The sequence below is a fragment of the Phaeovulum vinaykumarii genome (genome assembly GCF_900156695.1).
GTDB lineage: Bacteria > Pseudomonadota > Alphaproteobacteria > Rhodobacterales > Rhodobacteraceae > Bieblia_A > Bieblia_A vinaykumarii.
On sequence record NZ_FTOM01000008.1, the window covers coordinates 1 to 55,757 of the forward strand.

Sequence of the window (55,757 nt, forward strand, 5' to 3'; positions counted from 1 at the left end):
CTAAATATGGCAGCGGCAGCACGCCGGACACCACATCTAGATGCGGGCCCCCGCAAAAAGCCCAAGTGCCCGCCACAAAGACCCACGCACCAAACGGGAATCAGAAAAGCCGACCAACCGCCCCGCCCGCGCCTGAAACGGCCCCCAAACCTCGAACGCCCTTTGTCACAAGGCCCCGGCGCCCGTCACAGAGCCGTCACGGGCGATTCCCGTCCCCGCGAGACACGCGACGCAGCCGAGTCGCCACGCCCCGAAACGAAATCGGCCGCAGGCTGTGCACCCGCGGCCGTCCGGCATGATCAGGGGGAAGGCGCCACGCGTCAGCCGTCAGCGCCGTCGAGAACCACCTCGATCTCGGGCTGGGGCGCCTGCTCGGCCGCGCCCACGCCCTGGGCCTGCTGCGAGCCGACACCGGGCAGACGCAGTTCCGCCATCAGGTCGCGCAGTTCCTGCCGGGCGGCCAGGTTCGACATGTTCAGGTTCTCGATCCCCAGGTCGCGCAGATCGAGCAGGGTCAGCCCGCGCGGGAACAATTCGCGGAAGATCACCCGTTCCGAGAAGCCGGGCGCCACCCGGAAGCCGATGCGCCGCGACAGCTGGTCGAGCGCGGCGCCCACCTTGCGCTTGTTGTGCATCTGCTGCGCCCCCAGCCGGTTGCGCAGCACGATCCAGTCGATGGGCTTCAACCCCGCCCGCGCGCGCAGCTGACGGGCCGACCAGACCATTTCGGCATAGATCGACGGGCCGGTGACGCGGCTGGTCTCGGGGTCGATTCGCGCCAGCAGGTCAAAGTCGATGAAACTGTCGTTGAGCGGCGTCACCAGCGTGTCGGCCAGCGAATGGGCGACCTGGCTCAGCCGGGTATGGCTGCCGGGGCAGTCGATCACGATGAAGTCGCTGACGGGCTCCAGCTCGGCGACCGCAGCCGACAGGCGGTGGTCATAGGGGTTCTCCCCCGGCGCCAGCCCCGCGGCATCGGCCTCGGGCAATTCGCGGTAATCGGGCACCGGCAGCTCCAGCCCCTCGCGCGCAAGGAAGGCCAGGCGGTTCTCGACATAGCGGCCGAAGCTGCGCTGCCGCAGGTCGAGATCCAGCGCCCCCACCCGGAAGCCCATGCGCACCAGCGCCGTCGAGACATGCATGCAGGTGGTGGACTTGCCCGAGCCCCCCTTCTCGTTGCCGAAGACGATGATATGCGCCACGCAGACCTCCGAATGGGCGGTTCCTGAAATGAAAAGGCGCGCCGTTTCCGGCGCGCCTCGACCATATCTTGTGCGTCCCCCAAGGGGAAGCGCCAGCGGATCAGAAGCCCAGGCCGGCGTATTTGTTCTTGAACTTGGACACGCGGCCCCCGGTGTCCATGAGCTTGGCATTGCCGCCGGTCCAGGCCGGATGCGAGGTCGGGTCGATGTCGAGAGACATCGTGTCGCCGTCCTTGCCCCAGGTCGAGCGGACCTTGAAGGTCGTGCCGTCGGTCATCTTCACTTCGATGAAGTGGTAATCGGGATGGATGTCGGCTTTCATGGTCCCGCTCCTTACTCGGATTTCGGCTTGTAGTTGGTGACTTCGGCGATACGGGCCGATTTGCCGCGACGGTTGCGCAGGTAGTAGAGCTTGGCGCGGCGGACGCGGCCGCGGCGAACCACCTCGATCGAGTCGATGTTGGTCGAGTAGAGCGGGAAGACGCGCTCGACGCCTTCGCCGAAGGAAATCTTGCGGACGGTGAACGAGGCCGCGATGGTGTTGCCGCCCTTGCGCGCGATGCAGACGCCTTCGTAGTTCTGCACACGCGACCGGGTGCCCTCGGTCACCTTGTAGCCGACGCGCACGGTGTCGCCGGCCTTGAAGTCGGGGATGTTCTTGCCGAGCGCCGCGATCTGTTCGGCCTCGAGCTGAGCGATCAGGTTCATCGCCAGGTTCCTTTCGATGCTCGCGGTTGTTCCGCGAAGATGTGCGCGCCTCAGAGCTCTCGGTCTTCTTCCGGGTCCCTTCCGTGTCGCGCACGGAAAGCCCGCCAGAGATCAGGTCGACGTTCCTTTGTCAGCCTTTCGGCCATGTCCTGCCGCCAGTCGGCGATCTTCGCGTGGTGGCCCGATAGAAGAATATCGGGAACCGCGCGGCCTTCCCAGGTGACAGGGCGGGTATACTGCGGGTGTTCCAGAAGACCGTCCGAGAAGGATTCCTCCTCGGTGGACGCCTGATTCCCGAGCACGCGGGGTATAAGGCGAACCGTCGCATCGATCAAGACCTGAGCGGCGATCTCGCCCCCGGTCAGCACATAATCCCCGATGCTGATTTCCTCGACCCCGTAATGGTCCAGAACGCGCTGGTCCACCCCCTCGAAGCGGCCGCACAGGATGGTCATCCCCTCGGCCTGGGCAAAGCGGCGCGCCGTGGCCTGATCGAGCGGGCGTCCCCGCGGCGACATGTAGATGACAGGCCAGCGCGCCCGGTCCATCGGCGTGCCGATCGCGGCCTGATCGAGCGCGGCGCCCACGACATCGGCGCGCAGCACCATGCCCGCGCCCCCGCCCGCGGGCGTGTCGTCCACGTTGCGGTGCTTGCCGATCCCGAAGGGGCGCAGGTCGATCGTCTCGAGGCTCCACAGCCCGTCCTGCATCGCCTTGCCGGTCAGCGACAGGCCCAGCGTGCCGGGAAAGGCCTCGGGAAACAGCGTCACGATGCGCGCGCACCACGCACCCCGAAGGCGCGGGGTGCCGCCCATCAGCTCGCGCGGTTGCACCGAGGCCGAAATCGACATGCGGCCATGCGACCGGGGTTTGGGGGGGGCGTCGTCACTCACCGGCGGTCTCCTTTGTGCGCAGGGCATTGGCCAGCGCCCGCTTGCGCGCCAGAAGCCCCCGCTTGGGACCGGGCGCGCGGTTGAGGTCGATGAACTGCGCCACCACCTCAGGCGGGGACGCGGCGTTCAGATGTCCGGTCGGGGGCAGCCCGGCGCGCAGGGCGGGGCTGACCTGCGCCAGATCGAGAAGCGGCGTCAACGGCCCCTGCGGCAGGTCGCGGCAGGCCTCCAGCGGATGGGTGACCACCCGCACCGGCGCCACCTGCGTGGCAATCTCCCGCGCCAGTCCTTCCAGATCGGCATGCGGCGCCATGCGCGCGGCAAAGGCGTCGAAATCCTCCACAAGGCCCGGATGCCGCGCGGCCTGCCCGTGAAGGCTGCGCAGCCACGGCCCCGGCGCACGGGTCGAGAAATAAATACACGTCTCGCGGCTTTCCCCGAAGACCAGCCCCGCCACCTCGGCCACGGCCGCGATCAGCCGCGGCGCGGCGGCATAGCCATCGACGTCCGGGTGCCCCGGCAGCGCGCCGCAGAAATCCTCGCACGACAACAGAAGGGGGCGGGGATCATCCTTGTCGAAGGCGTCCAGATAATTGGCCAGGAACCCGCGCAGGAAATCCAGATCCTGGGGGTCGCGGCCGCGCGAATAGGCCCGCGCGCTTTCGGTCGCGTCGATCATGTCGGCGCGCAGGCCCACCACGACCTCGGGGGCCAGCAGATCGCGCGACGCCTCCAGCGCGGCCTGCACGCTGGTCGAGGCGGTGCGGTGAAACCCCGCGTGGATCACAAGACGGGGGCGGCGGCCCTGCATCGCGGTCCCCTCCCCCCTCAATCCGCGGCCGGCGCCGGACCGGCCAGAAGCGCGCGCTTGGCCTGCGCAAGCGCGCGATCGTCGGTCAGGGTGCGGTTCAGCTCCAGCAGCTGCTCGGTCACGGCGCGGGGGGGCGCGGCATTGGCGGGCACGGGCAGCGCGAATTCGGCCATCTGCGCGCGCGAAAGGCGCAGGAAATCGACAAAGGGCTGGGCCGGGCCGAAGGGCGCAGCCGACAGCGCGGCCAGATCGCGGATATCGAAATGCACGCCCCGCACCCCCTTTTGCAGCCGCGCGACCTGTTCGGCCAGCGGCACCCGCGACAGGCGTGCGCGAAACGGCGCAAGATCTTCGGTGAAGGGCACGATCTGCGCCGTCTTGCGAACCTGATGCGCCCAGACGCTTTCTTCCCAGGCGGCCTGATCGCGCAGGGACAGATGCACCGTCACCTCGACGGGCCAGGGCAGCGCCTGAAACGCCGCCAGCACCGCGCGCAGGATCGGCGCGGCAAAGGGATAGGGCGCGTGCCCGGTCCCGCGGGGCATCTCGCCCAGAAGGTTCTCGCAGCTGACAAGGATCGTGCGCCGCGGACCCAGATCCAGATCGGCCAGAACCGCGGCCATCTCGGCGGTCACGGCGGCAAGGCTGGCGTCCGCGCGGTCGAAGGCGGCGGCAAAGACGGCCGCTTCAAGCGCGCCCAGCCGCCACGGCAGCACCAGCGCCGCGCGCGGCCAGATCAGCTTGCGGTTGGCATAGAGAAAATCCTGCGCAGTGGTCGTGCCTGTCTTGTGAAAGCCCGGATGCAGCAGGACGCGCATCATTCCACTTCCTCGGGGGGGTCGGCCACGATGCGCCCCGCGGCCAGGTCCACCGTGGGCACCACGGCGCGGGTGAAGGGCAGCATCAGCGTGGACCGGCGGCCCGGCGCGAACACCTCGAGGATATCGCCGGCGCCGAAGTTCTGGACCGCGCGCACGCGCCCCAGCACCACCCCGCCGGGGTCCACCACCTCAAGACCGATCAGGTCGGCGTGATAGAATTCGTCATCGGGCAGCGACGGCAACAGCCCCCGGTCGGCCCACAGGCTGACCCCGCGCAGCGCCTCGGCGTCCTCGCGGGTGGAGATGCCCGACAGCCGGGCGCCCAGGCCCCCGTTGACGGGCCGCGTCAGCCGCACCGTGAAGCTGCGGCTGCCGTCTTCGGTGTAAAGGGGGGCATAGCCGGCGATATCCTCGGGGCGGGCGCAGAAGCTTTTCAGCCGCACCTCGCCCTTGACCCCGAAGGCCCCGGCAATGGCGCCCACGCAGATGCGATTGCCCGCCGCCATGGCTGCCCCCCTGCCTGTCGCTTATTCCGCGGCGTCGGCGGTCTTGGCGGCCTTTTCCTCGGCGCGTTGCTTGGCCTTGTCGCCCGGAACGCCCTTCTTGAGGTTGGCCCGCGCGGCCTTGGGACGCGCGCCAGCAGCTTCGAGGAAGCGCGCAACGCGGTCGGTCGGCTGGGCGCCCTGCTCCAGCCAGTATTGCACGCGCTCCATGTTCATCTTGACGCGGTCTTCGCTGTCCTTGGGCAGAAGCGGGTTGTAGGTGCCCAGCTTCTCGATGAAGCGGCCGTCGCGCGGCATGCGCGAGTCAGAGGCGACGATCGCGTAATGCGGCCGTTTCTTCGAGCCCCCACGGGCGAGGCGGATCTTCATAGCCATGTCGTTTTCTCCTTCAATGGCGGGCTTGGGGCATGGGCGCCCCGGCTTTGGTCACTTCTGGAAGCTCTCGTGATGCCGGATGACTTCCGAAATCACGAAGCCCAGAAACTTGCGGGCGAATTCGGGATCGAGATCGGCCTCGATCGCCAGTTTTTCCAGCCGCTCGATCTGACGCGCCTCGCGCGCGGGGTCCGAGGGCGGAAGCTCGTGGCTGGCCTTGAGGCGCCCCACCGCCTGCGTGCGCTTGAACCGCTCGGCCAGCGTATAGACCAGGATCGCGTCCAGCCGGTCGATGCTGTCGCGGTGCTCCTTCAGGATTTCGGCGGCGCGCGTGGAGGCGTCGGTCTCGGCGCGAAGGGTAGGATCGGTCGTCATGCGGCCTCCGGGGCAGAGGGGGCCTTGTGGCGCCAGGCAACGGCCGGGCGGCCGTCGGGCACGGCAGCCCCGGTGTCGGCCACCGCGCCCAGGCCACGGGCCAGCGCGATGGAACGGGTGTTGTCGGGCGCGATGTAGCTGACCGCGGTGGTCCAGCCCAGATCGCGGAAGGCATGATCCAGCGTGGCGCGCGCGGCTTCGCGGGCAAGGCCCTGCCCCTGGGCCGCGGCATCCCAGACCGACCACAGGATCTCGGGCTCGGGCCAGCCGGCGGGATGCCAGGGCCCGGCCATGCCCAGCGCGCGATCGTCCCCCGCGCGGGTGAAGACAAAGGCGCCAAAGCCCCGCATCACCCAATGCCCGATGACATGGCCGAAGGCGCGCCAGGCCAGCGCCTCGTCCATATCGGCCGGGCGCATGAAGCGGCCCCGGTCGGACAGGATGAAATCGCGCCAGATCGGCCAGTCGGACGCAGCGGGCGCCCGCAGGACCAGCCGTTCGGTCCGCAATTCCGGGGTGGGCGACAGCGTGATCATTTCTTCTTGCCGAAGCCCCCGAGCCCCGAGAGGCCCGCCGGCAGGTCCAGCCCGCCGGCGCCGCCCAGACCGCCGGGCAGCTTGCCGCCCATCTTGTCCTGCATGGCGCGCGCGGCCTCTTCCATCTGCGCGGGGTCCATCTTGCCCAGATCGGGCATGCCCTTGCCGGTCATGGCGCGCATGGCCTGTTTCAGCATGCCGCCCTTGCCCATCTTGCCCAGCTTCTTCATCGTGTCCGACATCTGCCGGTGCATCTTGAGAAGACGGTTCAGGTCGGTCACCTCGAGGCCCGCCCCCGCGGCCACGCGGCGCTTGCGGCTGGCCTGCATGATCTGCGGATTGGCGCGTTCCTTCTTGGTCATCGAATTGATGAGCGCGATCTGCTGGCGCAGGATCTTGTCGTCAAAGCCCGCGTCCTCGGCGGCCTTGGCCATCTTGCCCATGCCCGGCATCATGCCCATGACGCCCTGCATGCCGCCCATCTTGAGCATCTGCTCAAGCTGCATGCGCAGGTCGTTCATGTTGAAAAGGCCCTTCTGGAACCGTTTCATCATGCGCTCGGCCTGCTCGGCCTCGATCGTGGCCTGTGCCTTCTCGACCAGCGAAACGATATCGCCCATGCCCAGGATGCGGCCCGCGATGCGCCGTGCCTCGAAGGTCTCGAGCGCGTCGATCTTCTCGCCCATGCCGACAAAGCGGATCGGCTTGCCGGTGATGGCGCGCATCGACAGCGCCGCACCGCCGCGCCCGTCGCCGTCCATCCGCGTCAGCACGACGCCGGAGATGCCGACCTTGTCCTCGAATTCGGTGGCCACGTTGACCGCGTCCTGACCGGTCAGACCGTCCACGACCAGAAGCGTCTCGCGCGGCTGGGCGATGTCGCGCACCGCCTGGACCTCGTCCATCAGCACTTCGTCGATGTGCAGACGGCCCGCGGTGTCCAGCATGTAGACATCATAGCCGCCCAGCGTCGCCTGCGACTTGGCGCGCTTGGCGATCTGCACCGCGCTTTCGCCCTTGACGATGGGCAGCGTGTCCACGCCGATCTGCTGGCCCAGGATCGCCAGCTGTTCCATCGCAGCCGGGCGGTTGGTGTCGAGCGAGGCCATCAGCACGCGCTTGCCCTCGCGTTCGGACAGGCGGCGGGCCAGCTTGGCGGTGGTGGTGGTCTTGCCCGAGCCCTGAAGGCCGACCATCAGGATCGGCGCGGGCGGGTTGTCGATCTTGAGGGCCTCGGGTTCGTCCTCGCCCTCGAGAACCTGGATCAGCTCGTCGTGGACGATCTTGACGACCAGCTGGCCCGGCGTGACCGATTTCAGAACCTCCTGACCGACGGCGCGCTTTTGCACCGCGGCCACGAAATCCCGCGCCACCGGCAGCGACACGTCCGCCTCAAGGAGCGCCACGCGGACCTCGCGCATCGCGGTCGAGACATCGGCCTCGGTCAGCGCACCCTGCTTCGTCAGGCGTTCGAACACGCCGCCAAGGCGCTCGGACAGACTTTCGAACATCGCGTGCCCTCCTCGGGCCATTCAAAACGACAAAGACGCCAGTGGGCGCAACGCGCTGACTGGCGGCGATCCCCGCGCATGGGCAGGGACCGAAGGCTTCGCACCTTCGGGAACTCGGGGTCGGGATAGGCCGAACGGGGGCACGGTGTCAAGCGCGAAGGGGCCTGAGCGCGGACCCCGGACCTCATGCCCTGGGGCCCACCCCTTCGCGCCTGTCCGTCGGCACGGTCCGAAGACCCCGCCTGTTGCGGCCCGCCGGACGGCGGGGCAATCGTGCAAGGCCCGCCCCTTGGGCGCGGGCCGGAACGGATCAGGCGGCCAGCTTCGCCAGCGCGGCCTCGGCGCGCGCAAGGCCCGCCTCGGCGCCGAAGGCCATCTGGTCGGCAACCACGAATTCCACATCCGTGATCCCGAAGAAACCCAGCATGTGGCGCAGATACCCCGAGGCGAAATCGGCCTCGGACCCCATCGCAACCCCGTCCGAAGACATCGCCACGATGGCGCGCTTGCCCTTCAGCAGGCCCTCGGGGCCGGCCTCGGTGTAGACGAAGGTCTCGCCGCGCCGCGCCAACTGGTCAAGCCAGGCCTTCAGCTGCGCGGGCACCGAGAAATTGTAGACCGGCAGCCCGATCACCAGCACATCGGCGGCGCGTACCTCGTCCAGATAGGCATCGGCCTGCGCGCGGATGGCCTGCTGATCGGCATCGAGCGTCGCCGGATCGGCAAAGACCGCGCCCAGCCAGGCGCCGTCGATCTGGGGCACGCCCGGCGACAGGTCGCGCGCGGTGACCGTGGCGCCGGGCGCCGCGGCTTGCAGTTTCTCGACGATCTTCGCGGTCAGGCCGCGGCTCACCGAAGCGTCGCCCTTGATCGAGGCGTCGACGCGCAGAATGTGGGTCATGTCAGTCTCCTGTCCGGGCTTCCGGGAACGTCTGTCTGACGGGGAATATCCCCACTTGCGCATTCGCACACAACTGGCAGTATTGAACGCACGATGTTCACAAGCGCACAGAACCGCGGCCCCTCGTGGGAGGGGCTTCGCGTGGCCTGGGAAGTGGCCCGCGCCGGCACCGTCTCGGGGGCGGCGCAGGCGCTGGGCGTGCATCACGCCACCATCATCCGCCATGTCGAGGCGCTGGAGGCCGAACTGGGCGTGCGCCTGTTCCAGCGCCATGCCCGCGGCTACACGCCCACCGAGGCCGGCCACCACCTTCTGGCCGCGGGGCAGACCGCCGAGGAGCTGTTTGCGCAGGCGGTGGCGCGGATGCAGGGCGCGGGCGAGGAAATCTCGGGCGAGCTGATCGTGACCGCGCTGCCGGTGCTGTCGCGGCTGGTGATGCCGGCGCTGGCGCGGCTGACGGCGGCGCATCCGGGGCTGCGGCTGCGCTATCTGACCGACCTGCGGCTGTTCCGGCTGGAGCACGGCGAGGCCCATGTCGCCATCCGCGCCGGCGCCCGCCCGACCGAACCCGATTACGTCGTGCAATCCTTCGGCCGGCTTCCGGTCGCGCTCTGCGCCTCGGACAGCTACATCGCCGCCCACGGCCTGCCCGAGACCGAAGCCGACCTGCGCCGCCATCTGTTCGTGGGCCCCGAGGGCGCCGACATGCGCGCGCCCTTCCATCTGTGGCTGACCGCGCATGTGCCGCCCGACCGGATCGTGCTGCGCGCCAATTCCCCCGAAGCCCGCGAAGCCGCGGTGCGCGCCGGGCTGGGGATGGGCTTCGTGACCCGCGTGCCCGATCTTCCGGCAGGGTTGACCGAGGTGCAGACCAGCCTTGACGAATGGGCCTCGAATCTGTGGCTTGTCAGTCACGTAGACCTTCACCGCTCGCCAAAAGTGCAGGCGGTCCTTGCAGCCCTCAAGGCGGGGGCGCAGGGCTGCGCCGAGACGGGCGCGACGGGCTGAGCACCGGCACCGCGCCCCAGACACGACCGGGGCAAGACACCATGACATCGGGCGAAATCCGCGGCCATCTGGCCATGCTGGTCTTTGCGGCCTTCGTGGCCGGTTCCTTTCCGCTGGGCGCGATGGTGGCCAATGTCGTCGACCCCGCGGCGCTGAACACGCTGCGCTTCGCGCTGGCGGCGGGGCTGCTGCTGGGGGTGGCGCTGGCCACGCGCGGGCGCGCAGCCTATCGCGGCGCCTTTGCCGCGCCCTGGCGCCACCTGATCCTGGGCGGGCTCTTTGCGGCCTATTTCGTGATGATGTTCGAGGGGTTGAAAACCGCGACGCCGGTCGATGCCTCGGCCATCTTCACGCTGACGCCGTTGATGTCGGCGGTCTTCGGGCTGGTGCTGCTGGGCCAGCGCGTGACCTTGCGCATTGCCGCGGCGCTGCTGCTGGGGGCGGCGGGGGCGCTGTGGGTCATCTTTCGCGGCGACTTCGCGGCGCTGGTGCGCTTCGAGATCGGGCGCGGCGAGGCGATCTATTTCCTGGGCTGCGTGGCCCATGCAATCTACACGCCACTGGTGCGGCTTCTCAACCGCGGCGAGCCGGCGGTGGTCTTCTCGCAGGTGGTGCTGAGCGCCAGCTTCGCGCTGCTGGCGGTCTATGCCGCCCCGGCGATCCTGGCCACCGACTGGCTGCACCAACCCATGATCGTCTGGATCGCGCTGGCCTATACGGCGGTCTTTGCCACCTCGGCCACAGCGGTGCTGCTGCAATTCGCGGCGCTGTCGCTGCCCTCGTCGAAGGTGATGGCCTATACCTATCTGGTGCCCAGCACGGTGATCTTGTGGCAGGTGGCGCTGGGGGCGGGGATGCCGCCGGCGATCACGCTGCCGGGGATCGCGGCGACGGTGGCGGCGCTGGCGATCCTGTTGCGCGCCTGAACGGGGCGCGGAAACGGCAAGGGGCGCGCCCATCGCCGGACGCGCCCCCCTTTGATGTCCTGCCGCGGCGGCCTTATTCGGCCGCGCGCGGTTCGGGATCGGCCAGATCGACGATATCGGCCATGATCCGGTTCAGGTCGAAATCCTTGGGCGTGTAGACCCGCGCCACGCCCATTTCCTTCAGCCGGACCGCATCTTCGTCGGGGATGATGCCGCCCACCGCCACCGGGATATGACCCAGCCCCGCCGCGCGCAGCCGGGTCATCATGTCCTCGAGCAGCGGCAGGTGGCTGCCCGACAGGATCGACAGGCCGATCACATGCGCGCCGTCCTCGGCGGCCTTGGCGACCAGCTCCTCGGGGGTCAGGCGGATGCCGTCATAGGTGATGTCCATGCCGCAGTCGCGGGCGCGGAAGGCAATCTGCTCGGCGCCGTTCGAATGCCCGTCAAGGCCCGGCTTGCCCACCAGGAACTTGAGCCGACGGCCCAGCCGCGCCGAGACCGCATCGACCGCCGCACGCAGATCATCCAGGTTCTCGGTCCGGTTCGAGGGGTTCTTCGACACGCCCGTCGGGCCGCGGTATTCGCCATGCACCTGGCGCATGATCCCCGACCATTCGCCGGTGGTCGCCCCGGCCTTGGCCGCCGCGATCGAGGCGGGCATGATGTTCTGCCCGCTGGCCGCCGCCTCGCGCAGCGCGCCCAGCGCCAGCTGCACCGCACCTTCGTCGCGGGCCGCGCGCCAGGCATTCAGCCGCGCGATCTGGTCGGCCTCGACCGCCGGATCCACCACCATGATGCCGCCATCGCCCGCCGTCAGCGGCGAGGGCTCGCCCTGCTGCCAGCGGTTCACGCCGACCACGACCGTCTCGCCCGATTCGATGCGGGCGATGCGCGCGGCATTGGCTTCGACCAGACGGCCCTTCATGTAGTCGATCGCGGCGATCGCACCACCCATGGCGTCAAGCGTCGCCAGCTCCTCGCGGGCGCCGGCCTTCAGCTCCTCGACCTTGGCAGTCACGGCAGGGTTGCCGTCAAAGAGGTCGGCATATTCCAGAAGGTCGGTCTCATAGGCCATGATCTGCTGCATGCGCAGCGACCATTGCTGGTCCCAGGGCCGCGGCAGGCCCAGCGCCTCGTTCCAGGCCGGAAGCTGCACCGCCCGCGCGCGCGCGTTCTTGGACAGCGTGACGGCCAGCATCTCGATCAGGATGCGGTAGACGTTGTTCTCGGGCTGCGGCTCGGTCAGGCCAAGGCTGTTGACCTGCACCCCATAGCGAAAGCGGCGATAGCGCGCGTCCTCGATCCCGTAGCGCTCGCGGCAGATCTCGTCCCACAGTTCGGTGAAGGCGCGCATCTTGCACATCTCGGTGACGAAGCGAATGCCCGCGTTCACGAAGAACGAGATGCGCCCCACCATCGCCGGGAAAGCCTCGGGCGCGACCCGGCCCTTCAGGTCGTCCAGCACCGCCAGCGCCGTGGCCAGCGCATAGGCCAGCTCCTGCTGCGGCGTCGCCCCCGCTTCCTGGAGGTGATAGGAACACACGTTCATCGGGTTCCATTTGGGCAGGTGCTGGGCGGTATAGGCGGCGACGTCCGTGATCAGGCGCAGGCTGGGCTTGGGCGGGCAGATATAGGTGCCGCGGCTCAGATATTCCTTCATGATGTCGTTCTGGACCGTGCCCTGAAGCCGCGAGATATCCGCGCCCTGTTCCTCGGCCACCGCGATATAGAGCGACAGAAGCCACGCCGCCGGCGCGTTGATCGTCATCGAGGTATTCATCTGTTCGAGCGGGATGCCGTCGAACAACGTGCGCATGTCGCCCAGATGGCTGATCGGCACGCCGACCTTGCCCACCTCGCCGCGCGACAGCACGTGGTCGCTGTCATAGCCGGTCTGGGTCGGCAGGTCGAAGGCCACCGAAAGCCCGGTCTGCCCCTTGGCCAGGTTCATCCGGTAGAGTTCGTTGGATTTCGCAGCCGTGGAATGGCCCGCATAGGTCCGAAAGAGCCATGGCTTGTCGCGGGCGGGGGTCTGGGCTTGGTCAGTCATGCGGGCCTCCGTCAGGCGGGCGATTCAGCGATGCTTCGCAACAAAGTTCTTCACTAACGCGTTTACGCGAAAGAATGTGTCCCTGTCAATTCGCCGCGCTGCGGCATGCGGGCCACGTCTTCCCCCTGCGACCCGACGGCACCCCTTCGAAACCGGCACAGTTTTCGTTTGCAAAAGCCGCGGCAGAGGCAAATCCTTCTTCTGGCGGGGCCGCCAGAGCCACGCGGAAGGAAAAAATCCGGAGGGTGAACATGTTCATGCGGCCAGTCATCAATCTTGCCATTGCCGGCGCAATCATCGCAACGACGGCTCTGCCGGCGGCGGCGCTCGATCGTCGCGTGCGTATCGTGAACAAGACCGGCTACACGATGGTGCAGTTCTATGGGTCCAACGTGGGCAGCGATTCCTGGGAGGAGGACATCCTGGGCAGCGACGTCCTGCCGTCGGGATCGTCGGTCATCGTGAACTTCGACGACGCCTCGGGCTATTGCAAATTCGACTTCAAGGCCGTGTTCGACGATGGCGACGAACTGGTCAGGAAGGGCGTGAACGTCTGCGAGATCGGCACGTTCACCTATAACTGATCCGGCCAAGGGTCATAAAATTACAATCGGCGGCCGCTGTGTATTGCATTGTTGCGCCGTCGAAAGTATCTCCTCGGGGATCGCCGCCGATTCTGCACCGCGGCGAAAACTGGAGGAGACACCCGATGGCCCTTGACGTGCACCCCGACATCGCGCCCTACGAGGCGCCGGAGAAAGACCTCTACGAGATCGGCGAGATCCCGCCCCTGGGGTATGTGCCGAAGAAGATGTATGCCTGGGCGATCCGGCGCGAACGCCACGGCGAGCCCGAGCAGGCGATGCAGGTCGAGGTCGTCGACACGCCCGAGATCGACAGCCACGAAGTGCTGGTCCTGGTGATGGCCGCGGGCGTCAACTACAACGGCATCTGGGCCGGTCTGGGCATCCCCGTGTCGCCCTTCGACAGCCACAAGGCCCCCTATCACATTGCCGGCTCCGATGCCTCGGGCATCGTCTGGAAGGTGGGCGACAAGGTCAAGCGCTGGAAGGTCGGCGACGAGGTCGTGATCCACTGCAACCAGACCGACGGCGACGACGAGGAATGCAACGGCGGCGACCCGATGTTCTCGCCCAGCCAGCGGATCTGGGGCTACGAGACCCCGGACGGTTCCTTCGCGCAATTCACCAACGTGCAGGCCCAGCAGCTCCTGCCGCGGCCCAAGCACCTGACCTGGGAAGAGGCCGCCTGCTATACGCTGACGCTGGCCACCGCCTGGCGGATGCTGTTCGGCCACAAGCCGCATGACCTGAAGCCCGGCCAGAACGTGCTGGTCTGGGGCGCCTCGGGCGGGCTGGGCTCGTATGCGATCCAGCTCATCAATGCCGCCGGCGCCAATGCCATCGGCGTCATCTCCGACGAGGACAAGCGCGACTTCGTGATGGGGCTGGGCGCCAAGGGCGTGATCAACCGCAAGGACTTCAACTGCTGGGGCCAGCTGCCCAAGGTCAACACCCCCGAATATGCCGCCTGGTTCAAGGAAGCGCGCAAGTTCGGCGCCGCGATCTGGGAAACGACCGGCAAGGGCAACAACGTCGACATGGTGTTCGAGCACCCCGGCGAGGCCACCTTCCCGGTGTCGGTCTTCGTGGTCAAGCGCGGCGGCATGGTGGTGATCTGCGCCGGGACCACCGGCTTCAACCTGACCTTCGACGTGCGCTATCTGTGGATGCACCAGAAGCGCATCCAGGGCAGCCACTTCGCCAACCTCAAGCAGGCCGCGGCCGCCAACAAGCTGATGCTCGAGCGCCGTCTCGACCCCTGCATGTCCGAGGTCTTCCCCTGGGCCGAGATCCCGGCCGCGCATACCAAGATGTATCGCAACCAGCACAAGCCGGGCAACATGGCGGTGCTGGTGCAGGCGCCGCGCACGGGCCTGCGCACCCTCGAAGACGTGCTCGAGGCCGGCCCCGTCAAGGCCTGAGCGCCCCCCATTTCCGGCACAGCTTCGCCCCGCCCGGTCCGTCCGGGCGGGGTTTTGCGTCCGAAAGAGGAGCATTTTTACGAAATCGTAAGTGCTGACGCGTTTAGGTGAAGTGTCTCTCTGGGGGCGGTTCCGCGTCTGGCTGGCCGGGCCGCCCCTCTGGTTTTCTGCCGGTTCGGGACCCTCTCGACCGGCGCACGTTGCGGAGCCCGCCGGTCATGCGCCTGATCCTTGCCGTTCTCCTTGCACTTCTGCCGCTGGACGCGCAGGCCGAACAGGTGCTGTTGCGCCTGACCGGGCCGGCCGGCGGTCTGGCGCTGACGCGGGCCGATCTGGACGCGCTGCCCCAGCAGGATTTCGACACCACGACCATCTGGACCGAGGGCGTGCACCATTTCTCCGGCCCGGCGCTGGCCGATGTCGTGGCGCTGGTCGGGCTGACGGGCCTGCCCCTGCGGCTGAGCGCGGCCAATGATTATGCCGTCGATTTCGCGGCCGCCGACATCGGCCCGACCGCCCCGATCATCGCCACGCGCATCGACAGGGCCGCCTTTTCCGCGCGCCAGAAAGGACCGCTCTGGGTGGTCTATCCCTTTGACGCGGCAGACGAATACCGAACCGAGGCCATCTATGCCCGCGCCATCTGGCAATTGGTGGCGATCGAGGCGCGAACCCCATGAGGCGCCCGCCCGGTTCGCGCGCGCCAGCCGAGCTTGCGCTGCGGATCTTTCCGTGGCTCGTGCCGCTTCTGGGCGTGGTGCTTCTGGGCGTCGCGGTGCTGCTGTTCTCGGCCAACCAGATCAACCGCAACCTTGAACGCAACCAGGCCGCGCGGACCGACAATACCTCGTGGGTGGTGGCCCAGGCCGAAGTCGACCTGCTGAAACTGCAACGCGCGCTGGATGCGACGGCGGAGTCGCGCATGCTGACGGACACGAACCTGGCCACGCTGCGCCAGCGCTTCGACGTGTTCTATAGCCGCATCGACGTGATCGGCCGCAACCTGGCGCAGCAGGATTGGTTCGGCGCGCCGGAGCTTCGCCAGCAATGGGACACATTGCGCGGCCATCTCAGGGACCAGGCCGCGCTGATCGACGCGCCGCCGCTCCTGCTGGCCGAAAGCCTGCCCGCACTGCGCGCCGATCTTGCACGGCAATCGACCGCCGTGCGCGCCTTCACGCTGGACGCGCTTTTGCAAACCGTCGAGCGATCGGACGCGGAACGCCACGCCCTCAACGGCCTGCTGGCCCGGTTCTCGGTGGCTGCGCTGCTGCTGATCGGGCTGCTTGTCGGGGCCACCTGGGTGATGGTGGTGCTGACGCGTCGACTTCAGGCGCGCGCGCTGGCCACCGAACGCATCCGTTCGAACCTCGAGAAGACGATAGATGCCTCGCTCGACGCGGTGATCGTGGCCGATGCGCGCGGCCATATCACCCATTTCAACGCCGCGGCCGAGGCGATCTTCGGCTATTCCCGCGCCGAAGCCGTCGGGCGCGACTATATCGACATGCTGGTGCCCGAGCGCATGCGCGCCATGCGCGCCCAGGCGCTGGCGGAATTCCACCGCACCGGCACCGGCGTTCTGGCCAACCGCGGCCGCGTGGTGGTGCCGTCGCTGCGCAAGGACGGCACCGAAGTCCCGATCGAGGTCGTCGTGATCTCGGACCGCGACGCGACGGGCGAGCCCGTGTTTTTCAGCTTTGTCCGCGACATCTCGGACCAGATGCGGATCGAGACCAACCTCAAGCGATCGCGCGACGCCGCCCTGCGCTCGGAGGAGGCCAAGACCCGCTTCCTTGCGGTGATGAGCCACGAGATGCGCACCCCGATGAACGGACTGATCGCCGCGCTGGACATCGTGTTACGCACCACCGATCTGACCGAGAAACAGCGCCATTTCCTGGCCATCGCGCGGTCGTGCTCGGCCAATGCGCTCGAGCAGATCAATGACGTTCTGGAAATCTCGCGGCTCGATTCCGGGAATGCGCCCGAAGCCCCCAGCGCCTTCGATCTGTGCCGGATGCTGCGCGAGGCAGCCGAACAGGGGCGCCCCCTGGCCGAGCAACGCGGCAATACGGTGCATCTGCGGCTGCCCGATGACGCGCCGGCGCGGGTCACGGGCCACCGGCGCCTGTTCGCGCGCGTGCTGGGCAACCTTCTGGGAAATGCTCTGAAATTCACCCGCGACGGGCGGATCGACCTGCGGCTGGCGCTGACACCGCGGCCAGGCGGCGGCTGGATCGCGCGGGTCGAGGTCGAGGATACCGGGATCGGCATCGCGGAAGACAAGCTCGACCGGATCTTCAACGCCTTCGAAACGCTCGATTCAGGTTATGACCGCGCGACCGAAGGGACGGGCCTCGGGCTGGGGATCGCGCGGCGGGCGGCGCGGCTCATGGGCGGCGATGTGGGCGTGGAAAGTCGGCTGGGCGCGGGCAGCCTGTTCTGGTTCACCGCGCGTCTCGACCCGGCGGGTGCCGATCTGCCCGATACCGTCGACGACCTGACCGACGCCTTCCCGCTTCCGGCCTCGCTGACCACGCCTGCGCCCTCGGGCGCCCTCCCCGACGATACCCCTGGAACCGACACGCCCTCGGGCCCGCGCCCTGACGGGCTCGATGTGCTGGTGGTCGAGGACAACCCCGTGAACCGCATCGTTCTGCGCGAGATGCTTCAGCATCTGGGCCACGGCGTCACCGAAGCGGTGAATGGCGCCGAAGCCGTGGAGATGGCGCGCGCGCATGCCTTCGACCTGATCTTCATGGATATCTCGATGCCGGTGATGGACGGCGTGGCGGCCACCCGCGCACTGCGCGCCGAACCCGGCGCCTCGGACGGGGTGCCGATCGTGGGGCTGACCGCCCATACCCTGCCCGAGGAACTTCAGCGCTTTGCCCAGGCCGGCCTTGACCCGGTGCTGACCAAGCCCATCACGCTCAACGCGCTGCGCATTTTCCTTGAAGGCGCGCCCGACCAGGAGATCCCCCCGCCCGCGCCGCCGCAGATCCCGCCGGTTCTGGATGTGGCGGTGCGCAATGATCTGGCCAGCGCGCTGCCGCCGGAGGTGCTGCACCAGACCGCCGACCGGTTCCTGTCCGAGATCGCCGCCTTCCTCGAGGATCTGGCGCGCCAGATCGAGGCGGGCGATCATGACCGGATCGCCGCCACGGCGCACAAGGGCTGCGGCTCGGCCTCGGTCTTCGGGGCTCCGCGGCTGGTGGCGGCGCTGCGCCGGATCGAGACGCAGGCCAAGCAGGGGAATGCGGCGGGGGGCGATCAGGCCCCGCTCCTTGCGGCCGCACGGGCCGAGCTGGACGCGGTGCGCGCAGCCCTCGCCGCCGAGGACCGGCCCGCCATCGCCGTCTGAGATCAGGCCGGGTTGATCGTCACCTTCACATCCGCGGGCGGCGCGTAATAGGGCGCCGAGGTCACCAGAACCTGCGCCCCGGCAGCGGCGTAATCGCCCGCGTTCTGCGCATTCACGCCCCCCGCCGCGGCCAGGCAGACCGCGCTGTCCCCCAGCGCGCGCGCAACTTCGGCCACCGCCTCGGGGGCGAATTTCTCCAGCTGGACGACATCGGCGCCCCATTCGGCCGCGCTCAGCGCCTCGTCGCGGGTGGTGACCTCGACCACGATCTTGCGCTCGGGGCAAGCCGCGCGCAAACGCCCGATCTTGCGCTTGAGACAGGCCGCAGCATCGAAGACGCGGTGTTCGGGAAACAGCAGCACCGTATCCGACAGCCCGGCGCGATGGATGCCGGCGCCCCCCGCAACCACCGCCTTGAACGACAGCGCGCGCGTGCCGGGCACCGCCTTGCGGGTGCAGGCCACCCGCACCTCGGGCGCGGCCCCCTGCGCCGCCGCCACGATCGCCGCGGCGCGCGTGGCCAGCCCCGAGGCCCATTCGACCAACGTCTGCGACACTTTCCAGCCCGCCAGCAGCGCCTCGGCCGACCCCGAGGCCCCCAGGATCAACCCGCCCGCCTCGACCCGGCTACCCGACGGCGCGGCCAGATCCACGGCGCAGCCCAGAAGCTCGAGCATCCGCGTCGCCTCCTCCGAGCCCGCCACGACCATCGGCCCACGCGCGGCAAAGACCATCCGCCCGCGCGCCTGCCCGAAGGCCAGCGCCCGTGTCGTCAGGTCGCCGTAGGGCACATCCTCGTCCAGCAGGTCCCGCAAGGTCGCATCGTCCAGCGTCAACATCATGCCCTCCGACAAAAGCGATATTCGACAAAAGCGTTATGTCCGACAGGAAAGCACGAAACACGCCAAGCCGAAAAGGCCAATGATTGCAAAGCCCACCGACAGGGGCGTTTGGCCGCTGTCAGATTTGCGACGCAGGCATCAGCACAGCCGCGACAAGGCCGCGCGCAGGTCGGGCACATCGTCGAGCCCCTCGATCAGCGCGGCAAGATCCGCCGCCCCCGCACCCAGGACCGGCTCGGCCAGCGCCATGAACTTGGCGCGCCGGGCCGCGGCATCGGGGAAGGTCGCGGGCTCGCCCGAGGGGTCGGGAATGTGCCGTTCGACCACGCCGTCGGGGAAGGTCACGCGCAGGCGCGCGCCAAAGGGATGCGGCGCGGCCTCGAGCGTCGCGTCGCGCACCACGCGCACCCGGTCGGCCAGCGCATCCAGCGCGGGATCGCCCAGCCGGGCGAAATCGTCCCAGCCAAAGGCGCCCTGGTCGATCATCACCGCCGCGGTGAAGGGCATCGAGAATTGCCCGTCAACCACCGAACGCGCGCGCCGCGCCTTGTCGATCGGATCGGCAGTCAGCTTGATCCCGTTGCGATGCAGCCCCACCTCGACCGCCAGGAAATCGGCCGCCGGGCGCGTGGCCCGCAAGGCCGCCAGCCCGTCGAGCGCGGCATGGGTGTAGCGGCACGAGGGATAGGGCTTGACCCCGATCTTCAGCGTCTCCCAATCCGTGCCAAGGTTGGCCACCGCCACCGCCGGATCGGCGCCGTCGGTATAGGCATGCAGGAACCCGGCCTTGCCTTCGATGGGCGCGGCCGCGCCGACAAAGCCCCGTCGCGCCAGCGCCGCCGCCAGAACCGCGTTCATCGCCGCCTGCCCCACCTGCCAGCGCTTGTTCCACGCGCCATTGGCCAGGAATTGCAGCGACCCCGCCGCCTGCGAACCCGCCACCCCGAAGGCCGCGGCCATCGCATCGGCCCCGAGCCCCCAGAGCCGCCCCGCCGCAGCCGCCGCCCCGAAGGTGCCCGCCGTCGCCGTGGGGTGGAACCCGCGCGCGTAATGCGCCGCGGGGTCAAGCGCATTGCCAAGCCGGCAGCAGACCTCATAGCCGATCACGATCGCGCTCAGCACCTCGGCGCCGGACGCGCCCGCCGCCTGCCCCGCCGCGAAGGCCGCCGCCACGACCGGCGCGGAAGGATGCAGCGACGAGGCTGCGTGGGTGTCGTCGAAATCCAGCGTGTGGCCCAGCATCCCGATGACCAGCGCCGCCGTCGCCGGCGCATGCCCGCGCGCCAGCCCCGGCACCCGCGCCGGTCCCGGCCGGTCCAGATCCAGATCCGCCAGAACCGCCATCAGGCAATCGGTCGAGCCGGGTTCGTGGCCCGCGCGCACGACCGAGCCCAGAAGGTCCAGCGTCAGCGCCGCCGCACGCTGGCGCACCGGGGCGGGGATCGCGTCGCCGGGCGTCTGCGCGGCGAATTCGGCCAGCAGGCCGGTGACGGGAATGGCGGTCATGGCGGTCTCCTTGCTGGGCGCAAGCTTAGGCCAGGGCGCCACGTCGGCCAAGGGGCGGCGCGGGCCCTCTTGCCGCTACCCATACAGAAATGTTATATGCCAGCATGGACCTTCGCCAATTTCGCTATTTCATCGCCATCGTCGAGGACGGCTCGGTCTCGGCAGCGGCGCGGCGGCTGAACATCGCCCAGCCGGCGCTGTCGCTGCATCTGCGCAACATGGAGGCCGAGCTGGGCACCCGCCTTCTGGTCCGCAGTCCGCGCGGCGTCACCCCCACCGACGCGGGTCGGCTTCTGTGCGAACGCGGGCGCCACCTTCTGGACGCGGTCGAGGACACCTTGGCAGCCGTGCGCGCCTTTGACGCCGCCCCTGAGGGCGAGGTGCAGATCGGTCTGCCCGGCACGCTGGCCGAGCTATTGGCCGCACCGCTGGTCCTGGCCATGCGCCGGCGGTTTCCCAAGGTGCGGCTGCGCGTGGCCGAGGCGATGTCGGGTTTCGTGCGCGGCTGGCTGGCCGAGGGGCGCGTCGATCTGGGCCTGATCTACATGCCGATGGGCGGGCGCGGGCTGCGGCCCCAGCCGGTCCTGTCCGAAGAATTGCGCCTGTTCGCCACCACCCGCCCCGCGCCCTTGCCCGACCTGCCCGATGTGCCGTTCGACCCCGGCCGCCTGGCCGGTCTGCCGCTGGTCCTGCCCGGCCCGGCGCACGGGCTGCGCGTCCTTCTCGACGCCGAGATCGAGGCCCGCGGCACCCGCCTGACCCGCGTGGTCGAGGTCGAAAGTTACAAGGCAATCAAGGCCCTGGTGCTTGAGGGGCTGGGCTTTTCGGTGCTGCCGGTCAATGCGATCTCGGCCGAGGTCGCCTCGGGGCACCTGCGCTGGTGGCCGCTGGGCACGCCGCCGCTCCGCCGTCAGATCCATCTGGCGCTGACACCCGCGCGCCCGCCCACCAAGGCCGCGCTGGCCGTCGAACGGGTGTGCCGCGAGACGCTCGAGGAGCTGACCGCGACGGGGCGCTGGCGACTGAACGCCTGACGCCTGCGCTCAGGGCTTGCGCAGCACATGCACCTGCATCGGCTGCGACAAGGCAAAGCCGCGCGGATGCGGCGCGGCGCGACCCATGAAGGTGGCCTCCAGCTCGAGCGCGCGGGCCTCGGCCAGCGCCTTGCGGCCGGGTTCGATCGACACGACCCGATGCACGAAGGAATTGAAATCCGGCGTGAATTCCAGCCGGTCATAGCAATAGGCACGGGTTTCGACCAACCGCCCCTCGGACACGGCGGCCTGCACCGCCGCCTCGGCCGCCGCCCGGATCCGGGTTTCGTCGTCGATGACGGCCAGCACCTCGGACAGCGCCCCCGAGGCGATGGGCTCGATCACCACGATCGGGGCACCGGCACGGGTGACGCGGGCCGCTTCGTCCAGCGCGGCGCCCATCAGCGCCTCGGGGACATGGTGCAGCGAATTGACGAAAAGCGCGGCATCGAAGGCGCCATCCGAGAAGGGCAGCGCCTCGGCCCCGGCACGCACCACCGGCGCCAGCGGCTTGGGCACCTCCTGCGGATCAACCCCCACCCAACCGGCGCCCGCCCGCGTCAGCGGCGCCGCCAGCCCGCCCGAACCCGCCCCGATGTCCAGCACAAGGCGCCCGGCCAGCGGGTCCAGAACATCGGCGATCACGTCAAAGGCATTGCGGGGGGCGGCTTGGGTCATCTTTCTCTCCCTGATCTGGGCCGATCATATGCCGGGCGGCGCTGTTGGTAAGTGGCCAGATTGTCCCTGACCATATCGACTTTCTATACCCCCATCCCACGCCGATCTTGGCCGCACCACCCCTGCCCCGCTATGCAGGGACAGGCAATGGACCCGAAAGGACGATCGCATGGACCTCTATGACGACATCCGCACCGAGGTCGCGCGGCTCTGTGCGACCTTTGCGCCCGACTACTGGCGCCAGAAGGACCGCGAAAGCGCCTATCCGACCGAATTCGTCGAGGCGCTGACCCGCGCGGGCTGGCTGGCCGCGCTGGTCCCCGAGGAATACGGCGGCGCGGGCCTGCCGCTGTCGGCCGCAGCCGCGATCCTCGAGGAAATCCAGCGCGCGGGCGCCAATGGCGCGGCCTGCCATGCGCAGATGTATATCATGGGCGCGCTTCTGCGGCATGGCTCGCCGGCGCAGAAGGACCGCTATCTGCCGGGCATCGCGTCGGGCGAGCTGCGCCTTCAGGCCTTTGGCGTGACCGAGCCCACCTCGGGCACGGACACGACCTCGATCCGCACGACCGCCGTCCGGAAGGGCGATCATTACGTCGTCAACGGCCAGAAGGTCTGGACCAGCCGGGCCGAGCATTCCGACCTGATGCTGCTGCTGGCGCGCACCACGCCCCGCGACCAGGTGGCCAAGCGCACCGACGGGCTGTCGGTCTTCATCCTCGACATGCGCGAGGCGCGCGAGAACGGGCTGACCATCCGCCCCATCCGCGCGATGATGAACCATTCCACGACCGAGGTCTTCTTCGACAACGTGCGCGTGCCGGCCGAGAACCTGATCGGCGAGGAAGGCAAGGGCTTCCGCTATATCCTGTCGGGCATGAACGCCGAACGCATCCTGATCGCGGCGGAATGCATCGGGGACGCCAAGTGGTTTTTGCAAAAGGCCACCGATTACGCCAATGAACGCGTCGTCTTCGGCCGGCCCATCGGCCAGAATCAGGGCGTGCAATTCCCCATCGCGCGCGCCTATGCGCAGATGCGCGCCGCCGAGCTGATGGTGGCCGAGGCCGCGCGCCGCTTCGAGGCCGGCGAGAATTGCGGCGCCGAGGCCAACATGGCCAAGATGCTGGCCGCCGAAGCCAGCTGGGCCGCGGGCGAGACCTGCCTGCAAACCCACGGCGGCTTCGGCTTTGCCGAGGAATACGACATCGAGCGCAAGTTCCGCGAGACGCGCCTCTATCAGGTCGCGCCCATCTCGACCAACCTGATCCTGTCCTATCTGGCCGAACATGTGCTCGGCCTGCCGAGGTCGTATTGATGCGCCCGCTCGAAGGGCTGAATGTCGTTGCGGTCGAACAGGCCGTCGCCGCGCCCTATTGCACCGCGCGGCTGGCCGATGCGGGCGCGCGCGTTTGCAAGATCGAGCGCCCTACGGGGGATTTCGCGCGCGGCTATGATTCGGTGGCCCGGGGGCAGTCGAGCTATTTCGTCTGGCTCAACCGCGGCAAGGAAAGCCATGTGCTGGATCTGGCGCAGGACGAGGGCCGCGCGCATCTGGCCGAGATGATCGCGGGTGCCGACGTGCTGGTGCAGAACCTCAAGCCGGGTGCGATGGGGCGAATGGGGTTGGACCCGGCGGCGCTGTGCGCGCGTCATCCGCGGCTGATCGCCTGTTCGATCTCGGGCTATGGCGAGGGGGGGCCGATGGCCGAACGCAAGGCCTATGACCTGCTGATCCAGGCCGAATCGGGTCTGGCCTCGATCACCGGCGGGCCCGAATCGCCCGCGCGCGTGGGGATCTCGGTGGTCGATATCGCCACCGGGGCGGCCGCGCACAGCGCCATCCTCGAAGCGCTGATCGCGCGCGGCATCACCGGGCGGGGCTGTCACATCGCGGTGTCGATGTTCGACGTGATCGCCGATTGGCTGGCCGTGCCGCTTCTTCAGGCCGAGGGCGGGCAGCCCCCCGCGCGGGTCGGGCTGTCGCATCCCTCGATCGCGCCCTATGGCGCCTTTGCCGCAGCCGATGGCAGGGTGTTCCTGATCTCGATCCAGAGCGACCGGGAATGGACGATTTTCTGCCGGGAAATTCTGGAAGAACCGGAATTAGCGGAAGATCCGATGTTTCAGAATAATGTGGCGCGCGTGCAGAACCGTGCCGAAACCGACGCGCTGGTGCGGGCGGCCTTTGCCCGCCACGAGGGCGCGGCGCTCGAGGCGCGACTGGCTGCGGCCGATGTCGCCTTTGCCGCCGTCAACGACATGGCGGGCCTTTCGGCGCATCCGCATCTGCGCCGCGCGCAGGTCGACACCCCGGCCGGCCCCGTGGCGATCCCCGCGCCGCCCGCGCTGTTCGACGGCACGGCCCGCGCGCTGGGCCCCGTTCCCGCAATCGGAGAGGTGCCATGATCGACCTTGACCACCTGCGCCGCTGGATCGGCCGCAGCGATAGCGCCCAGGAACGGCTGAGCCCGGATCTGATCGCGCGCCTCTGCGCCACGCTCGACCAGCCCACGCCCGAAGGGACCGCGCCGCTTCTGATCCACCTGTGCCTGGCGCCGCCGGTGGTGCCCACGGCGCGGCTGGGCCCCGACGGTCACCCCGCGCGCGGTGGCTTCCTGCCGCCAGTAGCGTTGCCCAACCGCATGTGGGCCGGCGGCGCCTTCACCTTTCACAGGCCTTTGAAATCCAGCGATAATGTCACGCGGCACTCCACCATCCGCGACGTGGTTCTGAAAGAGGGGCGCTCGGGGCCGCTGTGCTTTGTCACCGTCGATCACCGGATCGAGACCGACGGCGCCCTGGCGATCGAGGAACGCCAGGATATCGTCTATCGCCCGGCCAGCCGCCCCGGCCCGCGCCGCGGCGACCCCGCCCCGCGCGGCGCGTTCCACGAGGGCGTCAACGGCGCGGCGGTGGTTCTGTTCCGCTATTCGGCGCTGACCTTCAACGGCCACCGCATCCATTACGACCGCCCGCATACGGTCGAGGTCGAGGGCTATCCCGGCCTTGTCGTGCATGGCCCGTTGCAGGCCACCTGGCTGTGCCAATTCGCCGAACGGATCGCGGGGCGCGCGCCTGCCCGGTTCGAATTCCGCGCGCTCTCGCCCCTCTTCGACGGTGACGCCATCTCGATCAACGCGGACTGGGAGGGGGGCGAGCTGGCGCTCTGGACGGCGGCCGAAGGCGGGCCCATCGCCATGCAGGCCCGCGCCTTCTGGGAATGAAGAAGGGCGCCGCACGGCGCCCTTTCTCAATTTCGGGAATAGCTGAATTTTCAGGGATCAGCCGCGCAGAACCGCGCCGCTGGCCTTGCCGACCTTTTCCACGACCTTGGCGCAGACGGCCTCGATCTCCTTGTCGGTCAGCGTGGTCGCGCGCGGTTGCAGGCGCACGGCCAGAGCCACGGATTTCTTGCCCGCGCCCATCTGCGCCTCGGCCTTCTCGCCGGCGAAGACGTCAAAGACCGACACGCGCTCGATCAGGGCCTTGTCGGCGCCCTGCGCGGCGTTGACCAGAACGCTGGCCTCGACACCGGCATCCACCACGAAGGCAAAGTCACGCTCGACCGCCTGAAGATCCGACAGCACCAGCGCCGGACGCGTGGGCGTCTTCGTCTTCGGGAAGGGCACGTTCTCGAGCCAGATGCTGAAGGCCACCGCCGGCCCCTTGAGCCCCAGATCGCGCAGCACGCGGGGATGGATCTCGCCGAAGACGGCCAGCCGGTTCGGCCCCAGCCCCATCACGCCCGCGCGGCCGGGATGCCACCAGCCATCGAGCTTGCGCGAGATCTGCATCCGCGCAGGCGCCCCCACGGCGGCCAGAACCGCCTCGGCATCGGCCTTGGCGTCGAACACGTCCACCCCGCGGCGCGAGGCCCAGGGGTCGCGCGCCGCCGTGGCGCCGACCAGAAGGCCCGCGGCCTGAAGACGCTGCTCGCCCGGCTCGCCGCCGTGGAAGACCGGCCCCACCTCGAACAGCGCCATCTCGCCCTGCCCGCGCGCCTGGTTGCGCGCCGCAGCTTGCAGAAGGCCCGGAAGAAGGTCCGGCCGCAGATGCGTCATTTCCGACGAGATCGGGTTTTCCAGCCGCGTCGCCTCGGCCCCGCCGCCGAACATCGCCGCGGCCCCCGCGTCGATGAAGGAATAGGTTACGCATTCGTTATAGCCCAGCGCCGCAATCTGGCGCCGCGCGATGCGCTCGCGCACCTGCATCGGCATCAGGATCGGACCGGGCACGCCCACCGTCTCGCGCGCGAGGGGCTTGCCCTCCAGCTTGGTCAGCGAGGCCACGCGGGCCACTTCCTCGACCAGATCGGCCTCGCCCAGCACATCGGGGCGCCAGCTCGGCGGATGCGCCATGTCCCCGTCCAGCGTGAAGCCCAGCGACTCGAGCGTGGCGCGTTGCGTGGCTTCGGGAATCTCCATGCCGACAAGACGTTGCACGCGGGCCGGGTCCAGCCGATAGGCGCGGCCCGTGTCGGGCACGGCGCCGTCCGAGACCACCGCGGAGGCCTCGCCGCCGCAGAGATCCAGCACCATCTGCGTGGCCAGCTCCAGCCCCGGAAGGGTGAAGTCCGGGTCCACGCCGCGTTCGAAGCGATAGCGCGCGTCCGAGTTGATCTTGAGCGCGCGCCCCGTGGCGGCAATGGTGATCGGATCCCAATAGGCGCTTTCCAGGAACACGTCGGTCGTGTCCTCGGTGCAGCCCGACAGCTCGCCCCCCATCACGCCGGCCAGGCTTTCGGGGCCGGCGTCATCGCAGATCACCATCTGACCTGCGCGCAAGGTATAAGTCTTGCCGTCCAGCGCCAGGAACTCCTCGCCGCCGCGGGCGGGCACGATGCGCAGATCGCCCTTGACCTTGCCGGCGTCGAAGACGTGCAGCGGGCGGTTCAGGTCATAGGTGAAGAAGTTGGTGATATCGACCAGCGCCGAGATCGGCCGCAGCCCGATCGCCGTCAGCCGCGCCTTCAGCCAGTCGGGGCTTTCGCCGTTCGTCACGCCGCGGATCAGGCGCCCGGTGAAATAGGGGCAGCCCTTCTGCTTCAGGCTGTCGTCGATCTGCACCTTGATCGGGCTGTCAAAGCCGCCCGGCACCGGCGTGATCTCGAGCGGCTTGAGCCGCCCCAGCCCGCGCGCCGCCAGATCGCGCGCCACGCCGCGCACGCCCAGCGCATCGGGGCGGTTGGGGGTGATGGCGATGTCGATCACCGGATCCACGGCGTCGGGGCGGTTCTCGGCCAGCCAGTCCACGAAACGATCACCCACCTTGCCCGAGGGCAATTCGATGATGCCGTCATGTTCGTCCGACAGTTCCAGCTCGCGTTCCGAGGCCATCATGCCGTGGCTCTCGACGCCGCGGATCTTGCCCACGCCCAGCGTCACGTCGATGCCGGGGACATAATCGCCGGGCTTGCACAGGACCACGGTGATGCCGGCGCGCGCATTGGGGGCGCCGCAGACGATCTGCTTCTCGCCCTCGTCGGTCTCGACCCGGCAGACGCGCAGCTTGTCGGCATCGGGGTGCTGTTCGGCATGGACCACGCGCGCCAGCGTGAAGGGCGCCAGCTTCGCGGCGGGGTTCACGACCTCCTCGACCTCGAGGCCAAGATCGGTCAGCGCCGCGGCGATCTCCTCGACCGAGGCGTCGGTTTCGAGATGGTCTTTCAGCCAGGAGAGGGTGAATTTCATAGCGTGATCCCCAGCTTTTCGGCGGCTGCCTGTTTCAGATAAGCAACGGCAATGTCTTTCATCATACCCAAGGTAGCGCCGCCGACGGCAGCGGCGCCTTCCTTGGTCTTCTCCCAGATGCCGTCATTTCTGATGGCATCAAGGTAATCGTGGCCCGCGGAAGTAAGGCGCATCCCATGCTTGCCCACTGGCGCCACCAGACCTTCGTCTATCATCAGGTGAACGTGCCCGCGCTCATTCCACTCTGCGTCGTCGTCCTTCGTTAATCCGGGCATGAATAGTAGCCAATCCTCGTCGGCTTCATACTTGAACAGAAGCTCTCGGATATATTCATCGTCCCGCTTCACCGGCTAAGCCCCCCGAACACCGTCGGCAGGTCCAGCGCACTGAAGCCATAATGTTTCAGCCAGCGCAGGTCGCTTTCGAAGAAGGCGCGCAGGTCGGGGATGCCGTATTTCAGCATGGCCAGACGGTCGATGCCCATGCCGAAGGCAAAGCCCTGGAATTCGTCGGGGTTGACGCCCGCGGCGGCCAGCACCTTGGGGTGCACCATGCCCGAGCCCAGGATCTCCATCCAGTCGTTGCCCTGCCCGATCTTGAGCTGGCCGCCCTCCCACGAGCAGCGGATGTCCACCTCGGCCGAAGGTTCGGTGAAGGGGAAGTGGCTGGCGCGGAAGCGCAGCTCGACGTCCGGCACCTCGAAGAAGCTGCGGCAGAATTCTTCCAGCACCCATTTGAGGTTCGCCATCGAGATGTCGCGGCCGATGGCCAGCCCCTCGACCTGGTGGAACATCGGCGTGTGGGTCTGGTCCATGTCCATGCGGTAGACGCGGCCCGGCGCGATCACGCGGATGGGCGCGCCCTGGGCCTGCATGGCGCGGATCTGCACCGGGCTCGTGTGGGTGCGCAGCACATGCGGCGGGCGCGGGTCGGCCGGATCGCGCGCCATGAAGAAGGTGTCGTGTTCCTGGCGCGCGGGATGTTCGGGCGCGATGTTGAGCGCGTCGAAGTTGAACCAGTCGCTTTCGACCTGCGGACCCTCGGCCACGGCAAAGCCCATGTCGGCGAAGATCGCGGTGATCTCGTCCATGACCTGGGACACGGGGTGGATGGTGCCGGTGCGGCGCGGACGGGCGGGCAGCGTGACATCCAGCCATTCGGCGGCCAGGCGCGCCTCGAGCGCGGCATCGGCCAGCGCGGCCTTGCGCGCGCGCAGCGCCGCGTCGATCTCGTCCTTGAGCGCGTTGAGCCGGGCACCGGCGGCCTGACGCTCGTCGGCGGCCATCTTGCCCAGTTCGCGCATCTTCAGGCTGATCTCGCCCTTCTTGCCCAGCGCCCCCACCCGGATGGCTTCCAGCGCGGCTTCGTCCGCGGCCTCCCTGATCGCGTCCAGATACCGGCTCAGCAGCGCGTCGAGATCGTCGGCCATGTCGTCCCTCTCCTGAAGTCGCGCCCGTGCTAGCCAGAGGGCGGCGCGAATGCAAGCATGCAAAGAAAAACCCGCACAGGCCGGGGCCTGCGCGGGTGTCGATCGTCCCGATGTCGGGAAATCAGGCGGCCTGCGCGGCCTTGGCCTTTTCCAGGATGGCGGCAAAGGCCTCGGGTTCGTTGATGGCCAGATCGGCCAGAACCTTGCGGTCAACCTCGATGCCGGCCAGCGACAGCAGGTTGATGAAACGCGAATAGGTCATCTCGGCGTCCAGCGCGCGGACGGCGGCGTTGATCCGCTGGATCCACAGCGCGCGGAAGTTGCGCTTGCGCTGCTTGCGGTCGCGCGTGGCGTATTGCATCGCCTTGTCGACGGCCTGCGTGGCCGTGCGGAAGTTGCGCGAGCGTGCGGAATAATAGCCCTTGGCCTTCTTGATGACCTTGCGGTGGGCGGCGTGAGTGACCTTGCCGGATTTGACGCGTGCCATGTGCGAGCCTCCCCCTTAGCGGTTATAGGGCATGTATTTCTTGACGATCTTGGCGTCGCAATCGGCCAGGACCATCGTGCCCGCGGTCTCGCGGATGAACTTCGGCGTGCGCTTGATCATGCCGTGCCGCTTGCCGGCGGGGCCCACTTTCACCTTGCCAGAGGCGGTGAACTTGAACCGCTTTTTCGCAGCGGACTTGGTCTTCATCTTGGGCATTTCCATCTCCTTTCAGAGGCGGTTATCGCGCGACTCGGCATGCCACACCGGCCGGACGCGCGGGTTTGGAGCGTGCGCCATACACGCCAGCGGACCCTTTGGCAAGAAAGAAACCGCCCCGAAGGGCGGCCCCGGCCGTTCCGGCGCTGCGCGCGCGCTCAGATCTCGGCAACGGCGCGCTGCACCACGCGCGCAAAGACATCGGGCACGTCGTCGGGCGCATAGCCGCCCGGCTTCGAGACCATCGCCATCAGGATCAGGCAGCCGCCCGACACGATCGACACCGCCGCCCCCCGCGGCGAATGCCCTCCGGACAGCGAGGACAGCATCGCGGGAATCGAAAACGCCGCGATCACCAGCCCAAGCACCAGAAAAACATCACTTTCCATACCCGTCACACCCGGTTGTTAACCCGGCGTTAAGGTTACTCCGGGTCGGTGCGGAAAATCAAACGCTCATCGCAGGGGGCCACGCGCAGGATGTTGGTCGTGCCCTGCACGTTGAAGGGCACCCCGGCGATGACCACGATCTGGTGGGTCTCGTCGGCAAAGCCGAAGTCGCGGGCGGCGCGGGCGGCGTTGACCACGGCCATCTTGAAGCGCTCGACTTCCTCGCAGCGCACGGTGTGCACGCCCCAGGTCAGCGCCAGCCGGCGCAGCGTGTCGGTGATGGGCGACAGCGCGATCACCGGCACCTTGGGCCGTTCGCGCGCCACCAGCCCGACCGTGCGCCCCGACTGGGTATAGCAGCAGATGGCCGAGACATCGGTGGTCTCGGCGATCTCGCGGGCGGCAGCCACGATCCCTTCGGCCACGGTGTGACGCACGGCGTTGCGGCTGGCCTCGATGATGGCGCGGAAGGTGGGGTCATCCTCGACCGACTGGGCCACGGAATCCATCGTGCGCACAGCCTCGACCGGATAGCGCCCCGCCGCCGATTCCGCCGACAGCATCACCGCATCGGCGCCTTCGTAGATGGCGGTGGCCACGTCCGAGACCTCGGCGCGGGTGGGCATCGGGCTTTCGATCATGCTCTCGAGCATCTGCGTGGCCACGATCACCGGCTTGGCGGCCGCGCGCGCACCACGGATCAGCTGCTTCTGGATCGGCGGCACCGCATGAACAGGCAGTTCCACCCCCAGATCGCCGCGCGCGACCATGATCCCGTCCGACACCTTCAGGATCTCGGGATAGGCCTTCACCGCGGCCGGCTTCTCGATCTTGGACAGGATCGCGGCACGCCCGCGGGCCAGCTCGCGCGCCTCGATCACATCCTCGGGGCGCTGCACGAAAGACAGCGCCAGCCAGTCCACGCCCATCTCGCAGGCGAATTCCAGATCTTCGCGGTCCTTGTCCGACAGCGCCGCCACCGGCAGCACCACATCGGGCACGTTCACGCCCTTGCGGTTCGAGATGGTGCCGCCCACCGTCACCACGCAATCGGCGAACTCGGGGCCGCAATCCTGGACCCGCAGGCGGATCTTGCCGTCGTTGACCAGAAGCGTGGTGCCCGGCACCAGCGCGGCAAAGATCTCGGGGTGGGGCAGGCAGACGCGGTGGCCATCGCCGTCGGCGGGGTTGAGGTCGAAGCGGAAGAGGTTGCCCTCCTCGAGATCGGCGGCGCCCACGGCAAAGGTGCCCACGCGCAGCTTCGGCCCCTGAAGGTCGGCCAGCACGGCGATGGGGCGACCGGTCTCTTCCTCGATGCGGCGCAGGATGTCATAGCGTTCGCGGTGATCGTCATGCGTGCCGTGGCTCATGTTGAGCCGGAACACGTCCGCCCCCGCCGCGAACAGCGCCTTGATCGTTTCGTAATCGCTTGAAGACGGGCCCAGCGTGGCCACGATCTTGACGTTGCGAAGGCGTCTCATCCTGCCTCTTTCTCCGGTTGTGTCGGCGCTAACATGCATTCTCTATCGCGCATATTGCCCCAGGGGGCAACTGGCGCCCCACGCTGCGCTGCGGTAATGAAACCCAATTCAACCCGAAAGGTTACAGCAAGATGACCGAACACCCGATCGTGAGCGCGGGCCTCGAACGGCCGGGACGCTGGCTGGTGACCTGCGACCATGCCACGAACCGCGTGCCCGACTGGGTGAATGGCGGCGACCTGGGGTTGCCGGCGGCGGACATGGCGCGCCACATCGCCTTCGATCCCGGCGCGCTGGGGGTGGCGCAGGCGCTGGCCGAGATCCTGGACAGCCCGATGATCGGGGCGGATTTCTCGCGGCTGGTGATCGACCCCAACCGCGGCGAACGCGACCCCACGCTGGTCATGCAGCTCTATGACGGCACGATCATCCCGGCCAATCGCGCCATCCCGGCGGCGGGCGTCGCGGAACGTCTGGACCGTCTGTGGCGCCCCTATCACACCGCCTACGAGACCCTGGCCGCCGCCCGTCCCGACCGGGCGATCTGTGCGATCCATTCCTTCACCCCGCAATTGCGCGCCCAGCCGCCGCGGCCCTGGCAGATCGGCATCCTTCATGCGCCCGCCGACACGCGCCTGGCGCTGCCGCTGATCGCGGCACTGCGGGCGGCGGGCTATTGCGTGGGCGACAACGAACCCTATGCCGGCCATCTGCCGGGGGATTCCATCGACACCCATGCGCTGCGCCAAGGCCGGGCGAATGTGCTGATCGAATTGCGCAACGATCTGATTTCAACGCCCGAGTCGCAGCGCGAATGGGCGGCGATCCTGGCGCCCTTCCTGACCCGTCTGCTGGCCGAACTGCCGCGCTGAAGTTTCTCACCCAAGACCAATCTTCGGCAACACCCCGGATTGTTTCCACGCACACCGACAGGCAGACGCCGGGCACCACATTCCCGCCTAATTGCTTGCCTTCGGGTTAACCTGGGGGCACTGTCCGCGCGTTAACTTGTTGCTGCCGGAGATCGCCATGATCGGCTTGATGACGTTGTTCTCGCTCGCCATGCTGGGCGGTCTTGCTACCCTCTTCGACACTTCCGACGATGACGGGGGAAGCTCGCACACCTCCGACGGCGAGGAGATGAACGGCACCGCCGGCAACGACACCCTGGAAGGCTCCAAGGGGGATGACACCATCGCCGGCGGCGACGGCGATGACATGGTCGAGGCCGGCGACGGCAACGACATCATCTACGACAGCGCCGGGGCCGACCTGCTGGAAGGCGGTGCGGGCAATGACGTCATCGTGGATGATGGCGGCGCCTCGACGATCCACGGCGGCGACGGCAACGACACCATATTCGCCTCGGACGATCCCGACGACGGCGACGGCGCCGACCGGATCGGCGGCGAGAACGGCGACGACGTGATCTATGGCGACGACGGCGACACGCTCTGGGGCGGGGCCGGCAACGACATCTTCGGCGTCGACATGGACGACTATAACAACCCCGACGCCCGATCCGTGGTGGTGGCCGATTACGTCAAGGGCGAGGATCAGCTGTTCATCGACTATGACCCCGCCATGCATTCCGGCGCCGTCACCCTGGAGCTGGCCGCCAACGGCAAGGACACGCTGGTCAAGATGGACGATCAGGTGGCCTTCATCCTGCAAAGCCGGCAGCTTGAAGAAGTGTCGATAGACGACATCTCGGCCATGCCCTACATGCCCGACGACATCAACGAGATCACCGGCACCGCAGGCAACGACACCCTGACCGGCGGCGCGGGCGCCGATGCGATCGTGGCCCTGGGCGGCAACGACAGCATCGTGGATACGCAGGGCGACAATATCATCGACGCGGGCGACGGCGCCGACACCATCACCACCGGCACGGGCGATGACGTGGTTGCGGCCGGCGCAGGCGACGATGTGGTGCAGGACGGCGACGGCGACGACGTCACCCGTCTGGGCGGGGGCAACGACATCTATTCCACCCTGCCCACCGACACCGGCAACGACGTGGTCCAGGGCGGCACCGGCAACGACACCCTCACCAGCGGCGCCGGCGACGACACGCTGACGGGCGACGACGGCAACGACACCCTGGCCGACGACGCGGGCCAGAACTGGCTGGACGGCGGGCCGGGCAACGACACGCTGTCGGCCAGCGACGACCCCACCGCGGCCGCGGCGCCCGATGTCCTTCTGGGCGGGGCGGGCGATGACGTGATCGCGGGCGATTACGGCGACCAGATGACCGGCGGCGAGGGCGCGGATACCTTCGCGCTCAGCGTCACCGCCGCCAGCGCCTCGGGCACCTGGAGCCATATCACCGATTACACTGCCGGCACCGACACGATCGAGATCAGCTACGACGCGACCTCGTATCAGCCCGATGTCACCGTGGAATGGACCCCCAGCGGCGGCGGCACGCTGGTGCGCCTGGACGGCGCGCCCGCGGTCGTGCTGACCGGCGTCGCCCCCGATGAGGTGAACCTGTCCGACATCACCCTGGTTCCGGTGGGCGTTGCCCCCAACCCGGTGGGCCAGACCCTGACCGGCACGGCGGGCGATGACGCGCTGACCGGCGGGGCCGGCAACGACACCATCACCGGCGGCGCGGGCAATGACACGCTCGACGGCTACTGGGGCGACGATCTGATCACCGACGACGCCGGCAACGACCTGGTCTATCTGGGCGAGGGCAACGACACCTATGACGGCACCACCGGCAGCGGGTCCGACACGATCTTCGGCGGCGACGGCAATGACACCATCACCGACGTGAACACCGGCGCCCCCACGGCCGAGAGCATCGCCCTGAACGGCGACGATGGCGCCGACGTGCTGATCCAGCAGGACGGCAACGCCACGCTGATGGGCGGCAGCGGCGACGACACGCTGGCCGGCGACGACAGCCTGGACGGCGCGCCCGACGTGCTGTCCGGCGGACCGGGCGCCGACGTGATCTATGGCGATCACGGCGATTACATCTGGGGCGGGCTCGACGCCGATGCCTATGTGGTCAGCTATACCGCCAACAGCGGCTCGGACGCCTGGGTGCATGTGCAGGATTACGACGCCACCGAAGATGGGGTGATCGTGGTCTACGACGAGACCGCCTATCCGACCACGCCGGTTCTCAGCTTCGCGGCCTCGGCCGACGGGCTGTCGACGCTGGTGCAGGCCAATGGCGCGACCGTCGCCATCCTGACCGGGGTCCAGCCCGATGCGGTGGCCACCAACCGCGTCTTCGCCATGAGCGAAACCGCGCTGGCCTCGGCCACCCCGGCGCTGGCCAATCTGGTCTAACGACAGGGGGCTGCGCGCGCCCCCCTTTTCCGCCGCGAACGCCGGGCCTCAGCGCCCGGCGTTTTCCACGAAATCGACCAGCTTCGGCAGGCAGACGCGCTTGAGGTCATAGGTCGCGCGGATGCCGTCACGCGCCGCCCCGCGCAAGGGCGCGAAACGCTCGGGCTCGGCCAGGCATTCCGTCAGCACCCGCGACCAGCCCTCGATGTCGAAGAAATCGACCAGCCGGCCGTTCTCGCCGTCGCGGATCATCTCGCGCACGGGGCCGGTGTCCGAGGCCACGACCAGCGCCCCCGCGCCCAGGCTTTCCATCAGCGACCAGCTCAGCACGAAGGGATAGGTCAGATAGGCGTGCACCCGCGCCACATGCAGCAGCTTGACATAGGTGGGATAGGGCACGCGGCCCAGGAAATGCAGCCGCGACATGTCGATCCGGTCCTGCACCTCGGTCAGGAACCGCTGCTTCCAGCTGATCCCGTCCTTGGGCGCGGCGCCATAGCTCTGACCCTCGTCGCCGATGATGACCACATGCGCCTCGGGGCGGGCCGCCATCACCCCCGGCAGCGCCCGCATGAAGCTGTGATAGCCGCGATAGGGCTCGAGCGAGCGGTTGACGAAGCTCAGAACCTCGTCGCCGACGCGGAAGGTGTGCCCGCCGGGGATCTCCAGCGTGGCCGAGGGGTCGGGCGTCAGCCGGTCGGTGTCGATCCCGTCATGGATCACGGTGATCTTGGCGCGCAGCTCCGGCGGGAAGGTCGCGGCCTGGAATTCGGTGGGCGACAGGCCGGCATCGGCCTGCACCATCGACTGGATCAGATGCGCCGCCCGCGCCGTGGTCGAGATGCGGCTTCCCAGATTGTCGCGCGCGAATTCGGGGTCGAAATCGGTGTCCAGCCCCGTGGTCTGATACATCAGCTCGGCATAGACGATCAGCTTCGCCTCGGGCCAGACCTCCTTGAGAAACAGCGTCTCGCCCCAGCCCGAATGCCCCACGATCACGTCGGGCACATAGCCGTGCCGGTCGCGCAAGGTGCGCGCAGCCAGCGCCGCCCGCATGCCGCGTTCGGCGCTTTCGGCATAGAGCCGGGTCAGCGGCGAGGACAGCGTGACCTTCTCGGGGTTGCGATACTTGACCACCTTCACCGGCGAGGGGCGGTTGTTCGACTCGGCGGTCAGGGCCAGCACCTCGTGGCCGCGCTGGGCCAGAGCCGGGGCCAGATGGGGAAACTGCCCCGGAAAGTTCTGGTGAACGAACAGGATCTTCAAGGCGCCTCTCCCAGGGCTGCGGCCATCAGGGCACGGGTGTAATCGCTGCGCGGCGCGGCAAAGATCTCGGCGGCGGGGCCCGCCTCGACCACCTGGCCGGATTTCATCACCATCAGCTTGTGCGACAGCGCCCGCACCACGCGCAGGTCGTGGCTGATGAACAGATAGGCCAGGCCGTGCCGGCGTTGCAGATCGCGCAGAAGCTCGACGATCTGCACCTGAACGGTCATGTCCAGCGCCGAGGTCGGCTCGTCCAGAACCACCACCCTGGGGCGCAGGATCATGGCCCGCGCAATGGCGATCCGCTGGCGCTGCCCGCCCGAGAATTCATGCGGATAGCGCGCCATCGCCGCCGGATCGAGCCCGGTCTCGGCCATGATCTCGGCCACCATCTCGCGGCGGTTGCGGCCCGGTTCGACCCCGTGGACCGACAGCCCTTCGGCGATGATCTCCTCGACCGTCATCCGCGGCGAGAGGCTGCCGAACGGGTCCTGGAACACGATCTGCATGTCGCGGCGCAGCCGGCGCAGGTCGCGCCCGCCCAGGGCCGAGATGTCCTCGCCGCAAAACGAGATGCGCCCCTCGGAGGCGATCAGCCGCATCAGCGCCAGCGCCAGCGTGGTCTTGCCCGACCCGCTCTCGCCGACGATGCCCAGCGTCTCGCCCGCGCGCACCGACAGATCCGCCTCCTCGACGGCGCGGACATGGCCCACGGTCTTGCGCAAAAGCCCGCGCTGGATCGGGAACCAGACCTTCAGCCCTTCGGCGCGCAACACCTCTGCGGCGTCACGGGCCACCGGATCGGCCCCGCCCTGCGGCTGGGCGGCCAGCAGCTTGCGCGTGTAGGGGTGCTGCGGATCGGCAAAGAGACGCTCGACCGGGCCCTGCTCGACGATCTCGCCGCCCTGCATCACGCAGACCCGGTCCGCGATGCGCCGCACCACCCCAAGATCGTGGCTGATGAACAGTAGGCTCATCCCCTCGGCGCGCTTGAGATCGGCCAGAAGCTCGAGGATCTGCGCCTGGATCGTGACATCGAGCGCGGTGGTCGGCTCGTCGGCGATCAGCAGTTCGGGGCCATTGGCCAGCGCCATGGCGATCATCACGCGCTGACGCTGCCCGCCCGAAAGCTGGTGCGGATAATCCTTGAGCCGGCGCTCGGGCGCGTCGATGCCCACCCGTGCCAGCAACTCGATGATGCGGGTGCGCGCGGCCTCGCCGGTCAGCCCCTGATGCAGCGCGAGGCTTTCGCCGATCTGCTTTTCCAGCGTGTGCAGCGGGTTGAGCGAGGTCATCGGCTCCTGGAAGATGAAGCTGATGTCATTGCCGCGCACCGCGCGCAGGCGGGCTTCATCGGCGCCCACCATCTCGGCGCCGGCATAGCGGATCGAGCCCGAGACCTCGGCATTGCGCCCCAGAAGCGCCACCGTGGACAGCGCCGTCACCGACTTGCCCGAGCCGCTTTCGCCGACCAGCGCAACCGTCTCGCCGCGCCCCACCCCGAAGGAGACGCCGCGAACGGCCTCGATGCGCTTGCCATCCTGATGGAAGGCCACGCGCAGATCCGACACATCGAGCACGAGCGAGGAAGCCATGTCCTTCATGCGAAGGTCTTTCTGGGGTCGAAGGCGTCGCGCACGCCCTCGAAGATGAAGACCAGAAGCGACAGCATGATCGCAAAGGTGAAGAAGGCCGAGAACGCCAGCCACGGCGCCTGGAGGTTCTGCTTGGCCTGAAGCGCAAGCTCGCCCAGCGACGGCGCCGAGGACGGCAGCCCATAGCCCAGATAATCGAGCGAGGCGAGCGAGGCGATCGTCCCCGTGACCACGAAGGGCAGCAGCGTCAGCGTGGCCACCATCGCATTGGGCAGGATGTGGCGAAACATGATGACCCGGTCCGACACCCCCAGCGCCCGCGCCGCGCGCACATATTCGAAGTTGCGCGCGCGCAGGAATTCGGCCCGCACCACCCCCGTCAGCGCCGGCCAGCCGAACAGGATCGACACGAAGACCAGAAGCCAGAAGCTGCGCCCCAGGATGGCGAACAGGATGATGATGACATAAAGCGAGGGCGTCGAGGACCAGATCTCGAGCGCGCGCTGGAAGATCAGGTCGGTCCGGCCACCGAAATAGCCCTGCACCGCGCCGGCGGCGATGCCGATCGCGCTGGCAACCGAGGTCACGATCAGCGTGAACAGGATCGAGGTGCGGAAGCCATAGATCACCCGCGCGGCCACGTCGCGCGCGGTGTCATCGGTGCCCAGCCAGTGATCGGCATCGGGCGCCGAGGGCGCGGTGCCCACGTTGTTGATGGTGCGATAATGATAGGGGATCGGCGGCCACAGCATCCAGCCGCGCTCGACCGGCGTGCCGTCGACCGCGCCGGTCGAACGCGCCTCGGCCATCACCTCCTCGGGGGCGTCCCAGCATTCCTGCCGTCCGCCGGTCACGATCAGGCATTGCACGGCCTCGTCGCGGTAGATCGCCTCGGTGGCGAAATCGCCGCCGAAGGCGGTCTCGGGGTAGAAGCGATAGGCCGGCACGAACCATTCGCCGCGATAGCTGACCAGGATCGGCTTGTCGTTGGCCACGATCTCGGCCAGCATCGACACGACGAACAGCACCAGAAAGATCCACAGCGACCAGAACGCCCGGCGGTTGGCCTTGAAGTTGCGCCAGCGGCGCGCGTTGAGCGGCGAAAGCGCCATCAGCCGGCCCTCCGCTCGAAGTCGATGCGCGGATCCACGAAGACATACATCAGGTCCGACAGGATCCCCACGACCAGCCCCATCAGCCCGAAGACATAGAGCGTGCCGAAGATCACCGGATAATCGCGCGCCACCGCCGCCTCGAAGCCCAGCCGGCCCAGCCCGTCCAGCGAGAAGATCGTCTCGATCAGGATCGAGGCGCCGAAGAACACCCCCAGGAACAGCGACGGAAAGCCCGCGATCACGATCAGCATCGCGTTGCGGAACACATGGCCGTAAAGGACGCGGGATTCCGTCAGCCCCTTGGCGCGGGCGGTGATGACATATTGCTTGTTGATCTCGTCCAGAAAGGAATTCTTGGTCAGCAGCGTCAGCGTGGCAAAGCTGGCGATGGTCGAGGCCACGACCGGCAGCGTGATATGCCACAGATAGTCGATCGCCTTGCCCCACAGGCTCAGCTCGGCCCAATTGTCCGAGGTCAGCCCGCGCAGGGGGAATATCTTCCAATAGCTGCCGCCCGCAAACAGCACCATCAGCAGAACCGCGAACAGGAAGCCGGGAATGGCATAGCCGACGATGATCGCCCCCGAGGTCCAGGTGTCGAAGGGCGTGCCATCCCGCACCGCCTTGCGGATGCCCAGCGGGATCGAGATCAGATAGGCCAGCAGCGTCGACCACAGCCCCAGCGTGATCGAGACGGGCATCTTCTCGGCCACCAGATCGACCACCGGGATCGAGCGGAAAAAGCTCTCGCCGAAGTCGAAGCGCAGATAATTGCCCATCATGATGAAGAAGCGTTCCGCGGCGCCGATGGTCTGCTTGCGGCATTCGGGGGCGGCCAGATCGGGCGGGCCCGCGAAATCGGGATCACAGACCACGCGGGCAAAGCCCATCTGCACCTCGAGCGCGTCCAGCATCTCGGGCGGCAGACCGCGGGCACCGGCATAGCGGTCCTCGCCCGTGGGGGCCTGCATCCCCGCATCCCCCCCGCCGGCGATGTTGCGGAACACGTCGGCCTCGCCCTCGACACGGGCGATGATCTGCTCGATCGGCCCGCCGGGCACGAATTGCGTCAGCGCGAAGTTCACCACCATGATCCCGACCAGCGTCGGGATGATCAGCAACAGCCGCCGGAGGATATAGGCGCCCATGCCTGTCCTGCCTCTGCTCTTTCCTGCCTGGCCCTCAGAAGGCGCCCGCGGCGCGCAGCTTTTCGGCCTTTTCGGCGTTGTACCACCAGAAGTCCAACGCGCCCAGCGCATAAGGCGGCAGCGGGTCGGGGTGTTCATACATGTCGTAGTAGGCCACCGTATGCTGGGCCTTGAACCATTGCGGCACCCAGAAGCGCCAGGCCCGCAGCACGCGGTCCAGCGCATGGACCGCGACGGTCATCTCCGCGCGCGTCGTCGCGGCCTCGACCCGCGCGATCAGCGCATCGACCGCCGGATCGGCCAGCCCCATGGCGTTGAAGGCATCGCCCACCGAATTCGAGCCGAAATATTGCTGGAGCCCCGCACCGGGGATGTAATCCTGACCCAGCTGGGCGGTGATCATGTCAAAGTCGTGGTTGCGCTCGCGGTTGGTGTATTGGGCGTCATCCACGCGGGTGTGGACCGCATCCACGCCCAGCCGGCGCAGGTTCTCGACATAGGGGTTGATGACCCGGTCGAAGGTCTGGCTGTCGTTCAGGATCTCGACGCGCAGGGTCTCGCCGGCGGCGTTGCGGCGCAGCCCGTCATCGCCCACGACCCAGCCCGCCGCATCCAGAAGCGCGGCCGCCTTGCGCATGTTGCCCCGGTCAAGCTGGCGCTTGCCCGACACCGGCGGCATCACCGCGGGATCGCGCAGCACACCGTCGGGCAATTGCTCGGCCAGCGGGCGCAGAAGCGCCAGCTCGGCCTCGGACGGCGTGCCCTGCGCGGCCAGCTCCGAATTGTCCCAGAAGGATGTGGTCCGCGTGTAAAGCCCGTAGAACAGCGTCTCGTTCGACCATTCGAAATTGAACATCAGCCCCAGCGCCTCGCGCACGCGGATGTCCTGGAACCGCGCGCGGCGCAGGTTGATGGCAAAGCTCTGCCCGGTGCTGATGGTGCCATCGGGCAGCATCCGCTGGACAACCCAGCCCTTTTCCAGCGCCGGGAAATCGTAGCGGGTCGCCCAGATCAGCGACGAGGCCTCGTTGCGGAAGGTATAGGCCCCGGCCTTGAACCCTTCGAAGGCGGCTTCGTAATCGCCGAAATACTCGATGCGGATGCGGTCGAAATTGTTGCGCCCCACATTCAGCGGCAGATCGCGGCCCCAATACTCGGGGTTGCGTTTCCAGACCACGCGCCGGCCCATGTCGGCGCTGTCCAGAACATAGGGCCCCGAACCCAGGAAGGGCGCGTCCTGGCTCTGTTCGAGATCCAGCCCGCGGCGGTCGTGATCGGCGCGCGAGAAGACCGGCAGCCCCCCGACCTGCTGGATCAGGTCGCGGCGGGGATAGCCGGGCTTGAAGGTGAAGCGGATCGACAGCGGGTCCAGCACCTCGGCGCTCTCGACCTGCTGGGACAGCACCGCGCGGAACGAACTCAGCCCCTTGTCACGCAGCAATTCATACGAGAACAGGACATCCTCGGCGGTGACGGGGCTGCCGTCGGAAAAGCGGGCCTCGGGGCGCAGGTGAAAAACCACCCAGTCGCGGCTTTCGGGATATTCGAGACGCTCCGCCAGCAGGCCATAGGCCGCGCCGATCTCGTCGGCGGTGCCGGCCAGCAGCGATTCATGGACCACCGAGGACAGGGCCGCCGCGCGGCCGCGGATCGTGTAGGGGTTGAAGCTGTCAAATCCCCCCGGCGCCCAGACCGAGATCTCGCCGCCCTTGGGGGCCGCGGGGTTGACGTAATCGAGATGCGCGAAATCGGGGCCGTATTTCAGGTCGCCGAAGGTCGAGATGCCATGCGCGCGGATCACCACCTCGGCCTGCGCCACCGCCGCCCAGAATGTCAGCATCGCCACGATCAGCCCGCGCATCCATGATGCCATCTCGTCTGCCTCCCCTGAAGTCGTGTGTCCTAGCTAAGACCGCGCATGGCCGCGCTTCAAGCCGCGATTGCGCCGGATCGGCGGAATTGCCCGCCGGATCGGCGCGGGGCGCACACGCGCAAGGCGAATTCGCCCATGAAAAAGGGCCCCGCTTGCGCGAGGCCCCGTCAGATCCCGGTGCCCATGCGGGCGACGGATCATTCGTTGACGCTGTCCTTCAGGGTCTTGGCGATGGTCACCTTCACCTGCTTGTCGGCCGGCTTCATCATGGTCTCGCCAGTGGCAGGGTTGCGGACCTGGCGCTCGGGGCGCGCCCGGCAGGAGACCTTCCCGATGCCCGGCAGAGTGACCGCGCCGCCGGCCGCAACCTCGCGCGTCACGATCGCGGCGATCGCGTCGAGAGCGGCAGCGGCGGCTTTCTTGTCGGAACCCATCTCTTCGGCCAGGGCCGCCACCAGCTGGGTCTTGGTCATCGGTTTCGACATTCTCTGTCTCCTCTCCGCTGCCCCTTGTGTTCGGGGCATGTGAAAAACTGTCCCGCCGCCGATGCGGCATGATGGCCTGTAACACACGGTTTTCCCCAACGACGCAAGCGATTTCGCGCAGCGACTGCACTTTTTCGCGCCACGTCGTTGACGGTGAAGACGGCTAGAGAAACGCGGTTTCGTCGAAGCTGCGCAGCTTGCGGCTGTGGATGCGCTCAAGCGGCATGTCGCGCAACTTCTCCATTGCGCGCACCCCGATCCGCAGGTGGCTGGCGACCTGGGTGCGGTAGAATTCGGTCGCCATGCCGGGCAGTTTCAGCTCGCCGTGAAGCGGCTTGTCGGACACGCACAACAGCGTGCCATAGGGCACCCGGAAGCGGAAGCCGTTGGCCGCGATGGTGGCGCTTTCCATGTCCAGCGCGACGGCGCGCGACTGGCTCAGCCGCTGGACCGGGCCGGACTGGTCGCGCAACTCCCAGTTGCGGTTGTCGATCGTGGCCACGGTGCCGGTGCGCATGATCCGCTTCAGGTCATAGCCCTCGAGGCGCGTGACCTCGGCCACGGCTTCCTGAAGCGCGATCTGGATCTCGGCCAGCGCCGGGATCGGCACCCAGACCGGCAGGTCGTCGTCCAGAACGTGATCCTCGCGCAGATAGGCATGGGCCAGAACGTAATCGCCCAGCCGCTGCGAATTGCGCAGCCCCGCGCAATGACCCACCATCAGCCAGGCATGCGGGCGCAGCACCGCAATATGGTCGGTGGCGGTCTTGGCGTTCGACGGCCCCACCCCGATGTTGACCAGCGTGACCCCCTGCCCGTCCGGGCGCTTGAGGTGATAGCTGGGCATCTGCGGCAGCTTGGCGGGCACCGGAAGGTGCTGGTCGGGCGCGGTGATCGACTGGTCGCCCGGCCCCACGAATTCGCTGTAGCCCGAGGCCGGATCGCCCAGCGCCGCGCGGGCCAGCGCCTCGAATTCCTCGACGTAGAACTGGTAGTTGGTGAACAGGACGTGGTTCTGGAAATGCTCGGGCCGGGTGGCGGTGTAATGGGCCAGCCGCGCCAGCGAATAATCCACCCGTTGCGCGGTGAAGGGCGCCAGATGCCCCGAGCCGTCGGGGTTCGGCCCGGCGGTGCCGTTCACGATATCGTCGTTCATCGAGGCCAGGTCCGGCACGTCGAAGACATCGCGCAGCGAATAGTCCAGAACCCCCTCCTGCGGGATGGTCAGATCCGCGCGCGAGGCCACGGCGAAATGCACCGGGATCGGCGTCTGCGAGGAACCCACCTCGACCGGCACGCCATGCGCGCGGATCAGAAGATCCAACTGCTGGGTCAGATAGTTGCGAAACAGGTCCGGGCGCGTGATCGTGGCGCTGTAGGTGCCCGGCTCGGCGACATGACCGAAGGCCAGGCGGCTGTCGGACTTGGTGTGGCTGGCGGTGGTGATGCGCACCTGCGGGTAGAAGGCGCGCTGGCGGGTCTCGGGGCGCAGCCCCTCGGCCGCGCGCGAGAAGGCCTGCGCCAGAAAGCCCGTCGCTTCCTCGTAGAGCGCGCAGAGCCGCGCCACCGCGGCCCCGGCATCGGTGAAAGGTTCCATCGGCGCCGGCGGCGGGCTGGCAACCGTCAGAGGGTCGGCAGAATTCATGCGAAAAGATCCGTCAGTTCAAATCGGGTGACATCCACCAGCCCCAGATCCGAGATCCGCAATTCCGGGATCACCACCAGGGCCAGCAGGCTATGTTGCATGTAGGCGTTATTGAGCGTGCATCCACATTCGGCCATCGCCGCGACCATGCGCGCGGCGTCGCGGGCGACCTGGGCGGCCGGCGCGTCCGACATCAGCCCGGCGATGGGCAGCGCGACATGCGCGATCTCGGCGCCGTCCTTCCAGACGGTGATGCCGCCGCCGGTCTCGCCCAGGCGGTTGGCTGCCGCCGCCATCAGCGCGCAGTCGGTGCCCACCACGATCATGTGGTGGCTGTCATGCGCCACGGTCGAGGCCATGGCCATCCGCCCGCGGTAGCCAAAGCCCGACACCAGGCCATTGGTCACCTTCCCCGTGGCGCGGTGCCGCTCGACCAGCGCGATCTGGGCAATGTCGCGCGCGGGATCGGGGCCGACGCAGCCGTCGGTCACCTCCATCTCGGCGCTCAGGGCGCGGGTGGGGGCCTGGTTCTCGAGCACGCCGATCACGCGGGCGGTGACGCGCCGGGCGCCCGCCGGGGCCACGATCTCGAAATCCGGCGCGGTCAACTGCCGGCCCAGCCGCACCGTGGCACGGACATGCGCGGGCCAGTCGTAATGCGGGCAGTCCACCATCAGCCGTCCGTCCGTCGCCACGATGCGCCCGCGCGCGATCACCTGTTCGATCGGCAGCGTGCGCAGATCCGAGGTCAGGATCAGATCGGCCCGCCGCCCCGGCGCGATCGAGCCCAGCTCGCGCGCAAGGCCGAAATGGGTGGCGGTGTTGATCGTGCACATCTGAAGCGCCACCAGCGGATCGGCACCGCAGTCGATGGCATGGCGCAGGACGCGGTTCATGTGGCCCTCGTGGACCAGCGTGCCGGAATGGCAATCGTCGGTGCACAGGATGAAGCCGCGCGGATCGAGCCCCTTTTCGGTCACCGCGGTGATCTGGGATTTCACGTCATACCAGGCGCTGCCCAGCCGCATCATCGCAGCCATGCCCAGCCGCACGCGGGCGATGGCATCGGCCTCGCAGGTGCCTTCGTGGTCGTCGGCAGGCCCGCCCGCGGCATAGGCGGCAAAGGCCGGGCCCAGATCGGGGCTGGCGTAATGCCCGCCCACGGTCTTGCCCGCGGCCTGCGTCGCGCCGATCTCGGCCAGCATCTTCGGATCGGCCCCGATCACGCCGGGAAAGTTCATCATCTCGCCCAGACCGATGATGCCGGGCCAGGTCATCGCCTCGGCCACGTCGGCGGGGGTGATCTCGTGGCCCGTGGTCTCGAGCCCCGGCGCCGAGGGCGCGCAGGAGGGCATCTGCGTGAAGATGTTGATCGGCTGAAGCGCGGCCTCGTCATGCATCATCCGCACGCCCGCAAGGCCCAGCACATTGGCGATCTCGTGGGGGTCGGTGAACATGGTCGTGGTGCCATGCGGGATCACCGCGGCGGCGAATTCCGCAGGCGTCAGCATCCCGCTTTCGATATGCATATGCGCGTCGCACAGGCCGGGGATCAGATAGCGCCCCTCGGCCTCGATCACCTGCGTCTGCGGGCCGATGCAATGCCCGGCATCGGGGCCGACATAGGCGAAACGGCCCTCGGCCACGGCCACCTGCCAGCCGTCAAGCACCTCGCGCGTGTGGACATTGACCAGCCGCCCGCCACGAATGACAAGGTCGGCCGCCTCGCGGCCCGCGGCGACGGCGATCAGGCGCGGCGCGGCCTCGGGCCAGCTTTTCAGAATGTTCGCGTGTTCCATGCCAAAGGGTCGCACCACGCCCGCCCGCAGGCAAGTGAAGTTATCGCAATGTTGGCTCTTGCCGCCGCCCCCCGCGCCGTTCGATAGTCGGTCCCATGAAAACGCTTCTGTCCATCGGTCACGGCTATTCCGCCCAGGCGTTGGCCCCGCTTCTGCTGGGCCAGGGCTTTCGCATCATTGCCACCACCCGCAGCCCCGAAAAGGCCGCGCGCCTGCGCGCCGAAGGGGTCGAGTCGCTTGTCTGGCCCGGCGCAGACCTGCGTCCGGCGCTGGCCGAGGCCACGCATCTGCTCAGCTCGGTCGCGCCGGACGCGGCGGGCGATCCCGTCCTGGAGGCGCTGGCCGCGGATCTGCGCGGGACCAACCACCTGGAATGGGTGGGATATCTCTCGACCACCGGCGTCTATGGCGACCGCAAGGGCGGCTGGGTCGACGAGGACAGCCCCCTGACGCCCGGCACCGAGCGCGGCCGCGCCCGCGTGCAGGCCGAAGCCGACTGGCGCGCGACGGGCCTTCCGCTGCACATCTTCCGGCTGGCCGGCATCTACGGCCCAGGCCGCGGCCCCTTCGAGAAGGTCCGCAACGGCACCGCAAGGCGGATCGTGAAACCCGGCCAGGTCTTTTCGCGCGTGCATGTCGATGACATCGCGCAGGTGCTGGCGGCCTCGATCGCGCGGCCCGATCCGGGGCGCGTCTACAATGTCTGCGACGACGACCCCGCCCCCCCCGAGGACATCATCGCCCATGCCGCGGCGCTGCTGCGGTTGCCGGTGCCGCCGGCGGTGTCGTGGGAGGCGGTGAACCTGCCGCCGATGGCGCGCAGCTTCTATTCGGAATCGAAACGCGTGCGCAACGACCGGATCAAGTCCGAACTGGGCGTGACGCTGATCCACCCCGACTACCGCGCGGGGCTGGCGGCGGTCCTGCGGGCGGAAACCGGCGCATGAGGCGGCTGCGGGCGGTCATCGCGCATCGCTGGCGCGGCTGGCTGGTGCTGGGGGCGCTGGTCGTGGTGGGGCTGCGCACCGATCCGCGCACGGTCGAACATTGGGGCGACAATTACCAGATCGCGCTGCCGGTTCTGGCGCTGGCCTGCGAGGCCACGAACGGCGGCGCGCTGGAATATGCCGGGCGCTATGCGGTGATGTTCGTGGGGCTGCACGGCACCAAGCGCGCCCTGGGCGAGACGCCGCTGAACGCCCGCCCGCGCGGCGGCTACGAGGGCTTTCCCTCGGGCCATACCGCCACCGCCACCTTTGGCGCGGCGAATCTGATGACCTCCTGCGTCAAGCGCCAGCCGGTCGTGCAGACGGCCATCGCGCTGGCGGCGGGCTATACCGGGGCCTCGCGCATCGCCACGGGCTGGCATGACATCTGGCAGGTGATGGCCGGGGCGATCTGGGGGATCCTGTGCGCGCTGGCCTTCGGCAAGGGCCGCGCGCCGCGCCGGCTGCTGGTGCGCGCCTGGGCCTGGCGCCGCAACCGCAGGGCCGCCCCCTCCGAAACGTGCCCCCCCAAAATGTGCCCCCCCGAAACGTGAACGGCGCCGGGGAAGCCCCGACGCCGCATCCGTCATTCCAAAGGCGCCACATCCGGCGCGCGTGTCATTCGGCGGCGGTGCGCCCCGACCATTCGGCCCCGGCCTCGCCATGCAGGAACCCGTCCGAGAACCGCCCGCCCGGCGCTTCGGGCAAAAGCTGGGCAACCAGTTCGTCGCCCGAGATGCGCCCGGCAATCCGGTCGGCATAGCCCTGGCAGAGATCGGCGAAATGCCCGGTTTGCGGCGACAGGCGCAGCGCCTGAACGCCGGCCTCGCGCAGCGCTTCGATCTGATGGGCCATGCAGGCGGTGCTGGCCGAAAGCGTCTGCACCCCGTTGACCGCCAGGAACGGCTGACCATCCAGCGTGTCGACCTCGCGGCCGTCCAGATCCTCGCCGCAGACGAACTGGCAATTGTCCTTGGCGCGGTCATGCAGGCGCGCGTGATAGCACCGCCCCGAAATCGCCAGCGGCAGACGGCCGTGGCCCCAGACCTCGATGGCGACGCCTTCCTCGGCGCCCGCACGCGCCAGCGTGGCGATCGATTCAACCGGCATCTCGGGCGGCAGGCAGATCCGCGTGGCGCCGCGTTTGGCCATCCAGCGCAGCGTGCCTTCGTTGTAGACATTGACCAGCGGGCTGATCCACAGCTCGGTGCCCTCGGGGATCAGGCGCAGCGCGGCAATGTCGGCCACCTCGATCGGCAGGCCCATCTCGAGCAGGTCGCCCACCATCTTGCGTTCGCGCTTGAGGGTGATCAGCGCCAGCGTCGACAGCGCCACCGACTTGCCGCCGGCTTGCAGTTTCTCGATCGCGGGCGGGATCTGGTCGGTCCAGAACGACATCCGCTTCGAGCAGACGACCTCGCCCAGGACCACGCGCTGCACCGGCGCGGAGACAAGCGAGTCATAAAGGTCGCGCACCTGCGCGGCCGACCAGAAGAAAAGGTTGGGTCCGACGGTCAGTTCCATGTGTCTTCCCCCTTATCGCCAGGTCTTGGCATAGGCGCCGGCGGTGCCGGCCTGCCCCTCGGCCAGACGCGCCAGCGCGCCTTCGGGCATCGGGCGGCCTTCCTCCACGGCCTCGACCGCGGCGCGGAAGGTGCGCACGACCTCGGCAACATAGGCGCGCGAGCGCTGCCGCCCCTCGATCTTGAGCGCGGTGACCCCGGCCTTGGCCAGCGCCGGGATCAGGTGGCGCGCGTCAAGGCTGACCGGATCTTCGAAGACATGGCCGGTCTGGTTCTCGGAGGTGAAGCAGCCCTTGCACAGCGTCGGATAGGGCGCGGGCCGGTCCTTGGGCGTGCGGTTGATGGTGAACCCGCCCAGCCGCGCGGCCAGTTCGTTGCCTTCCTCGGCATAGGCCACATGGCTTGCCGGCGAGCAGACGCCGTTCATGTTGGGCGATTTGCCGGTGGCATAGGACGACAGCGAGCAGCGCCCCTCGGCCATCACGCACAGCCCGCCGAACACGAAGACCTCGGTCTCGGCGTCGATTTCCTTGTTGATCTCGGCGATCTCCTGAACCGTCAGCACCCGCGGCAGCACCACGCGCTTCACGTCAAAGGTCTCGGCGTAGAAGTTGATCGCATCGGGGTTGGCGGCGGCGGCCTGCACCGACAGGTGCCGGCGCAGACGCGGGTGATGCGTCGCGGCGTAGTCCAGCAGGCCCACATCGGCCAGGATCACGGCATCGGCGCCCGCGGCCTCGGCATCGGCCAGGCGCTGATGCCACAGCTTTTCACCGCCCGCGCGCGGAAATGTGTTCAGCGCGACCAGCACCTTGGCGCCGCGCTTGTGCGCGCCGGCCACGGCCTCGGTCAGTTCCTCGGTCGAGAAGTTCAGCCCCGGAAAATTGCGCGCGTTGGTCTCGTCCGAGAACCCGCAATAGACCGAATGCGCGCCGGCCTCGACCGCGGCGCGCAACGCGGCGGGGGTTCCCGCCGGGCAGACCAGTTCCATCATGTCCAGCCTCCTGCCAGCGTATCGACCCGATGCAGCACCACGCCCGACTGTTTCTCAGCCTGCGCGATCGCGGCCCGCAGGAACCCGCGCATCGGACCGGCCATCTCGGCCAGTTCCTCGGTCAGGTCCAGTTCGGCGTCGTCGATGGCGTTGCGAAGCGCGACCACGGCGGAGGTATCCCCCTCCACCACCAGATCGCGCGAGAAGAAGAGCGCGTCGCCGTCATAGGCGCCGTGCATCATGCCCAGGAACCCCGCCATGGGACCGGCGATGCGCGCATCCGACGGCGGCGCCGTCCGGTGGGCCGACAGCCGCACCTTGCCGCCGCGCAGGTCCATCAGGAACACCATCGGCAGGTCGGTCGGGTCCAGCGCGAACCGCTTGTTGCCATGTTCGCCCAGCCGCCGGAACATGCTTGCATGGCGCTTGGCGATACGGCGCGACAGCGCCGACAGCGCGATGCTGACCGGCATCAGCGGCAAGGGGCGCATCGCCGCACCCACAAGGCGGGGCAAGCGCGGGATCGAAGGGGCGTGATCGGCCATTGACGTGTCCTTTCCGCAGGCATCCCGAAAACCCCGCGGGGATACGCGGAGCAGCAAGGGACGGTCCTGATTGCGCCGGTTTAGCGACAATGCCAATGCGGCAACTTGATCGAGGTCAAACCATCGCCGGGGGCGCCCTGCTATCCCGCGGCGATGGCCAAGCGCCGATTTTCCCTGTGAAAGGCTCGACATGCGCAAACTGCCCGTCTTCCCCAGCCTGCGCAGCTTCCTGGACTGGTCGAAGGGCCGGGGGGAACTGAGCACCCTTCCCGACCCGGTGCGCGTCGTTCACCAGATGACCGCCGTTCACGATGCCGTGTTGCGCCGGTCGGGTCCGGTGCTGCGTTTCGACGCCCCGATCCTGGCCGATGGCACCCGTTCGTCGATTCCCGTGGTGACCAATGTCTTCGGCACGACCGAACGCGTGGCCGCGGGCCTGGGGCTGCCGCTCGACCGGGTGTCCGAATTCGGCGAATTCCTGGCCTCGCTGCGCGCGCCCGCCCCGGTCGAGGGCATGCGCGATGCGATGTCGCGCTGGCCCATGCTCAAGGCGGCGCTGTCCACCCGGCCCAAGATGTCGAAGACAGGCCCGGTGCAGGAGGTGGTTCTGGAGGGCGACGCGGTCGACATGACCCGCATTCCCGTGCAGACGCCCTGGCCGGGCGATGCCGGCCCGCTGCTGACCTGGACCACCGTCATCACCCGCGCCCATGGCACCGAAGCCGACGCCGCCGCGCGCTATAACCTGGGCGTCTATCGCGCGCAGGTCATCGGCCGCGACCGCATCATCATGCGCTGGCTGGCGCATCGGGGCGGGGCCGCGCATCACCGCACCTGGGCGCAGGCCAACGAACCCATGCCCGTGGCCGTGGTGCTGGGCGCCGATCCCGCCACGCTTCTGGCCGCGGCGCTGCCCCTGCCCGAGGGCGTGTCGGAGCTGACCTTCTCCGGCGTGCTGCGGGGCGAACGCGCGCATCTGGTGCCGGCGAAGACCGTGCCGCTTCTGGTCCCGGCCGAGGCGGAGATGGTCCTCGAGGGCTGGATCCACCCCGGCGAGACCGCCGACGAGGGCCCCTTTGGCGATCACACCGGCTATTACAATTCGGTCGAGCCCTTCCCGGTCATGCGCGTCTCGGCCATCACCCATCGGCGCGACCCGCTCTATCTGTCCACCTATACCGGCCGCCCGCCGGACGAGCCCTCGATCATCGGCGAGGTGTTCAACGACCTGGCGCTGCCGGTGATCCGCCAGCAGATCCCCGAGGTCGTGGACATGTGGCTGCCGCCGGCGGCCTGTTCCTACCGCATGGCGGTGGTGTCGATCCGCAAGCGCTATGCCGGGCAGGGCCGGCGGGTGATGATGGCGCTGTGGGGGATGCTGGCGCAATTCTCCTATACCAAGTTCGTGGTGGTGGTGGATGACGACATCGACGTGCGCAACTGGGACGACATCGCCTGGGCGCTGGCCACGCGCATGGACCCCGGCCGCGACGTGATGGTCGTGGACCGCACGCCGATGGATTATCTCGACTTTGCCTCGCCGCTCGAGGGGCTGGCCGGCAAGCTGGGCATCGACGCCACCAACAAGATCGGCGCCGAGACCACGCGCGAATGGGGCCAGGTCATGGCGCTCGATCCGGGCGACCGCGACTTTGCCGCCGATCTGATCGCGCGCCGCCTGCCGGGGCTGAAATGACCGCGCCGCGGGTGGTGCTGGGGGTCTCGGGGGCGTCGGGGGCGGTGCTCTCGCTGGCCTGTGCGCGCATGCTGGCCGAGATGGGCGCCGAGATCGACCTGGTGATCTCGCCCGCGGGGGAACGCACCCTGCTCGAGGAAATCGGCCCCGGCGCGCGCGCCGATCTGACGGCGCTGGTGACGCGGACGCTGCCGGTGCGCGATGTCGGCGCGGCGGTGGCTTCGGGCTCGGCGCGGGTGGCGGGGATGATCGTGGCGCCCTGCTCGATGCGCTCGGTCGCGGCCATCGCGCATGGGCTTGACGACAACCTGCTGACGCGGGCGGCCTCGGTCCAGCTCAAGGAGCGCCGGCCGCTGATCCTGATCGCGCGCGAGGCGCCGCTGACGCTGGCGCATCTTCGCAACATGACCGCGGTGACCGAGATGGGCGGCATCATCCTGCCGCCGGTCCCGGCCTTCTACCTGCGCCCCGCGGGGGTCGAGGAGATCGCCGCGCAAATCGCTGCGCGGGCGGTGGACCTGTTGCGGCTGGCCCCGCCGCGCGCCCGCGCCTGGAGCCCCGAGGCGCCCGGAAACTGAGGCATCCCGCGAACTGAGACCTTCCGCCGGCGCGTGGGGGGGTCAGCGCCTTTCGGGAACGGGCCGGGCGCCGGGTGTGCCAGGCCGCAGGCGCGGGCCGCACAGGACCGGGCCCATCGCCCCAAGCCACAGCGCCCAGGCCAGAAGCCACAACGCCAGCGGCGCCCCGATCGCGCCGCCCGCACGCAGCACCGCCGCGGCAAAGAGCGCGGCAAACCCCGCCGCCAGCAGGGGCGGCGCGGCCAGCGCGCGCCCGGTCTGGCCCAGCGCGCCGCGCGCCATGACCGCCATGGACATGCCGCTGAGCGCCGCGATCGCCATCAGATGCACCGCCGTGACCAGATCCTGCGCGCCCCAGAGCGCCGCGGCCCAAAGCAGTGCACCGGCCCCCAGCCCCAGATGCGCGGCAAGGAAGGCCGCCAGCATCGCATCGGCCCCGCCGCGCACCCGCCAGGCAATGACCCGCGCCAGCACCGCAACGCCCGCCAGCGTCAGAAGCGGCGCCACCGCCCAAGGGAGACCCAGCACCGCCGCCGCCGCAAGCCCCAGCCCCGCGACTGCGCCCGCTTCGGCCCAGAGCGGGTCGCGCCCCCCGCCCCGCGCCTGCACCCCACGCGCGCGGGCCTGCATCACCCGGTTGCGCACCATACCCTGCGTCAGCCGCCCGCCGAACCAGGCGTTCATCATCCCGCAGGCCAGGATCCCGGCCAGGAACCCCGCCCGCGCAAGGCCGGGGGCAAACCCCGTCCAGTCCAGATGCACCGCCAGATTGGCCGCCCAATGCACGCCCAGAATGATCACGAAGACGCCCGTCTGAAGCCGTGGACGGCGGAGCATCTGCGCGATCATGGGCGCGCCGACCAGCGGCGCGAAGCCCAGATCGAGCAGGGCGACCAGCGCCGGCGGCAGCCCCGCCGAACCCGCGATCGCCGCCCGCCCGGCCAGCCACAGGCCCGCCGCCATCAGCACGAAGGCACGCCGCGACAGGCCGCGCGGCGGCGCGCCCATGAAGATGCCCGCCAGCACCGCCCCGCCGTAACCGAAGACCAGCTCATGCGCATGCCATTGCGCCGCCGGCATCCGTAGCGCCAGCGGCATTCCAAGGCCCCCCAGATGCACGGCCCAGATCAGCATGGCCAGAAACGCCCCCAGACCGGCGGCCAGATGCATCAGCCGGAAGGGCTCGGCCGTGATCCGGGCCAGGGTCGGGAAAAGCGCGGAACGGATATCCATCGCGGGTCTGTGCCATGTCCCCCGCCGCCGGGCAAGCGCCCCCGCATGTCGGAACGGGCTGATCCGATCGGGCGCCCCCGCCGGTCAGAACGCGGCCCGCCCGGGTCTGGACGGGCGGGCCGCTTGCGCGCGCGCCGGGCCACCGCCCCCCAAGGGACAGGAGGGCGGGCCGGCGCCGCGCCAAACCTCAGCCGTAGGTGCGGCGGTCCTCGATCACCTTGCCGTCATTGGGCAGGGCGCCGGGGGCCACGATCTCGACCCGGCCCTTCATCTTGAGCACCTCGACCACCGAGGCCTCGTAGGGCGCAGCCTCGGCCGAGGGCGTCTCGACCTGCACGCGCATCACGTCCATCTCGCCCTCGCGCTCGGCCACGACGCGGGCACGGGCGACCTCGGGGTGGCGGGCGACGAAGGCGGCCACCTGCTCGGGGCGCACGAACATGCCCTTGATCTTGGTGGTCTGGTCGGCGCGCCCCATCCAGCCCTTGATGCGCATGTTGGTGCGCCCGCAGGGCGAGACCCCCGGCAGCACCGCCGACAGATCCCCGGTGGCAAAGCGCACCAGCGGGTAATCGGGGTTGAGCGTGGTCACGACGACCTCGCCGACCTCGCCCTCGGGGACGGGATCGCCGGTGCCGGGGCGCACGATCTCGACGATCACGCCCTCGTCGACGATCATCCCCTCCATCGCGGGGCTTTCATAGGCGATATTGCCCAGATCGGCGGTGGCATAGCATTGCAGGCAGGCAATGCCGCGGGCGCGGTATTCGGCGCGCAGCGACGGGAAGAGCGCGCCCCCCCCCACCGCCGCGCGCGAGATCTTGAGCACCTCGCCCATCTCGTCGGCCTTGTCGAGGATCACCTTCAGGAAATCGGGCGTGCCGGCATAGACGCTGGTGCCGATGTCGGCGGCGGCGCGCACCTGAAGTTCGGTCTGGCCGGTGCCGGCGGGCAGAACCGCCGCCCCCACCGCGCGCGCACCGGATTCGAAGATCATCCCCGCGGGCGTCAGGTGATAGCCAAAGCAGTTCTGCACGATATCGCCCGGCCCCACCCCCGCGGCATGCAGGAACCGGCCCATCCGCCACCAATCGGGCGCGGTCGAGCCGGGTTCGTAGATCGGGCCGGGGCTCTGGAAGATATGCTCGAACCCCGAGGCGTCGCGCGTGGTCAGCCCGCCGAAGGGGGCGTGGCGCTTCTGCGCGGCGCCCAGGTCGGACTTGCGCAGCACCGGCAGCCGCGCCAGATCGGCCAGCGTGGTGATCCGGGTCGGGTCCAGATCGCCCAGATGCGCGGCGATCCCCGGCGCGCCCAGCGCCCGCGCGATCTGCACCGGCAGGGCGCGGGCCAGATCCTCGGCGCGCCGCTCGGCGCTGCGGGTCTCGAGGGTGTCGAAGGGACGGGTCATGTCGGGGCCTCCTCGGGGCGCGGCGGAAGGGGAAGGAACGTGGGCTCAGGCCAGCCAGCGCTTGCGGCGGCGATAGCTGCGCACCTCGCGGAAGGACTTGCGGCCCTCGTCGGACATGCCGAGATAGAATTCCTTGACGTCGGGGTTCTCGCGCAGGGCGGCGGCGGGGCCATCCATCACCACGCGGCCCGATTCCAGAATATAGCCGTAATGGGCATAGCGCAGCGCGACATTGGTGTTCTGCTCGGCCAGAAGGAAGGTCACGCCCTCGTTCTCGTTCACGGCCTTGACGATCTCGAAGATCTGCTCGACCAGCTGCGGCGCAAGCCCCATCGAGGGCTCGTCGAGAAGGATCGTCTCGGGGCGCGACATCAGCGCCCGGCCGATGGCGACCATCTGCTGTTCGCCCCCCGAGGTATAGCCCGCCTGCGAACGCCGCCGCTCGCGCAGGCGGGGGAAATATTCATAGACCATCTCCAGATCGGCGGCGATGGCGGCGCGGCCGTCGGTGCGGGTATAGGCGCCGGTCAGAAGGTTCTCCTCGACGGTCAGGTGCTCGAAGCAATGCCGCCCCTCCATCACCTGGATGACGCCCTTGCGCACCAGATCGGCGGGCGCCATGTCCTGAATGCCCTCGCCGCGATAGACGATCGAGCCCTTGGTGACCTCGCCGCGTTCGGATTTCAGAAGATTGGAAATGGCCTTGAGCGTGGTGGTCTTGCCCGCGCCATTGCCGCCCAGAAGGGCCGTGATCCCGCCCTTGGGCACCGACAGGCTGACCCCTTTCAGCACCAGGATGACGT

At 68.6% G+C, this 55,757-nt stretch carries 53 protein-coding genes (1 of these 53 running past the window's edge); 16 read left to right on the top strand and 37 right to left on the bottom strand.

What is annotated here, in order from left to right; genetic code table 11:
* Nucleotides 1–320: 320 nt before the first annotated feature.
* The 12 genes from BW949_RS13510 to BW949_RS13565 form a co-directional block, all read right to left on the bottom strand.
* Entirely contained in the window at nucleotides 321–1,202 is an 882-nt protein-coding gene (locus BW949_RS13510) for a division plane positioning ATPase MipZ (RefSeq protein WP_083947777.1), read from the bottom strand.
* 100 nt (nucleotides 1,203–1,302) lie between these two features.
* Nucleotides 1,303–1,524 (bottom strand): 50S ribosomal protein L31, encoded by a 222-nt coding sequence (gene rpmE / locus BW949_RS13515; protein ID WP_076366986.1) that lies wholly within the window; start codon nucleotides 1,522–1,524, stop codon nucleotides 1,303–1,305.
* Between the two features lie 11 nt (nucleotides 1,525–1,535).
* Nucleotides 1,536–1,910, bottom strand: coding sequence for a 50S ribosomal protein L19 (gene rplS, locus BW949_RS13520; protein WP_076366988.1), 375 nt, complete (start codon nucleotides 1,908–1,910; stop codon nucleotides 1,536–1,538).
* Between the two features lie 50 nt (nucleotides 1,911–1,960).
* The gene (trmD, locus tag BW949_RS13525) at nucleotides 1,961–2,761 is read right to left on the bottom strand and encodes a tRNA (guanosine(37)-N1)-methyltransferase TrmD (RefSeq protein ID WP_076366990.1); all 801 of its coding nucleotides are present in this window, start codon (nucleotides 2,759–2,761) and stop codon (nucleotides 1,961–1,963) included.
* Between the two features lie 34 nt (nucleotides 2,762–2,795).
* A complete protein-coding gene (locus tag BW949_RS13530; RefSeq protein ID WP_076366992.1) occupies nucleotides 2,796–3,614 on the bottom strand; it encodes a sulfotransferase family protein in 819 nt (272 codons plus the stop codon).
* Nucleotides 3,615–3,631: 17 nt separating this feature from the next.
* Nucleotides 3,632–4,435 (bottom strand): hypothetical protein, encoded by an 804-nt coding sequence (locus BW949_RS13535; protein WP_076366994.1) that lies wholly within the window; start codon nucleotides 4,433–4,435, stop codon nucleotides 3,632–3,634.
* The gene (gene rimM / locus BW949_RS13540) at nucleotides 4,432–4,941 is read right to left on the bottom strand and encodes a ribosome maturation factor RimM (RefSeq protein WP_076366996.1); all 510 of its coding nucleotides are present in this window, start codon (nucleotides 4,939–4,941) and stop codon (nucleotides 4,432–4,434) included. Before rimM ends, BW949_RS13535 begins: the two co-directional genes overlap by 4 nt.
* Nucleotides 4,942–4,962: 21 nt before the next feature.
* Nucleotides 4,963–5,313, bottom strand: coding sequence for a 30S ribosomal protein S16 (rpsP, locus tag BW949_RS13545; protein ID WP_076366998.1), 351 nt, complete (start codon nucleotides 5,311–5,313; stop codon nucleotides 4,963–4,965).
* A 51-nt stretch (nucleotides 5,314–5,364) separates the two neighbouring features.
* Complete coding sequence (locus BW949_RS13550; RefSeq protein WP_076367000.1) at nucleotides 5,365–5,688, bottom strand: chorismate mutase; 324 nt, start codon at nucleotides 5,686–5,688, stop codon at nucleotides 5,365–5,367.
* The gene (locus BW949_RS13555) at nucleotides 5,685–6,224 is read right to left on the bottom strand and encodes a GNAT family N-acetyltransferase (RefSeq protein WP_076367002.1); all 540 of its coding nucleotides are present in this window, start codon (nucleotides 6,222–6,224) and stop codon (nucleotides 5,685–5,687) included. Before BW949_RS13555 ends, BW949_RS13550 begins: the two co-directional genes overlap by 4 nt.
* Complete coding sequence (ffh, locus tag BW949_RS13560; protein ID WP_076367004.1) at nucleotides 6,221–7,735, bottom strand: signal recognition particle protein; 1,515 nt, start codon at nucleotides 7,733–7,735, stop codon at nucleotides 6,221–6,223. The genes BW949_RS13555 and ffh overlap by 4 nt, the downstream gene beginning before the upstream one ends.
* Before the next feature lie 310 nt (nucleotides 7,736–8,045).
* Nucleotides 8,046–8,636 carry an FMN-dependent NADH-azoreductase gene (locus BW949_RS13565; RefSeq protein ID WP_076367006.1) on the bottom strand — a complete coding sequence of 197 codons (591 nt, stop codon included), beginning with the start codon at nucleotides 8,634–8,636 and terminating at the stop codon, nucleotides 8,046–8,048.
* 93 nt (nucleotides 8,637–8,729) lie between these two features.
* On the opposite strand from BW949_RS13565, the gene BW949_RS13570 reads away from it, so the two are divergent.
* Complete coding sequence (locus tag BW949_RS13570) at nucleotides 8,730–9,644, top strand: LysR family transcriptional regulator (protein WP_076367008.1); 915 nt, start codon at nucleotides 8,730–8,732, stop codon at nucleotides 9,642–9,644.
* Nucleotides 9,645–9,685: 41 nt separating this feature from the next.
* On the top strand, nucleotides 9,686–10,570 hold the full coding sequence (locus tag BW949_RS13575) for a DMT family transporter (RefSeq protein WP_076367010.1): 885 nt from the start codon (nucleotides 9,686–9,688) through the stop codon (nucleotides 10,568–10,570).
* Between the two features lie 73 nt (nucleotides 10,571–10,643).
* Here the strand turns inward: BW949_RS13575 and BW949_RS13580 are convergent, their stop codons facing one another.
* Nucleotides 10,644–12,623, bottom strand: coding sequence for a protein meaA (locus tag BW949_RS13580; protein ID WP_076367012.1), 1,980 nt, complete (start codon nucleotides 12,621–12,623; stop codon nucleotides 10,644–10,646).
* 251 nt (nucleotides 12,624–12,874) lie between these two features.
* On the opposite strand from BW949_RS13580, the gene BW949_RS13585 reads away from it, so the two are divergent.
* The 4 genes from BW949_RS13585 to BW949_RS13600 all read left to right on the top strand — a co-directional run bounded on the left by BW949_RS13585 (nucleotide 12,875) and on the right by BW949_RS13600 (nucleotide 17,995).
* Nucleotides 12,875–13,207 carry a hypothetical protein gene (locus BW949_RS13585; RefSeq protein ID WP_076367014.1) on the top strand — a complete coding sequence of 111 codons (333 nt, stop codon included), beginning with the start codon at nucleotides 12,875–12,877 and terminating at the stop codon, nucleotides 13,205–13,207.
* A gap of 125 nt (nucleotides 13,208–13,332) precedes the next feature.
* Complete coding sequence (ccrA, locus tag BW949_RS13590; protein ID WP_076367016.1) at nucleotides 13,333–14,628, top strand: crotonyl-CoA carboxylase/reductase; 1,296 nt, start codon at nucleotides 13,333–13,335, stop codon at nucleotides 14,626–14,628.
* 218 nt (nucleotides 14,629–14,846) lie between these two features.
* Complete coding sequence (locus BW949_RS13595; RefSeq protein WP_076367018.1) at nucleotides 14,847–15,308, top strand: putative pterin-binding protein; 462 nt, start codon at nucleotides 14,847–14,849, stop codon at nucleotides 15,306–15,308.
* Nucleotides 15,305–17,995, top strand: coding sequence for a hybrid sensor histidine kinase/response regulator (locus tag BW949_RS13600; RefSeq protein ID WP_076367020.1), 2,691 nt, complete (start codon nucleotides 15,305–15,307; stop codon nucleotides 17,993–17,995). The genes BW949_RS13595 and BW949_RS13600 overlap by 4 nt, the downstream gene beginning before the upstream one ends.
* Nucleotides 17,996–17,997: 2 nt before the next feature.
* On the opposite strand, the gene modD is transcribed toward BW949_RS13600, so the two are convergent.
* Nucleotides 17,998–18,834: a ModD protein gene (gene modD / locus BW949_RS13605; protein WP_076367240.1), complete on the bottom strand. Its 837-nt coding sequence runs from the start codon at nucleotides 18,832–18,834 to the stop codon at nucleotides 17,998–18,000.
* Between the two features lie 141 nt (nucleotides 18,835–18,975).
* Nucleotides 18,976–20,343 (bottom strand): MmgE/PrpD family protein, encoded by a 1,368-nt coding sequence (locus tag BW949_RS13610; RefSeq protein ID WP_083947787.1) that lies wholly within the window; start codon nucleotides 20,341–20,343, stop codon nucleotides 18,976–18,978.
* Nucleotides 20,344–20,447: 104 nt separating this feature from the next.
* On the opposite strand from BW949_RS13610, the gene BW949_RS13615 reads away from it, so the two are divergent.
* A complete protein-coding gene (locus BW949_RS13615; RefSeq protein WP_076367022.1) occupies nucleotides 20,448–21,377 on the top strand; it encodes a LysR family transcriptional regulator in 930 nt (309 codons plus the stop codon).
* 9 nt (nucleotides 21,378–21,386) lie between these two features.
* On the opposite strand, the gene BW949_RS13620 is transcribed toward BW949_RS13615, so the two are convergent.
* On the bottom strand, nucleotides 21,387–22,055 hold the full coding sequence (locus BW949_RS13620; RefSeq protein ID WP_076367024.1) for a class I SAM-dependent methyltransferase: 669 nt from the start codon (nucleotides 22,053–22,055) through the stop codon (nucleotides 21,387–21,389).
* A gap of 169 nt (nucleotides 22,056–22,224) precedes the next feature.
* Here BW949_RS13620 and BW949_RS13625 point away from each other — a divergent pair, with 169 nt between their 5' ends.
* From BW949_RS13625 to BW949_RS13635, 3 genes are read left to right on the top strand one after another with little or no spacing between them, the layout of a single operon-like run.
* Nucleotides 22,225–23,373: an acyl-CoA dehydrogenase family protein gene (locus BW949_RS13625; protein WP_076367026.1), complete on the top strand. Its 1,149-nt coding sequence runs from the start codon at nucleotides 22,225–22,227 to the stop codon at nucleotides 23,371–23,373.
* Entirely contained in the window at nucleotides 23,373–24,464 is a 1,092-nt protein-coding gene (locus BW949_RS13630; protein ID WP_076367028.1) for a CaiB/BaiF CoA transferase family protein, read from the top strand. The genes BW949_RS13625 and BW949_RS13630 overlap by 1 nt, the downstream gene beginning before the upstream one ends.
* The gene (locus BW949_RS13635; RefSeq protein WP_076367030.1) at nucleotides 24,461–25,282 is read left to right on the top strand and encodes an HTD2 family dehydratase; all 822 of its coding nucleotides are present in this window, start codon (nucleotides 24,461–24,463) and stop codon (nucleotides 25,280–25,282) included. The genes BW949_RS13630 and BW949_RS13635 overlap by 4 nt, the downstream gene beginning before the upstream one ends.
* 57 nt (nucleotides 25,283–25,339) lie before the next feature.
* Here BW949_RS13635 and pheT read toward each other — a convergent pair whose 3' ends face one another.
* The 7 genes from pheT to pyk form a co-directional block, all read right to left on the bottom strand.
* Nucleotides 25,340–27,748, bottom strand: coding sequence for a phenylalanine--tRNA ligase subunit beta (gene pheT / locus BW949_RS13640; RefSeq protein WP_076367032.1), 2,409 nt, complete (start codon nucleotides 27,746–27,748; stop codon nucleotides 25,340–25,342).
* Nucleotides 27,745–28,095, bottom strand: a complete 351-nt coding sequence (locus BW949_RS13645; protein ID WP_076367034.1) for a DUF2513 domain-containing protein — start codon at nucleotides 28,093–28,095, stop codon at nucleotides 27,745–27,747. The genes pheT and BW949_RS13645 overlap by 4 nt, the downstream gene beginning before the upstream one ends.
* Nucleotides 28,092–29,177, bottom strand: coding sequence for a phenylalanine--tRNA ligase subunit alpha (gene pheS / locus BW949_RS13650; protein ID WP_076367036.1), 1,086 nt, complete (start codon nucleotides 29,175–29,177; stop codon nucleotides 28,092–28,094). The genes BW949_RS13645 and pheS overlap by 4 nt, the downstream gene beginning before the upstream one ends.
* Before the next feature lie 121 nt (nucleotides 29,178–29,298).
* Entirely contained in the window at nucleotides 29,299–29,664 is a 366-nt protein-coding gene (gene rplT, locus BW949_RS13655) for a 50S ribosomal protein L20 (protein WP_076367038.1), read from the bottom strand.
* A gap of 15 nt (nucleotides 29,665–29,679) precedes the next feature.
* Nucleotides 29,680–29,880: a 50S ribosomal protein L35 gene (gene rpmI / locus BW949_RS13660; protein ID WP_076367040.1), complete on the bottom strand. Its 201-nt coding sequence runs from the start codon at nucleotides 29,878–29,880 to the stop codon at nucleotides 29,680–29,682.
* A 158-nt stretch (nucleotides 29,881–30,038) separates the two neighbouring features.
* Entirely contained in the window at nucleotides 30,039–30,269 is a 231-nt protein-coding gene (locus tag BW949_RS13665; protein ID WP_076367042.1) for a hypothetical protein, read from the bottom strand.
* Between the two features lie 35 nt (nucleotides 30,270–30,304).
* Nucleotides 30,305–31,750: a pyruvate kinase gene (gene pyk / locus BW949_RS13670; protein ID WP_076367044.1), complete on the bottom strand. Its 1,446-nt coding sequence runs from the start codon at nucleotides 31,748–31,750 to the stop codon at nucleotides 30,305–30,307.
* Nucleotides 31,751–31,881: 131 nt separating this feature from the next.
* On the opposite strand from pyk, the gene BW949_RS13675 reads away from it, so the two are divergent.
* On the top strand, nucleotides 31,882–32,622 hold the full coding sequence (locus BW949_RS13675) for an N-formylglutamate amidohydrolase (RefSeq protein ID WP_076367046.1): 741 nt from the start codon (nucleotides 31,882–31,884) through the stop codon (nucleotides 32,620–32,622).
* Between the two features lie 157 nt (nucleotides 32,623–32,779).
* Nucleotides 32,780–35,065, top strand: a complete 2,286-nt coding sequence (locus BW949_RS17670) for a calcium-binding protein (protein ID WP_076367048.1) — start codon at nucleotides 32,780–32,782, stop codon at nucleotides 35,063–35,065.
* Between the two features lie 48 nt (nucleotides 35,066–35,113).
* Here BW949_RS17670 and BW949_RS13685 read toward each other — a convergent pair whose 3' ends face one another.
* The 8 genes from BW949_RS13685 to ade form a co-directional block, all read right to left on the bottom strand.
* On the bottom strand, nucleotides 35,114–36,331 hold the full coding sequence (locus BW949_RS13685) for a glycosyltransferase (RefSeq protein ID WP_076367050.1): 1,218 nt from the start codon (nucleotides 36,329–36,331) through the stop codon (nucleotides 35,114–35,116).
* Complete coding sequence (locus tag BW949_RS13690; RefSeq protein ID WP_076367052.1) at nucleotides 36,328–37,935, bottom strand: ABC transporter ATP-binding protein; 1,608 nt, start codon at nucleotides 37,933–37,935, stop codon at nucleotides 36,328–36,330. Before BW949_RS13690 ends, BW949_RS13685 begins: the two co-directional genes overlap by 4 nt.
* The gene (locus tag BW949_RS13695; RefSeq protein WP_076367054.1) at nucleotides 37,932–39,038 is read right to left on the bottom strand and encodes an ABC transporter permease; all 1,107 of its coding nucleotides are present in this window, start codon (nucleotides 39,036–39,038) and stop codon (nucleotides 37,932–37,934) included. Before BW949_RS13695 ends, BW949_RS13690 begins: the two co-directional genes overlap by 4 nt.
* Entirely contained in the window at nucleotides 39,038–40,189 is a 1,152-nt protein-coding gene (locus BW949_RS13700; protein ID WP_076367056.1) for a microcin C ABC transporter permease YejB, read from the bottom strand. The genes BW949_RS13695 and BW949_RS13700 overlap by 1 nt, the downstream gene beginning before the upstream one ends.
* Nucleotides 40,190–40,223: 34 nt before the next feature.
* Nucleotides 40,224–42,062, bottom strand: coding sequence for an extracellular solute-binding protein (locus BW949_RS13705; protein ID WP_076367058.1), 1,839 nt, complete (start codon nucleotides 42,060–42,062; stop codon nucleotides 40,224–40,226).
* Between the two features lie 197 nt (nucleotides 42,063–42,259).
* Complete coding sequence (locus BW949_RS13710) at nucleotides 42,260–42,547, bottom strand: HU family DNA-binding protein (RefSeq protein WP_076367060.1); 288 nt, start codon at nucleotides 42,545–42,547, stop codon at nucleotides 42,260–42,262.
* 163 nt (nucleotides 42,548–42,710) lie between these two features.
* The gene (locus tag BW949_RS13715) at nucleotides 42,711–44,192 is read right to left on the bottom strand and encodes an AMP nucleosidase (protein ID WP_076367062.1); all 1,482 of its coding nucleotides are present in this window, start codon (nucleotides 44,190–44,192) and stop codon (nucleotides 42,711–42,713) included.
* Nucleotides 44,189–45,991, bottom strand: coding sequence for an adenine deaminase (ade, locus tag BW949_RS13720; protein ID WP_076367064.1), 1,803 nt, complete (start codon nucleotides 45,989–45,991; stop codon nucleotides 44,189–44,191). The genes BW949_RS13715 and ade overlap by 4 nt, the downstream gene beginning before the upstream one ends.
* Nucleotides 45,992–46,086: 95 nt before the next feature.
* Here ade and BW949_RS13725 point away from each other — a divergent pair, with 95 nt between their 5' ends.
* Nucleotides 46,087–46,938 carry an SDR family oxidoreductase gene (locus tag BW949_RS13725; RefSeq protein ID WP_076367066.1) on the top strand — a complete coding sequence of 284 codons (852 nt, stop codon included), beginning with the start codon at nucleotides 46,087–46,089 and terminating at the stop codon, nucleotides 46,936–46,938.
* Nucleotides 46,935–47,531, top strand: coding sequence for a phosphatase PAP2 family protein (locus BW949_RS13730; RefSeq protein ID WP_076367068.1), 597 nt, complete (start codon nucleotides 46,935–46,937; stop codon nucleotides 47,529–47,531). Before BW949_RS13725 ends, BW949_RS13730 begins: the two co-directional genes overlap by 4 nt.
* Nucleotides 47,532–47,595: 64 nt before the next feature.
* Here the strand turns inward: BW949_RS13730 and ubiV are convergent, their stop codons facing one another.
* Genes ubiV through ubiT form a run of 3 tightly spaced genes read right to left on the bottom strand, consistent with a single transcriptional unit; the run spans nucleotide 47,596 to nucleotide 50,039 of the window.
* Nucleotides 47,596–48,501: a ubiquinone anaerobic biosynthesis protein UbiV gene (gene ubiV, locus BW949_RS13735; protein ID WP_076367070.1), complete on the bottom strand. Its 906-nt coding sequence runs from the start codon at nucleotides 48,499–48,501 to the stop codon at nucleotides 47,596–47,598.
* A gap of 12 nt (nucleotides 48,502–48,513) precedes the next feature.
* Entirely contained in the window at nucleotides 48,514–49,491 is a 978-nt protein-coding gene (gene ubiU, locus BW949_RS13740; RefSeq protein ID WP_076367244.1) for a ubiquinone anaerobic biosynthesis protein UbiU, read from the bottom strand.
* On the bottom strand, nucleotides 49,491–50,039 hold the full coding sequence (ubiT, locus tag BW949_RS13745) for a ubiquinone anaerobic biosynthesis accessory factor UbiT (RefSeq protein WP_076367072.1): 549 nt from the start codon (nucleotides 50,037–50,039) through the stop codon (nucleotides 49,491–49,493). The genes ubiU and ubiT overlap by 1 nt, the downstream gene beginning before the upstream one ends.
* Before the next feature lie 190 nt (nucleotides 50,040–50,229).
* On the opposite strand from ubiT, the gene BW949_RS13750 reads away from it, so the two are divergent.
* A complete protein-coding gene (locus BW949_RS13750) occupies nucleotides 50,230–51,735 on the top strand; it encodes a UbiD family decarboxylase (RefSeq protein WP_076367074.1) in 1,506 nt (501 codons plus the stop codon).
* Nucleotides 51,732–52,313, top strand: coding sequence for a UbiX family flavin prenyltransferase (locus BW949_RS13755; RefSeq protein WP_076367076.1), 582 nt, complete (start codon nucleotides 51,732–51,734; stop codon nucleotides 52,311–52,313). Before BW949_RS13750 ends, BW949_RS13755 begins: the two co-directional genes overlap by 4 nt.
* 42 nt (nucleotides 52,314–52,355) lie before the next feature.
* Here the strand turns inward: BW949_RS13755 and BW949_RS13760 are convergent, their stop codons facing one another.
* The 3 genes from BW949_RS13760 to BW949_RS13770 all read right to left on the bottom strand — a co-directional run.
* Nucleotides 52,356–53,546 carry an NnrS family protein gene (locus BW949_RS13760; protein ID WP_076367078.1) on the bottom strand — a complete coding sequence of 397 codons (1,191 nt, stop codon included), beginning with the start codon at nucleotides 53,544–53,546 and terminating at the stop codon, nucleotides 52,356–52,358.
* A gap of 187 nt (nucleotides 53,547–53,733) precedes the next feature.
* Entirely contained in the window at nucleotides 53,734–54,954 is a 1,221-nt protein-coding gene (locus tag BW949_RS13765) for a phenylacetate--CoA ligase family protein (RefSeq protein WP_076367080.1), read from the bottom strand.
* 45 nt (nucleotides 54,955–54,999) lie between these two features.
* Nucleotides 55,000–55,757 carry the 3' portion of an ABC transporter ATP-binding protein gene (locus BW949_RS13770; protein ID WP_076367082.1) on the bottom strand. The gene runs 79 nt beyond the window's last position, so the window shows 758 of its 837 coding nt (coding positions 80–837); its start codon lies off the right edge, out of view — the gene reads right to left on this strand; it ends in the stop codon at nucleotides 55,000–55,002.

Excerpts from the sequence above, each read along its gene's own strand:
- rpmE (WP_076366986.1), bottom strand. The coding sequence starts at position 1,524 with ATGAAAGCCGACATCCATCCCGATTACCACTTCATCGAAGTGAAGATG.
- rplS (WP_076366988.1), bottom strand. The coding sequence starts at position 1,910 with ATGAACCTGATCGCTCAGCTCGAGGCCGAACAGATCGCGGCGCTCGGC.
- trmD (WP_076366990.1), bottom strand. The coding sequence starts at position 2,761 with ATGTCGATTTCGGCCTCGGTGCAACCGCGCGAGCTGATGGGCGGCACC.
- BW949_RS13530 (WP_076366992.1), bottom strand. The coding sequence starts at position 3,614 with ATGCAGGGCCGCCGCCCCCGTCTTGTGATCCACGCGGGGTTTCACCGC.
- BW949_RS13535 (WP_076366994.1), bottom strand. The coding sequence starts at position 4,435 with ATGATGCGCGTCCTGCTGCATCCGGGCTTTCACAAGACAGGCACGACC.
- rimM (WP_076366996.1), bottom strand. The coding sequence starts at position 4,941 with ATGGCGGCGGGCAATCGCATCTGCGTGGGCGCCATTGCCGGGGCCTTC.
- rpsP (WP_076366998.1), bottom strand. The coding sequence starts at position 5,313 with ATGGCTATGAAGATCCGCCTCGCCCGTGGGGGCTCGAAGAAACGGCCG.
- BW949_RS13550 (WP_076367000.1), bottom strand. The coding sequence starts at position 5,688 with ATGACGACCGATCCTACCCTTCGCGCCGAGACCGACGCCTCCACGCGC.
- BW949_RS13555 (WP_076367002.1), bottom strand. The coding sequence starts at position 6,224 with ATGATCACGCTGTCGCCCACCCCGGAATTGCGGACCGAACGGCTGGTC.
- ffh (WP_076367004.1), bottom strand. The coding sequence starts at position 7,735 with ATGTTCGAAAGTCTGTCCGAGCGCCTTGGCGGCGTGTTCGAACGCCTG.
- BW949_RS13565 (WP_076367006.1), bottom strand. The coding sequence starts at position 8,636 with ATGACCCACATTCTGCGCGTCGACGCCTCGATCAAGGGCGACGCTTCG.
- BW949_RS13570 (WP_076367008.1), top strand. The coding sequence starts at position 8,730 with ATGTTCACAAGCGCACAGAACCGCGGCCCCTCGTGGGAGGGGCTTCGC.
- BW949_RS13575 (WP_076367010.1), top strand. The coding sequence starts at position 9,686 with ATGACATCGGGCGAAATCCGCGGCCATCTGGCCATGCTGGTCTTTGCG.
- BW949_RS13580 (WP_076367012.1), bottom strand. The coding sequence starts at position 12,623 with ATGACTGACCAAGCCCAGACCCCCGCCCGCGACAAGCCATGGCTCTTT.
- BW949_RS13585 (WP_076367014.1), top strand. The coding sequence starts at position 12,875 with ATGTTCATGCGGCCAGTCATCAATCTTGCCATTGCCGGCGCAATCATC.
- ccrA (WP_076367016.1), top strand. The coding sequence starts at position 13,333 with ATGGCCCTTGACGTGCACCCCGACATCGCGCCCTACGAGGCGCCGGAG.
- BW949_RS13595 (WP_076367018.1), top strand. The coding sequence starts at position 14,847 with ATGCGCCTGATCCTTGCCGTTCTCCTTGCACTTCTGCCGCTGGACGCG.
- BW949_RS13600 (WP_076367020.1), top strand. The coding sequence starts at position 15,305 with ATGAGGCGCCCGCCCGGTTCGCGCGCGCCAGCCGAGCTTGCGCTGCGG.
- modD (WP_076367240.1), bottom strand. The coding sequence starts at position 18,834 with ATGTTGACGCTGGACGATGCGACCTTGCGGGACCTGCTGGACGAGGAT.
- BW949_RS13610 (WP_083947787.1), bottom strand. The coding sequence starts at position 20,343 with ATGACCGCCATTCCCGTCACCGGCCTGCTGGCCGAATTCGCCGCGCAG.
- BW949_RS13615 (WP_076367022.1), top strand. The coding sequence starts at position 20,448 with ATGGACCTTCGCCAATTTCGCTATTTCATCGCCATCGTCGAGGACGGC.
- BW949_RS13620 (WP_076367024.1), bottom strand. The coding sequence starts at position 22,055 with ATGACCCAAGCCGCCCCCCGCAATGCCTTTGACGTGATCGCCGATGTT.
- BW949_RS13625 (WP_076367026.1), top strand. The coding sequence starts at position 22,225 with ATGGACCTCTATGACGACATCCGCACCGAGGTCGCGCGGCTCTGTGCG.
- BW949_RS13630 (WP_076367028.1), top strand. The coding sequence starts at position 23,373 with ATGCGCCCGCTCGAAGGGCTGAATGTCGTTGCGGTCGAACAGGCCGTC.
- BW949_RS13635 (WP_076367030.1), top strand. The coding sequence starts at position 24,461 with ATGATCGACCTTGACCACCTGCGCCGCTGGATCGGCCGCAGCGATAGC.
- pheT (WP_076367032.1), bottom strand. The coding sequence starts at position 27,748 with ATGAAATTCACCCTCTCCTGGCTGAAAGACCATCTCGAAACCGACGCC.
- pheS (WP_076367036.1), bottom strand. The coding sequence starts at position 29,177 with ATGGCCGACGATCTCGACGCGCTGCTGAGCCGGTATCTGGACGCGATC.
- rplT (WP_076367038.1), bottom strand. The coding sequence starts at position 29,664 with ATGGCACGCGTCAAATCCGGCAAGGTCACTCACGCCGCCCACCGCAAG.
- rpmI (WP_076367040.1), bottom strand. The coding sequence starts at position 29,880 with ATGCCCAAGATGAAGACCAAGTCCGCTGCGAAAAAGCGGTTCAAGTTC.
- BW949_RS13665 (WP_076367042.1), bottom strand. The coding sequence starts at position 30,269 with ATGGAAAGTGATGTTTTTCTGGTGCTTGGGCTGGTGATCGCGGCGTTT.
- pyk (WP_076367044.1), bottom strand. The coding sequence starts at position 31,750 with ATGAGACGCCTTCGCAACGTCAAGATCGTGGCCACGCTGGGCCCGTCT.
- BW949_RS13675 (WP_076367046.1), top strand. The coding sequence starts at position 31,882 with ATGACCGAACACCCGATCGTGAGCGCGGGCCTCGAACGGCCGGGACGC.
- BW949_RS17670 (WP_076367048.1), top strand. The coding sequence starts at position 32,780 with ATGATCGGCTTGATGACGTTGTTCTCGCTCGCCATGCTGGGCGGTCTT.
- BW949_RS13690 (WP_076367052.1), bottom strand. The coding sequence starts at position 37,935 with ATGAAGGACATGGCTTCCTCGCTCGTGCTCGATGTGTCGGATCTGCGC.
- BW949_RS13695 (WP_076367054.1), bottom strand. The coding sequence starts at position 39,038 with ATGGCGCTTTCGCCGCTCAACGCGCGCCGCTGGCGCAACTTCAAGGCC.
- BW949_RS13700 (WP_076367056.1), bottom strand. The coding sequence starts at position 40,189 with ATGGGCGCCTATATCCTCCGGCGGCTGTTGCTGATCATCCCGACGCTG.
- BW949_RS13705 (WP_076367058.1), bottom strand. The coding sequence starts at position 42,062 with ATGGCATCATGGATGCGCGGGCTGATCGTGGCGATGCTGACATTCTGG.
- BW949_RS13710 (WP_076367060.1), bottom strand. The coding sequence starts at position 42,547 with ATGTCGAAACCGATGACCAAGACCCAGCTGGTGGCGGCCCTGGCCGAA.
- BW949_RS13715 (WP_076367062.1), bottom strand. The coding sequence starts at position 44,192 with ATGAATTCTGCCGACCCTCTGACGGTTGCCAGCCCGCCGCCGGCGCCG.
- ade (WP_076367064.1), bottom strand. The coding sequence starts at position 45,991 with ATGGAACACGCGAACATTCTGAAAAGCTGGCCCGAGGCCGCGCCGCGC.
- BW949_RS13725 (WP_076367066.1), top strand. The coding sequence starts at position 46,087 with ATGAAAACGCTTCTGTCCATCGGTCACGGCTATTCCGCCCAGGCGTTG.
- BW949_RS13730 (WP_076367068.1), top strand. The coding sequence starts at position 46,935 with ATGAGGCGGCTGCGGGCGGTCATCGCGCATCGCTGGCGCGGCTGGCTG.
- ubiV (WP_076367070.1), bottom strand. The coding sequence starts at position 48,501 with ATGGAACTGACCGTCGGACCCAACCTTTTCTTCTGGTCGGCCGCGCAG.
- ubiU (WP_076367244.1), bottom strand. The coding sequence starts at position 49,491 with ATGGAACTGGTCTGCCCGGCGGGAACCCCCGCCGCGTTGCGCGCCGCG.
- ubiT (WP_076367072.1), bottom strand. The coding sequence starts at position 50,039 with ATGGCCGATCACGCCCCTTCGATCCCGCGCTTGCCCCGCCTTGTGGGT.
- BW949_RS13750 (WP_076367074.1), top strand. The coding sequence starts at position 50,230 with ATGCGCAAACTGCCCGTCTTCCCCAGCCTGCGCAGCTTCCTGGACTGG.
- BW949_RS13755 (WP_076367076.1), top strand. The coding sequence starts at position 51,732 with ATGACCGCGCCGCGGGTGGTGCTGGGGGTCTCGGGGGCGTCGGGGGCG.
- BW949_RS13760 (WP_076367078.1), bottom strand. The coding sequence starts at position 53,546 with ATGGATATCCGTTCCGCGCTTTTCCCGACCCTGGCCCGGATCACGGCC.
- BW949_RS13765 (WP_076367080.1), bottom strand. The coding sequence starts at position 54,954 with ATGACCCGTCCCTTCGACACCCTCGAGACCCGCAGCGCCGAGCGGCGC.